Below are 50,027 nucleotides of genomic sequence, written 5' to 3' on the forward strand. Positions count from 1 at the left end.
CGTACTCCATGGGCCCGCGGGCATCGCGGATCCGGGCGCCCCGGCCACAGCCCTGCCGCAACACCAGGAGGAGGCGGCCAGTCCGCGGCGCGGGGCACCGCCGCGCGTGCGGCCCGGGGCACGGGATCGCGCGGCAGCCCCACGACGAGGCGCTCTGGCCGAGGCCCCGGGTAGTTCACGCGGCCTCGTCAGCGTCAGCCCGGTCCGCGGCCCCGGGCACCGCTGCGCCAGTATCCCTGGACGGCGATGGCGCCGCGTACGGCACGGGGCACAGGGCACTCCCGCTCTTTCGGCGAGACCGCGGCCTTGAAGGCGGCGTCGTCCGCGGACCGGCCCGCGCAGCCATTCCAGCGGGCCCGCCAGCATCGACACCGCGCGCGGCGACGGACGCCGAGGCGGCAAGCACGCCCGGCAAGACCACGCGCTCGCGGCACGGCGGGGCGCCTCCCGCCGCGGCGGGAGGCGGCGTCGTAGGCTCGCCGAGCGGGCCAGGGCGAACCCCGGCCAGGAGGAGCGCACGGGACGTGACGACGACGTCGATCTGCCTGTTCACCGCCGATCTGCGGCTGCACGACAACCCCGTCCTGCGGGCCGCCCTCGGTGCCGCGGAACAGGTCGTCCCGCTGTTCGTGCTCGACGACGCCATCGCGGCCGCGGGTTTCGCCGCCCCGAACCGCGCCGCGTTCCTCGCGGGCTGCCTCGCCGACCTGGACGAACTGCTGCGCGCCCGCGGCGGGCGGCTGGTGCTGCGCCGCGGGGACGTGGCGCGCGAGACGTGCCAGGTCGCGGAGGAGACCGGTGCCGGTCAGGTGCACGTCGCCGCGGGGGTGAGCCGGTACGCCGCGCGGCGCGAGGATCGACTGCGGGCGGCGCTGGCCGGACAGCGCCGCGAACTCCGCGTGCACGACGCCGTGCTGACCGCGGTGCCGCCCGGCGCGGTGGCCCCGGCCGGCAAGGACAGCTTCGGGGTGTTCACACCGTACTTCCGCCGCTGGGCGACCGCGGAACTGCGCGATCCGCTGGGCGCGCCCGGCGCGGTCCGGGTCCCGGACGGCGTGGCGTCCCGGCCGCTCCCGCGAGCGCCGGAGGGCACGTCGCCCGGGCTGCCCGCGGGCGGGGAGACCGCGGGCCGCGAACGCTGGGGGACCTGGTGGACGGCGGGGCTCGCCGCCTACGAGGACCGCCACGACGACCTGGCCGGCGACGCCACTTCGCGGCTGTCGCCGTACCTGCACTTCGGCTGTCTGTCGGCCACCGAGCTGGTCCGGCGCGCCCGCGACGCAGGCGGGCCCGGCGCGGACGCGTTCGTACGGCAGCTGGCCTGGCGGGAGTTCCACCACCAGGTGCTCGCCGCCCGCCCCGACGCCGCCTCCCGGGACCTGCGGCCGCGCGGCGACCGCTGGCGCGGTGACGGCCCGGAGGCGGCCGCGTGGCGCGAGGGCCGTACCGGCTACCCGGTGATCGACGCGGCGATGCGGCAGTTGCGGCATGAGGGCTGGATGCACAACCGGGCGCGGCTGCTGGCCGCGAGCTTCCTGACGAAGACGCTGTACGTGGACTGGCGGATCGGCGCCGCGCACTTCCTGGAGCTGCTGGTGGACGGCGACATCGCCAACAACCAGCTGAACTGGCAGTGGGTGGCCGGCACCGGCACCGACACCCGCCCGAACCGGGTGCTCAACCCCCTGGTGCAGGCCCGTCGTTTCGACCCGGACGGCGCCTACGTGCGGCGCTGGGTACCGGAGCTTGCGGCGGTACGGGGTGGCGCCGTCCACCGCCCCTGGCGGCTCCCCGAGGACGAACGAGCCGCCCTGGACTACCCCGCCCCGCTCGCCGACCTCGACGAAGCACTCACCCGCTTCCGCACCGCCCGCGGCAAGTAGCCCCGCCCCGGCACCCGCGCACCGCCCGCGCGCCGCCCAGCGGGGTATGTCGTGGGTGTGGGCCTCTCCACCCAGCCGGCCGCCCTTCGCCTTCCGCCGGTCACGCCCCGCCCCTTCGTCGCGTTCCTCCCCCTGCGGTGGTCCGGAGCCCGCGGCCGGCGGATGGGTCCGTACGGCGATCCGCCCGGCCGGCGGCGGCGCATCCATGGGTGGACGTATGTGACGGGCGTCCCCGCGGGGGGCGGCCGATAATGACCGAGAGCGTACGAGAGAGGCGATTCGATGGCCTACAGTGACGAAGCGGGCGACGGCACGCCGCGTCCGGGGCTGGTCGCGTACGTGCTGCCCCAGCGGCCGCGCGCCGCCGCAACCGCTCCTGTCGCGCACCGCGGCCGGCCCCCTCTCGCACTCCTCCTGTGCACGGTCGCCCTGACCGCCGCGACGGCCCTGGCGGCGCTGCTGCGCTCCCTGCTGCCGCCCGGGACGGCGACCGGCCCCTTCGCCCGCGACGTGGGGAGCCCGCGATGAGCCTCACCTGCCTGGTGACGGGCGCCACCGGTTACATCGGCGGCCGGCTCGTCCCCGAACTGCTCGCGGCCGGCCACCGGGTGCGCTGCATGGCCCGTACGCCCGGCAAGCTGCGCGACCACCCGTGGGCGGGCGAGGTGGAGGTCGTCAAGGGCGACGTCACCGACCCTGACTCGGTGCGGGCGGCGATGGAGGGCGTGGACGTCGCGTACTACCTCGTCCACGCCCTGGGGACCGGGCGGGACTTCGAGCGCACCGACCGGGAGGCGGCGGAGGTCTTCGGGTCCCGCGCGCGGGCCGCGGGCGTGGGGCGCATCGTGTACCTGGGCGGTCTGACCCCCGCCGGGGTACCCGAACGGGAGCTGTCGCCGCACCTGCGCTCCCGCGCCGAGGTGGGCCGGGTGCTGCTCACCTCCGGCGTGCCGACGGCGGCGCTGCGGGCGGCGGTCATCATCGGTTCCGGCTCCGCCTCCTTCGAGATGCTGCGCTACCTCACCGAACGGCTGCCGGTGATGGTCACCCCGCGCTGGGTGAGCACCCGGATCCAGCCGATCGCCGTACCGGACGTGCTGCGCTACCTCGTCGGCTGTGCCACGCTGCCGCCTCAGGTGAGCCGCGCCTTCGACATCGGCGGCCCGGATGTGCTCACGTACCGGGACATGATGGTGAAGTACGCCGAGGTGGCGGGGCTGCCGCGGCGCCTGATCGTGCCGCTGCCGGTGCTGACGCCGTGGCTGTCGAGCCACTGGGTGGGGCTGGTGACCCCGGTGCCGGCGTCCATCGCGCGGCCGCTGACGGAGTCGCTGCGCCACGAGGTGGTCTGCCACGACCACGCCATCGCCGAGTGGGTTCCGGACCCACCCGAGGGCCTGATCGGCGTCGAGCGGGCGCTGCGGCTGGCGCTGCAGCGCATCCGGGAGGCCAACGTGGCCACGCGCTGGTCGTCGGCCTCGGTGCCCGGCGCGCCCAGCGAGCCGCTGCCGACCGACCCTGACTGGGCGGGCGGCAGCCTCTACACCGACCGCCGGACCCGTGTCGTGGACGCCTCGCCGGAGGCGCTGTGGCGGGTGATCGAGGGCATCGGCGGGGACAACGGCTGGTACTCCTTCCCGCTGGCCTGGGCCGTGCGCGGCCGGCTCGACCGTCTCGTGGGCGGGGTGGGGCTGCGCCGGGGGCGGCGGGACGCGGTGCGTCTGCGGGCGGGCGACTCAGTGGACTTCTGGCGGGTGGAGGAGATCGAGCCGGGCCGGCTGCTGCGACTGCGCGCGGAGATGCGCCTGCCGGGCCTGGCCTGGCTGGAGCTGGCGGCCGGACGGGACGGCAGCGGGCGCACGGTCTACCGGCAGCGGGCGCTGTTCCACCCGCACGGCCTGGCGGGGCACGCGTACTGGTGGAGCGTCTCGCCGTTCCACTCCCTGGTCTTCGGCGGCATGGCGCGGAACATAGCCGCCGCGGCCGAGAAAGGCGCGGCGGGACCGTAGCGGCCCGGCCCCGGGTCCCGGAGGTCCTGCGGGACCTCAGTCCGGGACGGTGGTGCGCAGGGCGGTCAGTTCGTCGTTCATCGCGGTCAGGAAGCGCATCACCACGGCCAGTTCGCCCTCGGTGAAGCGGGAGCGCGCCGCGTCGGTGCTGTGGGCCAGGGGCCGGAAGAACTCCCGGGCCACCCCCATCGCCCGCGGGGCGTAGTGCAGATGGACGACCCTGCGGTCGGCGGCGTCGCGGGTGCGGCGGATGTGGCCGGCGCGCTCCAGCCGGTCCAGGCAGGCGGTGACGGCACCGGAGGTCAGATTGAGGCGCTCGCGCAGCAGACCGGGGGTCATGGCGCCGCCGCGGCCGTCGCCGTCCAGGATCGCCACCAGCGCCTCCACGTCGGTGTGGTGCAGCTTCTGGCTCTGTGCGAAGTCCTGCGCGACGCGGTTGAACTCGCTGTTCATCCGGCGCAGCTGCACGGCGAAGGCCTGCAGCCCGGTCGGGGACTCGTCCTGGAGGTTGTCGGGCACCCTCCCATCCTAAATAATCTCGATCATTAAGATAATCAATCACTGAGATAACTCACCCCGGGGTGTCCCGGGACCGCATCCCACGGGAGAGAGCAATGACATCCGTGCCGCGCGCCGTCCGGTGGCTGCTGCCAGTGGTGATGCTGGTCGCCTGGCTGGGCATCGGGGGGACCCTCGGCCCGTACGCGGGCAGGCTCGGCGAGGTCTCCACCAACGACCAGGCCGCCTTCCTGCCGCGCAGCGCCGAGTCGACGAAGGCCGTGGCGGAGCGGACGGCCTTCAGCCGGAACGGGACCGTACCGGCGATCGTCGTCTGGACCGCCGACCGCGGCCGCGTGACCGACGCCCAGCAGAAGGCCGCCACGGCCGCGCTGGCCTCCCTCTCCGGCACCGAGGGGGTGGCCGGGCGCCCCTCCCCGGCGGTGCGCTCCGACGACGGCCTCGCCCTGGAGGGCGTGGTACAGCTCCGCCCCGACCTCGGCCGGGACGTCGGGGACGCCGTCGCCCGGCTCGCGGACACCGCGGGCCGGGTCGGCGGCACGACCGCCCACGTCGCCGGGCCCGCGGCCTCGCAGGCCGACCTGGGCGAGGCCTTCGCGGGCATCGACGGGCTGCTGCTGTTCACCGCGCTGGGCGTGGTGCTGGTGATCCTCCTGCTGGTCTACCGCGCACTGCTGCTGCCCCTGGTCATCATCGTCGGCTCGGTCTTCTCGCTCGGCCTGGCCTGCGGGGTGGTGTACCTGCTGGCGGACCACGGCATCGTCCGGGTCGACGGCCAGGTCCAGGGCATCCTGTCGATCCTCGTCATCGGCGCGGCCACCGACTACGCCCTGCTGCTCGCGGCCCGCTTCCGGGAGGAGCTCGCGGTCCGCGGGGACCGGTTCGCCGCGATGCGCGCCGCGCTGCGCCGCTCGGCCGGGGCGATCGTGGCGAGCGCGGCCACCGTGGCCCTCGGCCTGCTCGCCCTGCTCGCCAGCGACCTCACCAACAACCGCGCCCTCGGCCCGGTCGGCGCCGTAGGGATCGTCTGCGCCGTGGCGAGCAGCCTGACCTTCCTGCCCGCGGCGCTGCTGCTGCTCGGCGGGGCCGCCTACTGGCCCGCCAAGCCGCGGCAGCGGCGTCCGGAGGGCGAGGGCGTCTGGCGGCGGATCGCGGCTCTCGTGGACCGCTCGCCGCGCCGGGTCTGGGCCGCGAGCCTGGTGCTGCTGGTGGGCTGTGCCGCCTTCTCCCCCGCGCTGACCGCCCGCGGTGTGCCGCTGGACGAGATCTTCGTCCACCAGGCCCCCTCCGTGACCGCCCAGCGCGTCCTCGGCGAGCACTTCCCCGGCGGTTCGGGGAACCCGGCCGTGGTCGTCGCGCAGGCCGGCCGGCTCGATCCGGTCACCCGGGCCGCGTCAGGCACCGACGGCGTCCACTCCGTCGCCCCGCTCACCGCCTCGAGCCGGCCCGGCGGGGGCGAGCCGCTCGTCGCGGGCGGCCGGGTCCTGCTGCAGGTGACGCTGGAGGACGCCGCCGACAGCGACGCCGCCAAGGCGACGGTGCAGCGGCTGCGCGCGGCCGTGCACGCGGTGCCCGGCGCGCAGGCGGTGGTCGGCGGCTACACGGCCCAGCAACTGGACACCCAGCGGACCGCGGAGCGCGACCGCACGCTCGTCGTCCCCGTCGTCCTCGCGATCATCCTGGTGATCCTGGCGGCCCTGCTGCGCAGCCTGCTGCTGCCGCTGCTCATGGTCGCCACGGTGGCGCTCAACTTCGCCGCCACCCTGGGCGTGTCGGCGCTGGTCTTCCGTCACGCCTTCGGTTTCTCGGCGACGGACGCCTCGGTGCCGCTGTACGGCTTCGTCTTCCTGGTCGCCCTCGGCGTGGACTACAACATCTTCCTGATGACACGGGTCCGCGAGGAAACGCTGCGCCACGGCACGCGGCAGGGCGTCCTGCGCGGCCTGACTGCCACCGGAGGGGTGATCACCTCGGCGGGCGTGGTGCTCGCCGCGACCTTCGCGGCGCTCGGCGTGATCCCGCTGGCGTTCCTGGCGCAGATCGCCTTCATCGTGGCCTTCGGGGTGCTGCTGGACACCCTGGTGGTGCGCTCGTTCCTGCTGCCCGCACTGGTCCGGGACATCGGCCCGAAGGTGTGGTGGCCGGGCGCCGCGGCGCACAGGGGCGACGAGCCGCCGGCGCCGGACGGCGCCGCGGCACCGCGCCGGGTGGCGGAGCGTCAGACGACCTGATGCAGCCAGCGCACGGGGGCGCCCTCACCCGCGTAGCGGAAGGGCTCCAGCTCGTCGTCCCACGGCTTGCCGAGCAGCTTGGCGACTTCCGTCTCCAGGTCGGCCTCGCCCTTGCGGGCGCGGGCGAGCGCGGCGCGCAGCCGGTCCTCGGGGATGAGGATGTCCCCGTGGATGCCGGTGACGGCATGGAAAATGCCGAGTTCGGGGGTGCTGCTGTAGCGCTCCCCCTCGGCGCCGGCGCACGGCTCGGCCGTGACCTCGAAGCGCAGCAGATGCCAGCCGCGCAGCGCGGACGCCAGCTTGGAGGCGGTGCCGGATTCCGCCTGCCAGGAGAACTCGGCCCGCCAGGTGCCCGGAGAGGCGGGCTGGCGGATCCAGTCCAGGTTCACGCGCACGCCGAGCACGCCCGCGACGGCCCACTCGACGTGCGGGCAGAGCGCGCGTGGCGCGGAGTGCACGTACAGAACTCCACGTGTCGTCACCGGGACCTCCAGTGTGGGACGAGGTACGCCTTCCCCAGCGGCCTCATGCCCATAACCGAGCCATCCGGGACAGCAGTGGACATTCTGCACTAATCATAACGAATGAGACAAGATCTGACCTCTGATCACCTCTTTCGCACCACCTGTCAGGGAAAAAGCTACCGCGCGGCGTCAGGCGAGGAGTGACGTACTGTCGGGATCAGCGAGAAGTCACCCACTCGTCCGAGGGAGAACGGATGCGCCAGTCGCTCCCGCGTGGGGTCAGCGGCGCCCTGATCGCGCTGATCGCCCTGCTCACGACGGCACTCGCGGCCGGCTGCTCGGCCCCGGCCGGCCCGGACAGCACCGAGGCCGGTGCCGCCGGGCGGGCGGGCACGGTGAAACGCCCCGCGAAGATCTGGGACACCACCCCCTCGTCCCTGGCCGCGCTCGGCGACTCCATCACCCGTGCCTTCGACGCCTGCGGGATCCTGACGGACTGTCCGGACCTGTCCTGGGCGACCGGCAGCCGCCGTTCCGTGGCGAGCGTGGCCTCCCGGGTGCTGGACAAGCCGGACACCGAGAGCTGGAACCTGGCGGCCAGCGGCGCCAGGATGCACGACCTGCCGGCGCAGGCGCGGAAGGCGGCCGAACTGCGGCCGCAGCAGGTGACGATCCTGATGGGGGCCAACGACGCGTGCGCGCGCAGCACCGACCGCATGACCCCGGTGGCCGAATACCGCCGGGATTTCTCCGCCGCCCTGCAGACCCTCGACCGCGATCTGCCGAAGGCCCAGGTCTTCGTCGCGAGCGTGCCCGACCTGATGCGCCTGTGGGAGGTCGGGCGGCAGAACGTGCTGGGGCGGCAGGTCTGGAAGCTGGGGCTGTGCCCGTCCATGCTCGGCGACGCCGAGTCGATGAGCACGGCCGCCCAGAAACGGCGGCAGACCGTACGCGAAAGGGTGATGGCGTACAACGACGTCCTGCGGCAGGAGTGCGCGCGCCACAAGCGCTGCCGCTACGACGACGGCGCGGTCTTCGACTACAGGTTCACCCAGAAGGAGCTGAGCCGCTGGGACTGGTTCCACCCGAGTGAGGCGGGTCAGGCCAAGCTCGCGGGACTGGTCTACGCGGCGGCCTTCGGGCCGGGTTCGGCCGGCCGCTAGCCGGGCCGGGCCCGGTGAGCGTCCGGGGTTTCGGACACCGCGCGGTACGCGGCGCGGGCGGACGGACTCACTTCGGCAACATCGCCGACACCTCACCGGCACACCCATTGACACCGCCGGGAGCCCGTAACTACGTTCCCTTCAACATTTCGAACGTGTGACGAAATCTCGAACGACACCCTGTAAGGGGCGGCTTCCGTGCGCATCACCGGCATCAGCACCCATGTGGTCGGCACACCCTGGCGGAATCTCACCTATGTACTCGTCCACACCGACGAGGGGCTCACGGGCGTCGGCGAGACCCGCATGCTCGGCCACACCGACGCGTTGCTCGGCTACCTCCGCGAGGCGGAGGTCAACCACATAACCGGCTCAGACCCGTTCGCGGTCGAGGACCTGGTCCGCCGGATGAAGTACGGCGACTACGGGCGGGCCGGGGAGATCGTCATGTCCGGCATCGCCGTCGTCGAGATGGCCTGCTGGGACATCAAGGGCAAGGCCCTCGGCGTCCCGGTCTGGCAGTTGCTCGGCGGCAAGGTGAACGAGAAGGTCAAGGCGTACGCCAACGGCTGGTACACCACCGAGCGCACCCCGGAGGCCTACCACAAGGCCGCGAGCGCCGTGGTGGAGCGGGGCTACCGCGCGCTGAAGATCGACCCCTTCGGCACCGGCCACTTCGAACTGGACCACGCGGCGACCACCTACTCCGTCTCCCTCATCGAGGCCGTGCGCGACGCCATCGGCCCCGAGGCCGAGCTGCTGGTGGAGATGCACGGCCGGTTCAGCCCGGCCACCGCGATCCGCGTGGCCAGGGAACTGGCGCCGTTCAAGCCCAGCTGGATCGAGGAGCCGGTGCCGCCGGAGAACCTCAAGGCCCTGGCGAAGGTGGCCGCCCACACCGATCTGCCGATCGCCACGGGCGAGCGCATCCACGACCGTTACGAGTTCCGCGAGCTGTTCGAGCTCCAGGCCGCCGACATCATCCAGCCCGACCTGGGGCACATCGGCGGCATCAACGAGGTCCGCAAGCTGGCCGCAACCGCGGAGACCCACTACGTGCTGGTCGCCCCGCACAACGTCGGCGGCTCCGTGCTCACCGCCGCGAGCCTCCAGCTCGCCGGGTGCACCCCCAACTTCAAGATCCTCGAGCACTTCAACGACTTCGCGGACTCCGAGATCAAGAAGGTCGTCAAGGGCGCCCCCGTGGTCGGCGAGGACGGGTACTTCACCCTGTCGGACGCGCCGGGCCTCGGCGTCGAGCTCGACGTCGACGCCGCCGCCGAGTTCCCCCAGCAGCAGGCCCGCTTCGACCTGTGGGCCGAGGGCTGGGAGCGCCGGAAGCCGAAGGGCGCGAAGTGACCGTCCACAGCCACCGCGCCGTCGTGCTCGACGGACCCGGCCGGCACCGGATCACGCCGATCGAACCGGTGCCGCCCGGCCCGGGTGAGGCGCTGGTCCGCGTGCACGCCGCGGGCATCTGCGGCAGCGACCGGGAGATGTACGCCGGCACCCGCCCGAAGGGGTACGTGCGTTACCCCGTCACCCCCGGCCACGAGTGGTCCGGCACGGTGGAGGCGGTCGGCGCCGGGGTGACCGCCGGCCTGGTGGGCCGGAAGGTCGTCGGCGAGGGCTTCCGCAACTGCCAGGTCTGCGAGCGCTGTCACGCCGGGGAGACCACGCTGTGCGGCGCGCCGTACGAGGAGACCGGCTTCACCCAGCCCGGCGCCATGGCGGACACCCTGACGCTGCCCGCCCGGCTGCTGCACGTCCTGGACGACGCGGCCGACCTGCGCACCGCCGCCCTCCTGGAGCCGGCCGCCTGCGTGGCCGCGGCACTGCTGAAGACGCCGGCCACCCCGGGCGAGCGGGTGGCGGTCGTCGGCACCGGCACCCTCGGCATGCTGGCGGTGCAGTTCCTGGCCGCGGTGTCGCCGACGGAGCTGCTGGTGGTGGGCACCGGCCGGGAGCGGGCGGAGCCGGCCGCCTCGTTCGGCGCCACGCGCTTTCGCACGGCCGATGAACTGGACGCGGACGAGGGGCGCTACGACCTGGTGGTCGAGGCCGCCGGGTCCGCCTCCGCGGCCCGTGCGTCGGCGGGGCTGCTGCGCCGCGGCGGCCGCCTGGCGCTGACCGGCATCCCCGCGCCGGGGGCGCTCGGGCTCGACCCCACCGATCTGGTGGTACGCCAGCTGACCGTCCACACGGTCTTCGGGGCGCCGCCCGCCGCCTGGGCGCACACCGTACGCGCCTTCGACGCCGGGATCCTGGACCCGGCACCGCTGATCACGCACGACCTGCCCCTGGAGGAGTACGCCGACGCCCTCGGACTGCTGGGGAACCGGGATCCCAAAGTGGGGAAGGTGCTGCTGCGTCCGTGACCGCTCTGTGCGCGGCGGACACCCGATGTCCCATCCGTTCCCACCCATACCCAATGAATCGAACGTCGTCCGAGATACCGAACGGCGAGAACGAAGGAGCACCGTGACCGACGCACCCACCCCGAGCCCCGGCACGGCCGGCATCGCCTCCGGTCCCCGCCACCCGGGCCAGTACGCGCTCACCCTCCTCGGTCACGGCGCACCGGCGGACGACCCGGCCGACGCCTCCCCGCACTCCTTCCCCGACGGCGGCACCTGGCGCACCGAGATCCCCTCCGTGGAGGGCCCGGAGGCGCTGACCACCGTGCTGGAGGAGAGCGAGCGGCTGCAGGTGCCGGTGCACCGGATCAGCCAGGGCAGCGGCATCTGGATGCTGACGGACGCCGAGATCACCGAGATGGTCGCCGCCTGCGCCGAACGGGACGTCGAGCTCTGCCTGTTCACCGGTCCCCGCGGCACCTGGGACATCGGCGCCGCGACCCGCACCGACTCCCGCGGCGGGGGCCTGCGCGCCCGCGGCCACGACCAGGTGGCCGGCTGCGTCGAGGACGCGCTGCGTGCCGCCGCCCTGGGCGTGCGCTGCCTGCTCGTCGCCGACGAGGGCGTGCTGTGGCTGCTGCACCAGCTGCGCGAGCAGGGCCTGCTGCCGGCCGACACCACCTTCAAGGTCTCGGCGCTGGTCGGCCCGGTCAACCCGGCGGCCTACGCGGTGTGGGAGCGGCTGGGCGCCGACTCCATCAACATCCCCTCCGACCTGACCCTCCAGCAGATCACCGAGATCCGCCGGGTCAGCCGGGCGCCGATGGACTTCTACATCGAGGCCCCCGACGACCTCGGCGGCTTCGTCCGGCTCTACGACGCGGCGGAGCTGATCCGCCGCGGCGCGCCGATCTACCTCAAGTTCGGGCTGAGCAAGGCTCCCGGCATCTACCCGTACGGACGCCAGCTGCGGGAGGTCGCCCTGTCGACCGCCCGCGAGCGGGTCCGGCGCGGCCGCCTTGTACTCGACCTGCTCTCCCGGCTGGGCGCGGACGGCGGGCAGTCCCCGCTGGGCGCGCGGCTGCCGGGACCGCTCCACCGCTTCCCCCTGGACATCACGACCGACCCGGAACAGGCGACCGACCCCCGCCTGACCGCCGAAAGGATCTGATCAGCCATGCGCATCGCCAGAGCCGCACGTCTGCGCACCGCCGCCGCGCTGGTGGCCACCCTCGCCCTCGGCGCCACCGCGACCGCCTGCGGGCAGAGCGAGAACACCGGAGGCGGCGGCAGCAAGGACGGGGACAAGGGCACCATCGGGATCGCCATGCCCACCAAGTCGTCGGAGCGCTGGATCGCCGACGGCGACAACATGGTCAAGCAGTTCCAGGCCCAGGGCTACAAGACCGACCTGCAGTACGGCGACGACAAGGTCGAGAACCAGGTCGCCCAGATCCAGAACATGATCACCAAGGGCGACAAGCTGCTGGTCATCGCCGCCATCGACGGCTCGGCCCTCAGCGACGTGCTGCAGCAGGCCCACGACGCCGGCATCAAGGTGATCTCCTACGACCGCCTCATCCTGGGCTCGGCGAACGTCGACTACTACGCGACCTTCGACAACTACAAGGTCGGCGAGCTCCAGGCCGGTTACATCGTCGAGAAGCTGGGCCTGAAGGACGGCAGCAAGAAGGGCCCCTTCAACATCGAGCTCTTCGCCGGCTCGCCCGACGACAACAACACCAAGTACTTCTTCAACGGCGCGATGGACACCCTCAAGCCGTACATCGAGAAGAAGCAGCTGGTGGTCAAGAGCGGCCAGACCGAGCTCAACCAGGTCACCACGCTGCGCTGGGACGGCGCCACCGCCCAGGCCCGCATGGACGACCTGCTCAGCAAGTCGTACACCTCGGCCGACGTGGACGCGGTGCTCTCCCCGTACGACGGCATCTCCCGCGGCATCATCTCGGCGCTGAAGAGCGTGAGCTACGGCACCGCCAAGAAGCCGCTCCCGATCGTCACCGGCCAGGACGCCGAGGTCGCCTCGATCAAGTCGATCATCGCGGGTGAGCAGGCCCAGACCGTCTACAAGGACACCCGCGAACTGGCCAAGGTCGCGGTCCAGATGGGCAACGCCGTGCTGACCGGCGGCAAGCCTGAGATCAACGACTCCAAGACCTACGACAACGGCACCAAGGTCGTCCCGACCTACCTGCTGCCGCCGGTGAGCGTCGACAAGTCGAACTACAAGGAGATCGTCGTCGACTCCGGCTACATCAAGGAGTCCGAGCTCCAGTAGTACCGGAGCCCGGAGCACGACCGACGATCTTCCCCTTCCCACCACCCGAGGAGAACGGAAAGCAGGAATGGCCGGACCCGTCCTCGAAATGCGCTCCATCACCAAGACCTTCCCAGGGGTCAAGGCGCTCTCCGACGTCACCCTGACTGTCGCCGAGGGCGAGGTCCACGCCATCTGCGGTGAGAACGGTGCGGGCAAGTCGACCCTGATGAAGGTGCTCAGCGGGGTCTATCCGCACGGCAGTTACGAAGGGGAGATCCTCTTCCAGGGTGAACCCTGCGAGTTCCGCGACATCCGGGCGAGCGAGCAGCGCGGCATCGTGATCATCCATCAGGAACTCGCCCTGGTGCCGTACCTGTCCATCGCCGAGAACATCTTCCTCGGCAACGAGCACTCCACCCGCGGCGTCATCAGCTGGAACGAGACGCTGCGGCACGCGGGCCGGCTGCTCAAGCGGGTCGGGCTGACCGACGCGCCCACCACCCGCGTGGCCGACATCGGCGTGGGCAAGCAGCAGCTCGTCGAGATCGCCAAGGCGCTGTCCAAGGAGGTCAAGCTCCTCATCCTGGACGAGCCGACCGCCGCCCTGAACGATGAGGACAGCCGCAAACTCCTGGATCTCATCCTGGAGTTCAAGGAGCACGGCATCTCCTGCATCATCATCTCGCACAAGCTCAACGAGATCGCCAGGGTCGCCGACTCCATCACGATCCTGCGGGACGGGCGGACGATCGAGACACTCGGCATGAAGGCCACCGACGAGGACGGCCGCAGCACCGTCACCGAGGAGCGGATCATCCGCGGCATGGTGGGCCGCGACCTCGACCACCGCTTCCCCGAGCGGGAGCCGGAGATCGGCGAGGTGGCCTTCGCCGTCGAGGACTGGACCGTGCACCACCCGATCGACCAGCAGCGCAAGGTCGTCGACGGGGTCTCCCTCAACGTCCGGCGCGGCGAGATCGTGGGCATCGCCGGACTGATGGGGGCCGGCCGCACCGAACTGGCCATGAGCGTCTTCGGCCGCTCCTACGGCCGGGGCATCAGCGGCCGGGTCTACCTGCACGGCGAGGAGATCCGCACCCGCACCGTCCCGGAGGCGGTGGGGCACGGTATCGCCTACGTCACCGAGGACCGCAAGCACTACGGGCTGAACCTCATCGACGACATCAGCCGCAACATCTCGCTCAGCGCCCTGTCCAAGGTCGCCCGGCGCGGCGTCGTCAACCAGCACGAGGAGGCCCGGGTCGCCGAGTCCTTCCGCTCGACGATGAACATCAAGACCCCGACGGTCTTCGAGACCACGGGCAAGCTGAGCGGCGGCAACCAGCAGAAGGTCGTCCTCAGCAAGTGGATCTTCGCGGGGCCGGAGGTCCTCATCCTCGACGAACCCACCCGGGGCATCGACGTCGGGGCCAAGTACGAGATCTACACGGTCATCAACGACCTGGCGGCCCAGGGCAAGGCCGTCGTCTTCATCTCCTCCGAACTGCCGGAGCTGCTCGGCATGTGCGACCGCATCTACACGATGTCGGCGGGCCGGCTGACCGGGGAGATCCCGCGCGAGAGCGCGACCCAGGAAGTGCTGATGCGCCACATGACCATGGACCGAGGTAACTGAGATGGGCAGCCCGGTGAGAACCGACAAGACTCCTCCGCCGCCCGCCGGGGGCGCGGCCGCCGGCGGGCACGGCGGCGAGGGGGCCGGAGCCACCGGCCTCCTGCTGCAGGCGGCACGGCGCAACATGCGCCAGTACGGCATGATCATCGCGCTGGTGCTGATCGCGGCGCTGTTCCAGATATGGTCCGGCGGCATCCTGCTCAAACCGCAGAACGTCACCAACCTGATCGGCCAGAACAGCTACATCCTGATCCTGGCGATCGGCATGATGGTCGTGATCATCGCCGGCCACATCGACCTGTCCGTGGGATCGCTGGCGGCCTTCGTCAGCGCGGCCGCCGCCGTGATGATCATCCACCACCACGTCTCGTGGCCGCTCGCCCTGGTCGCCTGCCTGCTCATCGGCGCGGTCGCCGGTGCCTGGCAGGGCTATTTCATCGCGTACGTCGGGATCCCGTCGTTCATCGTGACCCTGGCGGGCATGCTGCTCTTCCGCGGCGGTACGCAGATCTTCCTGGAGGGCCAGTCCATCTCGCCCTTCCCGACCGGCTTCCAGAAGATCGGCAACGGCTTCCTGCCCGAGGTCGGGCCGCACACGAACTACCACAACCTGACGCTGCTCATCGGTCTCGTGGTGATCGCCATCGCCCTCGTCCAGGAGATCCGAGACCGCCGCCAGCAGCTGGCGTACGACCTGGACGTACTGCCGCGCAACTTCTTCCTGCTGAAGCTGCTCGCCATCGTCGCCTGCGTGGTGGCCTTCACCATGACCCTCGCCAGCTACCACGGCGTGCCGATCGTGCTGCTCATCCTCGCCGGGCTGCTCATCGTCTTCGGCTTCGTGATGCGCAACGCGGTGATCGGCCGCCATGTGTACGCGCTCGGCGGCAACCAGGCGGCGGCCAAGCTCTCCGGCGTCAAGGACAAGCGGGTCGTCTTCCTGGTCTTCGTGAACATGGGCGTGCTCGCCGCGCTCGCCGGACTGGTCTACGCGGCGCGGCTGAACGCCGGCGTCCCGCAGGCCGGCATCAACTTCGAGCTCGAGGCCATCGCGGCCGCCTTCATCGGCGGCGCCTCCGCCACCGGCGGCGTCGGCACGGTGCTCGGCGCCATCATCGGCGGCCTGGTGCTCGGGGTGCTCAACAACGGGATGTCGCTGGTCGGTATCGGCACGGACTACCAGCAGGTCATCAAGGGGCTGGTGCTCCTGGCCGCGGTCGGCTTCGACGTCTGGAACAAGCGCAAGGTCGGTTCGTAAAGCAGCTACCTATCGAAGGAGCCGCAAGTGGACAGACGTACATTGATCGCGGGCGCGGCACTCGGGGCGGTCGCGCCCGCGATCAGCGGGACGAACGCCTGGGCGGCCGGCAAGGCCGCCGCGGCGCGGCAGACCGCCGACGCCAGGCACAGGCCCGCGGGCAGGAGCAAGGTGAGCAAGGAACACTTCGGGACCCTCGAGGACGGCACCAAGGTCGACATCTGGACGGTCAGCAACGGCGGGATCACCCTCAAGGTGCTCTCGTACGGCGGCGTCGTCCAGACCCTGGAGCTGCCCGACCGGCGCGGCCGCCGCGTCAACGTGTCCCTCGGATTCGACGACCTGGCCGGCTACGTGGCGAACAGCCCGTACTTCGGCGCGCTGATCGGGCGGTACGGCAACCGCATCGCGGGCGGGCAGTTCACCCTGGACGGCCACACCTACCAGCTGCCCGTCAACGACGGCCCGAACAGCCTGCACGGCGGTGACCGGGGCTTCGACAAGCGGGTCTGGGCGGTCGAGGGCTTCAAGGCGGGCTCGGACGCCGGTCTGGTGCTGCGCTACACCAGCGCGGACGGCGAGATGGGCTACCCGGGCACGCTGAAGGTCAAGGTCGTCTACACCCTGACCGCCGACGCGCGGTGGCGGATCGACTACACCGCCACCACGGACAAGGCGACGGTCGTCAACCTCACCAACCACACGTACTTCAACCTGCGCGGCGAGGGCGACGGCGGCATCTACGACCACGAGGTCCAGATCGCCGCCCGGCGCTACACCCCGGTCGGCTCCACCCTGATCCCCACCGGTGAACTGGCGCCCGTCGCGGGCACCCCGTTCGACTTCCGCACGGCGAAGCCGATCGGCCGCGACATCCGCTCGGCGCACCAGCAGATCCTGTACGGGCAGGGCATCGACCACAACTTCGTGCTCGACAAGGGCCGCACGGCCGCGCCCGAGCACATCGTGACGGTCACCGAGCCGGTCTCCGGCCGGGTCATGCGGATCGCCACCACCGAACCCGGTGTGCAGTTCTACACGGGCAACTTCCTGACCGGGGCGTTCGCCGGTTCCTCGGGCCGGGTCTACCGGCAGGGCGACGGCTTCTGCCTGGAGACCCAGCACTTCCCGGACTCCCCCAACCACCCCTCGTTCCCGTCGACGGTCCTGCGGCCGGGGCAGACCTACCGCTCCACCACCGTGCACGCCTTCGGCACCCACTGAGCGGCGCCACCCTCCCCGCGGGCGGGGGCGGCCGGGATTCTCTCCCGGGCGCCCCCGCCTGTCGACTTCGGGGCCGAGACCGGGTGAACCCGCCTCGGCCGTGGTGGGCCACCGGAATGACAGCGGCGGAAAGTCCGCGCGCGGGGGGGTACGCATCCCGTCGATCAAGCCCTGCGGCTTTCGCATTCGACGAGGAGTCCCCCATGAGTCCTGACGGCAGGTCGACTCGGCCGCGCCGGTACCGGCGATACGGACGCCTGACCGGAGTGGTCGTGCCGCTCGCCGTCGCCGCGGCCGCGGTGTCGGCGCCCGTGCTCGCCACGACCCCCGGCACCGTGACCACCGCCGCCGGCACGAGGGCAGCCGTGAACGACCCCCGGCCACCCGGCACCCGGAGTGTCGCCGGCAACAACGACGACGAGGAGGAGGAGAGCGAGGACGGCGGCCGCGAGGAGGCCCGCGACGACGGCGGCCGCGAGGACGGCGGCGACCGCGGGGACCAGCGGGGCGGCCGGGAGACCGACCGGGGCGACAACGGCCGGGACGAGGGCGACGACGAGCGTGCCGACGACCGCCGGGACGACCAGGGCGAGGAGAGCGGCGAGGGCCGGGACGAGCGCGGTGACCAGCCCCAGCAGCAGCGCCACGACGACCAGGGCGGCAACCGCGACGACGAACGTGGGAACGGCCGCGACGACGAACGGGGCAACGGCCGCGACAACGAGCGCCGGGACGACCGGGGCGACGGACGGGACGACCGCGACGGCTCCTGCGTCAGCATCGACTCCACTCTCCGCAGGGGCGACCAGGAGATCTCCGTCGCGGTGTTCGAGGGCCGGATCTTCATCGGCGGGCGGACCCTTCCCCGCGGCCGCTTCGTCTGGCACTCCCTCAGCGGCAACCGCGGCTATCCTCGCGGCGTCTGCGGCGCCACGGTGACCTCCGTCGGCTCCGGCGTGTGGGTCAAGGCGATCACCCGGGACGGCCGGGTGGTCGAGACGCACTGCGTCATCCGCGAGACGCGCGGCAAGAAGAGCACCTGCGGGGAGTGGAAGACCCTGGACAGCCACTCGTTCCGGTCGGCCAGGTGACCTCGCGCCCGCGCGGGCCGGTGGGCGACCGGCCGGCGCGGGCGCGACGCGTCAGGAGGCGTCCTGCCAGTACAGCGCCGGCCGCGGCGTGCCGGGCGGCACCGAGGCGAAGGCCGCCGGGACCTCGGCGGTCAGCGCGGGGTACGTCTCCGGGGCGGGCGCCTCAGGCTGCTGGGGCCGGGACTGGACCTGCGGCTGGGGCTGCGGCTGGGGCTGCGGCACGGGCCTGACCTCGTAGACCGGCTGCGGCGGGGCCGGGGGCGGTGCGACGGACTGCTCGTACAGCGGCTGGGGCGGCGGGGCCTGCTGGATCTGTGGGAGCGGCTGCGCCGGCGGCATCGCGGGCTGTACCGGCGGCGCGGGCTGGATCTGCGGCAGCTGCTGCGGCGCGGTCTGCGGGGGTTGCTGGGGCTGCTCCTGGACGGGCGCCGCGGGCGATGGGGCGGCGTACCAGGTGCTGCCGTACAGCACCGTGCTCAGCCCGGTGAGCAGCCGCTGGACGTCGGGCTGGGGGCGGACCACCAGCCGCATGAAACGGCTGCTGCTGCCCAGCTTGTTGCCGCACTCGCGGACCAGCACCCCGTGCTCGGCCAGCAGCCGGTCGCGCAGCACCACGCCGTCGACTCCGTCGGGGAGCTTGACGAAGACGAAGTTGCCCTGGGACGGGTAGACGGTCAGCCCGGGCAGCGCCGCGAGCTGCCACAGCATCTCCTGGCGGTCGCGGGAGACCAGGCGCAGGCTCTGCGCGTACTCCTCGCGGTGGTCCTTGAGCATGAAGACCACCGCCTCCGCGAAGGAGTTGAGGTTCCACTTCGGCAGCATGCGGCGGACCTTGCCGGCCAGCGCGGGGTTGGCGACCAGGTAGCCGAAGCGGATGCCGTGCAGGCCGAAGTTCTTGCCGAGGCTGCGCAGGACGATCACGTTGGGCCGCAGGACGGCCTCGCTGGCGACACTCGGCCACACCTCGGCGTCGGTGAAGTCGAGGAATGACTCGTCGATCACGACGAGGTCGAGGTCGGCCAGGGCGTCCATGAGTGCCACGACGGCGTGCTTGGGGAGGTAGCCCCCGTCGGGGTTGTTGGGGTTGCAGATCACGGCCGTACGGGAACCCCGCGCGCGGACGAACGCGACGAAGGCCGCCGGATCGAGGGCGAATCCGGCGGCCTCCGGGAGGAGGAACATGTCGACGCGCTTGCCGGTCTCCATGGGCTGGTCGGTCCAGCGGCCGAAGGTGGGTATGGGGATCGCCAGGCTCTCGCGGACCAGCAGATGGTCGATCCAGGTGATCAGCTCGGTGGAGCCGTTGCCCATGGCCACGGTCTGCGGGTTCAGCCCGAGCAGGGAGCACAGCTCGTTGGTGATGACGTCCGTGCTGCTCGGGTAGTAGGTGAGGATGTCCCGCATCGACTCCTGGAGCTTGTCGTACATGGCCGGGCTCGGGAAGTACGGGTTGCACGGGATGCAGAAGTCGACGATGTCGCGTCCTCCGCCGGAGGACGACAGGCCGCCGGCGGCGCGGCGCAGCGCGAAGTACGAGGGACTGTGCGCGGTGTTGGCGCGGAACAACTCGGTGGCATGACCGGTGACGCCGACAGCGACGGTCACGGCAGAACCTCCCTCGCTCACGGGGCCGCGCCGCGGCGGCCGACTTCCCCTTGCCTGCACGACCTTGTCACACATCCCTCACATGTGGTGCATATGGGTTGTTTGTATGACAAGCGGTGAATGGTTCGGCTATCTTGCGGCCGTCCCGGGTCTCATACGGGCGCGGCCGGGCTTCCGTTCAGTCACCGCATCCCCTGCGCGCGGGCGCCGGCGGCGGTGGCGAGCGCGCAACCGAGGTCCGGGCGGTCACCGGGGACGGCCTCGGCGGACCGTATGGGAACCGCGGCGTATGTCTCTCAGCCGAGCGTGACCGCGGCCGCGACGAGGAGGGCGCGGATCTGGGCGGTGACCGCCCGGCGCTGGGCGAGGAAAGCGGGGTCGCTGACCGTGCCCGTGGCCGGATCCGTGTTGCCGGGGCCGAAGTGCAGCACGGGGGTGTGGACATGGCCGCCCGGGGCGGGCAGCGCGAGCCTGTCCCGGAGCAGGGTGGCGCGGTAGGCGATCTCGTTGGAGAGGTAGTCGCCGCCGCCCCCGGCGCGGGCGGCGGAGCCCGGGCTCGGGCCGCTGTCGCGGGTGACGGGAGCGGTGGCCCCGGCCGGGACCTCGGTGACGGTGGTGCGGTCGTGCACGGGGAAGGGGCCGGTGCCGGCGGCGGCGATCGCCGCGTACGGGAGCGTGGACGCCGTCCACTGCGGCTGCCGCTCCGGGGCGGTGACCGGGACCGTGCCGACGACGGAAAGGCCGGCGTTGTCGGGGAGGCCGCCGCGCCAGGCGCCGTTGAAGCGTTCGAGGTCGAAGCGTCCGTCCCGGCCCTGGCTGACGGTGGCGAAGAGGTCGACACGGCGTGGGCCGGGCAGGAACCGGGGGCGCAGGACGCGTTCTACCGTGCCGTCGGTGAAGTCGCCCCAGCGCACCGGGAAGACGACGCTCTCGACACGGGCCGGACCCGCGGCGGTCTCGAGGGTGACGCCGTCCAGGGCGAGCGCCGCGGCCCCGGAGGGATTGCTGCGCCGGATGTCGGTGTCCAGCCGGAAGGGGTCGAAGCCGGTCAGCAGGATGCGCCGGCCGCCCTCGGCCGCGGGCGGGGGGACGGCGTCCTGCCCGCGCGAGGCGCGCTCCAGGCGCTCCCGCAGCGCCGCACGGACGGCGGCGGGCAGCGTGAACGCCGGTTCCCAGCGCCGCAGTTCCCGGCCGAGAGCGAGCCGGGCCCAGTACAGCGGCCGGTCGTCGTCGTGGCTCAGGTCACCCTCCGCCGGCCCGCGGCCCTGGGCCCGGTCCACCGCGGCCCGCCACAGGGCGCGCCCGTGCCACCGTACGCTCCGGGCGGCCGCGGCCGCGTCACGGGCCTCCGCCAGCGCCCGGGCGAACCGCGGGGCCGCGGTGTGGAAGCCGCTGCGGCGCAGGATCTCCCGCGGCACCGCCATCTCCAGGCGCAGCTCCTCGACCGTGGGCAACGGAACGTCGGCGGGCACACCGAGGTGGAGCGGCAGCCGCATGGCGGGGAACCTCCGGGCGGTCGGATACGGGTCGGCCGCCCGGAGCATGCCGCACGCGGACGCCGCCGCGCCAGAGGTCCCGGACGCCGGACCGGCTGGCGGACCAGGAAGAAGATGCCCGGCCCGAACCCCACACGGGCGAGCGGGGACCGCAGCGCCCCCTCGGCCCGAACCCCCACACGGGCCGGCGGGGACCGCAGCGCCCCCTCGGCCCGTACCAGCGCCGAGTGCGGGACCACCCGCTTCAGCCGCGTGCTGGGCAGGTTGGACACCGGCATCCGCCGCTCGACGCGCAGCCCCGCGGCCTCCGGCTGCGCGGCGACCGTGCGCGGGTGGTGGTTGACGAACGGGATGCCGGCGCGCTCGCGTTCTCCGGGGGACTGGTCACACGGCGGGGCCGAACGGTTCCCTCCGGGTCGCGCGTTGGCCGCTACGGCTTGCGGAAAGCCGGCGGCCCCACCGGCGCGTCCGACTCCGACCGCGGCTCCGGGTCCTCCCGCGGCGGCGCCAACGCCCGCACCAAAAGCGTCGCACCCGCCACCGCACCCGGCATGAGCAGCACGGACACCAACGGCACCAGGAAGCACAGAATCAACGGCACACCGAAACCGAGCGTCAGTGCCATCCGCCCGCGCAACATCCGCATCCGCTCCCGCAACGGCACCTCACGACGCTGGAAGGCCACACCGCTGAGTTCGAGGGCGAGGAAGTAGCCGGAGACGCAGAAGCCGATCGCGGGGACGACCGTCTGGCCGACGAAGGGGATGAAGCCGGCGGCGAAGAGCAGGATGCCCCAGGCCGCGACCCGGACCAGCACCCGAAGGCTGTCCCGGGCGGACCGCAGCAACTCCCGCCACAGCGGGACCTCAGGGGCGTCCGGCGCGCCGCCCTCGCTGACGTCGACCCGCTCGGCGAGGGACTCGTAGAAGGGCTGGCCGACCAGGAGGGTCACCGCGGTGAAGGAGATCACGGCCAGCAGCAGGCCACCGCCGAAGGCGATCGCGGTGAGCAGCCCGCGGAACAGGCCGCGCCAGGGCGAGTCCCAGTCGTCGGCGAAGGGCGTGGCCCAGGCGGTCGCGTCGTCGGCCCAGAAGGCGAGGACGACCAGTGCCGCCGCGTAGCCGACGAGAGTGATCAGCGCGGGCAGCAGCCCGAAGCCGAACCAGCGGCCGTGCCGGAGCACCCAGCGCTGGCCGTCGACGAAGAGCCGTATCCCGGAGGCAAGATCTCGCATGCGCGACAGGGTATGCGAACCACGGGCGGCCGTTACGGCTCAGACCACGACCTCGCAGTCCCGGGCGCCGGAAGGGTCCGGGTCGAAGAGGCAGACGTCGGAGCCGGTGTCACCGCTGACGACGCCGTTGCCGGCGATGTCCACGGCCTTCAGGAAGAGCACGTCGTCACCCGGGCCGCCGCTGACGGTGCCCGAGTTGGCGTCGGCGTCGCCGATCAGGTCCACGAGGTCGTCGCCGTCGCCGCCGGTGACCCGGCCGCTGTTCTCGCCGTTGATCTCGATCAGGTCGGCCCCGCCGCCGCCGTCGACGGCTCCCGCGTTGCCGCCGTCGACGGTGATCACGTCGGTACCGCCGCCGCCGGCGACCACGACGCCGGCGGGGACGCCGCCCGGGCAGTCGATCTCGTCGAAACCCTCGGTGCCGGTGACGACGCCGCCGGTGACCGGCCGGCCGTTCACCGTGCAGCCGGCGACGGCGGGCGCGGGCGGGCCGCTCGCCCGTGCGGAGCCGGTCGGCAGCACGAAAGCGCCGGCCAGGACGAGTGCCGCGCCGGCCAGGACCGGACGGGTGCGCGTACGTGCCGTCATCGCAGCTCCTCGGGTGGACGCCTGGGGTGGGGCGCGGTTGGCACGAGCGTCACGTCGCGGGAGGCGGCGCGCAATCGGGCGGGGGCCGGCCGGGGGACCCTACCCGGTAAGGGTCCTGACGTCCCGTCATCGTGCGGCCGGTGGCGACCCCGCACCCCGGGGAGGGTGTCAGGGACCTCCCCGGGGTGCCTGGATCAGCCGTCCACGGCCACCGGCACCGTGAGACGGCGGTCAGCGAAGCTGCGCGCGACCTCGGCGGTGTACGTACCCGCGAGAGTGCGCCAGTCACCCTCCGAGGGGTCCCGGATCTGCGCGGCGCGCCGCGGCAGCGTGATGCGGGCCTCCGTCACGGCGCCCGCGGGGACTCGGGGCCCGCAACCTGCGTCCCGTCGAAGATCACCGCGCCGTCCACGGCGAGGCGGAAGCCGCCCAGGCCCCCGGGGGGGGCGAAGTGGTGGGCGCCGCTCTCGCATGGGGTGAACGTGCCGGTCACTCGACCGAGCGCAGAGCGGCGTGGGTCACTCCGGCGGGCAGGTCGCTGCCCAGCCACTGGACGTGGCCACCGGGCGGCGTGCAGGTGCCCGGGACCCGGCCCGCGGCGTCCCGGTAGGCCGCGCGCAACGCGAAGCCCGGCCCGGCGGGCACGAGTTCCTCGTTGGGGCCGGCGCCCACGGCGTAGCGCCCTGGAGGCGTGTCAGAGCGGCGCCCTCCGGCAGCGCCGCGCGCGGGCCGCCCAGCGGGGCGACCACACAATCCGGGAAGGCCCGCGCGGACGCGCCCCCGAGCACCCGGGCGTCACACGTGGCCGCCCCGACGAGCACCGACCCGCGCACCGCGGCGGGGTCGACGGGAAGCACGGGGCTCGCCGCGCGGCTCGTTGCGCACCAGGACGAAGAGGCGGCGGGCGGCCCGCGAGGACGGGGAACCCGGCGGCGCGTGAGGGGCGCGCCCGCCCGGGCACGCCCCCCGTCCCCGTTCCCGCCCGGGACGGATCACTCGGGCAGACGCACCAGCATCTTCCCGGTGTTGTCGCCGCGCAGGACGCCGAGGAAGGCCTCCAGGTTGTTCTCGATCCCGTCGACGACGGTCTCGCGGTAGCGCAGCCTGCCCTCTCGGATCCAGCCGCCGACCTCCTGGACGAACTGCGGCTGCAGGTCGTAGTGGTCGCCGACGAGGAAGCCCTCGATGCGCAGTCGGTTCTGGATGAGCCGGGCCAGGTTGCGGGGGCCGGGGGCGGGCTCGGTGGCGTTGTAGATCGAGATCATGCCGCAGACGGCCACCCGGCCGCGCAGGTTGAGGGCGCCGATGGCCGCCTCAAGGTGCTCGCCGCCCACGTTGTCGAAGTAGACGTCGATGCCGTCGGGCGCGGCGGCCGCCAGCTGCTCGGCCACGGGGCCGTTCTTGTAGTTGAAGGCGGCGTCGAAGCCGTACTCCTCGACGAGGAGCTTGACCTTCTCGTCCGAGCCGGCGCTGCCGATCACCCGGGAGGCGCCCTTGAGCTTGGCGATCTGGCCGGCCTGGCTGCCGACCGCGCCCGCCGCGCCGGAGACGAAGACCGCGTCGCCCTCCTTGAGCCCGGCGACGCGCAGCAAGCCCGCGTAGGCGGTGAGGCCGGTCATCCCGAGCACGCCCAGGTAGGTGCTCAGCGGGGCGAGGCCGGGATCGACCTTGACCACGGTCTCGGCGTTGACCAGGGCGTACTCGCGCCAGCCGAGGAAGTGCAGCACGTGGTCACCGGGCGCGAAGCCCTCCGCGCCCGAGGCGACGACCCGGCCCACGGCGCCGCCCTGCATCGGCTTGTCCAGCCGGTACGGCTCCGCGTACGACTTCGCGTCGTTCATGCGGCCGCGCATGTACGGGTCGACCGACACGTAGAGGTTGCGCACGAGGATCTCACCGGGTCCCGGCTCGGGGACCTCGGTCTCGCGCAGCGCGAAGTCCTCCGGCTTCGGCCACCCGTGGGGGCGGGCGACCAGGTGCCATTCACGGCTCTTCGGCATGGGGGAACGCCTCCAAAGCTTTAGGTTCTTAACTAACCATGAGCCTGGATGTTTGATGAAGTCAAATAAATCGGCGCGGGCGTGTCCCGTCGCACACCGCGGCGACGGCCGGCGGAGCCGGTCGTCGCCGCGGGTCGCTGAAGCGGGTGGGTGATCGTGCCGGGAGGGCGGGCCCGGTGCCCGTCAGGTGCACCACCACAGGAAACGGGTGCAACTGGGCGTCGGCGGCGGCGTGTCTGTGGCGGGCGGGGACGCCGGGGCCGAGTTCGACGGGGCCGAGGTGGTGGCACCGCCGCCGGCAGGGGCCGTGGCCCCTGGGCCGGAGGGCGAGTGACCGGCCGGGGTGGAGGCGGAGGCCGAGGGGGACGACGACTTCTTGTCGCTCTCCGAGGCGCTGGGCGACGCGGAGGCGCTCGCGGACGCCGAGATGTCGGAGGCGGGCGCCTTCGGGTCCCCGGAGGGGTCGCCACCGGGCGAGGAGGTCGCGCTCGGGGAGGCGCCGTCGGTTTGTGCGTGGTCCGAGGCGGCCGGGTCCGTGCTCGTCACGTAACCGGCGAGCGGGAGTTCCGCCACGCTCCAGCCGACGAGCACGATCGCGGCGCCCACCAGGGTGCCGACCAGCAGCCGGGAACGGCGGCGGGTGCGGACGCGGCGGGTGCGGGCCCGGCTGCCGGAACGGCGCGGGGCGCTGTCCGCGGAGCCCCGCCCCGCGGCCTTGCGGCGTTCCGCCCGACCGCCCTCGGGGGCCGCGGGGTCCTCGCCCTCGCCGGTCGCGGGCCCCTGCACGGGCGCGTCGGCAGGCCCGTGCGCACCGAGTTGGTGAGCGGGCGTTCCGCACCCCGGGCAAGACAGGGCGCCGTTGATGTGCCGTCGGCATGCTGCGCAGTAGTCCATTGCTCCGGCAGCGTATGTGACATGACGATAGGACGTACATACGAGTCGGCCGTTGATCCCGTGAAACCTCTGTGAAACCCGGGACATGCGGGTTTAGGCGTCGATCAGCCCCGAATCAACCCCGAACCACCACGGAATCAACCACCGAACGGCACATCGGGCATCCCCTGCCCGGCTCCCGGCACCACCAGCAGCGATCCCGAGAGCGGCCGCTCCGCGAGCTCCCGGGCGTCAAGGCCCGTGCTCGCGGAGGTGATGTAGAGATCGGTCAGCGCCGGCCCGCCGAACGCACAGGCGGTGGGCCTCCCCACCGGCACCTCCACGACCCGGTCCAGATCGCCCCGCGGGGTGTAGCGACGGACCGCGGCCCCGTCCCACAGGGCCACCCAGACGCAGCCCTCGGCGTCCACCGTGAGGCCGTCCGGGAGCCCGGCGCCCTCCTCGATCACCGCGAACGGCCGCCGCCCGCCGACGAGTCCGGTGTCCCGGTCGACGTCGAAGACGTCGACGCGCCGGGTCGGGCTGTCCACGTAGTACATGAGGGAGCCGTCGGGGCTCCAGTCGGTGCCGTTGCTGACGGTCACGTCGTCCAGCACGGGCACGACCGTGCCGTCCGGGGCCACCCGGCGCAGGGTCCCGCCGCCCGGCGCCTCGTCGTAGCGCATGGTGCCGGCCCACAGGGTGCCGGTGGCGTCCACGGCCGCGTCGTTGGCCCGGCGGCCGGGAACGGGGTCGCGGTGCAGCCAGCGGAAGGCGCCGTCCGCGTCGTACAGCCCCACGCCGTCGCGCAGGTTGACCACCACGCCGCCGGCCGCGCGCGGCTTGGCCGCGCCGACGTGCTGTCCGGTCGCCATCACCGAGGTGCCGCCGCCGGCCGGGTCGTACCAGTGCACCCGGGAGGCGAGGATGTCCACCCACAGCAACCGCGCGCCGGCCGGGTCCCAGGTGGGGCCCTCGCCGAGCCGCGCCCCGGCCTTCAGGGCGAGTTCGACCCCGCTCACCGCACACCTCCCCGGTGGCCGAGGCGCTCGGACAGCTCCGCGGCCCCCTTGACGGCCAGCTCCTCCAGCTCAGCCCGGCGCTCCTCGCTCCAGCGGATCATCGGCACGGAGATGCTGAGCGCCGCCACCACCTGCCCTGCCGAGTTGCGGACGGGGGCGGCGACGCAGGAGACGTCCGGGTTGGACTCGCGTCGCTCGACGGCGACGCCCCGCTCGCGCACCGCGCCGAGCTGCCGCCGCAGTTCGCCGGCCGAGGTGATGCTGTGCTCCGTCATCGCGGCCAGCGGCCCGTCCGCGGGCAGGCGTTCGTCGAGGTCGTCGGCGGGCAGCGAGGCCAGCAGCATCTTGCCGACGGAGGTGCAGTGCGCGGGCAGCCGGCGCCCCGCGGCCGACACCATCCGCACCGCGTGGGTGCTGTCCACCTTGGCGATGTAGATCACGTCGGTGCCCTCCAGGATCGCCACGTGCACCGTCTCGTCGCAGGTCTCCGCGACGGAGCGGGCCACCTGCTGGCCCTCTGCGGCGAGGTCCAGCTGCTCGGCGTAGCGGCTGCCCAGCTGGTACGTGCGCACGCCCAACCGGTAGCGACCGGACTGACCGGCCTGCGGCACCAGGTAGTTGCGCGCGGCGAGGGTCGTCACCAGCTCGTGCACGGTGGTGCGCGGCAGGCCGAGCCGGCGGGTGATCTCGGGCGCGGACATCGTGCCGTCGCCTTCGAGGAAGAGCTCCAGGATGTCCAGGGCTCTGGTCACGGCGGGTACGAGACGTCCCATCTCTGCTCGCTCTCTCCGGCGCCTGTTCGAGATTCCGTATAGCGATCGGTATCGCGAACGCAGCGTATCCGCGGCAGGTCGTAACGGGCAATGGCCGCGCACTACGCCACGCCGATTGTCGTCTTGTCGGACAACTCTAGGGCTGTTTGCTACTTTCTCAGTGCCCATCAGGCATTTTGTACCACTTCCCACCTTTCGGTGATTCCTTCACCTCTCTCCTCCTACGGGGTCGCCGTGACGATCACGCCCAGCAGCATGCGCAAGACGCCCGCCCGGCCCGGCGGGCTCGTCCCCTCCCCGGCCACCGGAGACGGCGACCGGCCGGCAGCGGACGCCGGCGCTCCCCGCCACGACGACTACGCGCGCCACGGGACGCTCGCCGGCCCCCTCAACGACCCCCCACGGCCAGGGGTGCTGTACCGGGTCAGGTACCGCAGCCTGATGTCCCGCGAGCGACACCGGATCCGCACCTGGCTGCTGCTCACCGCCGCGCCCCTGGCCTCGCTGGCCGTGCTGGTCTGGCTCGTGCAGCCGCGCCACTGGACGGCCCGCGAGGCCGTACCGCAGTGGGCGCACGTCGCGGACGTCGCGGTGCTGGTCTGCCTCGGGCTCGTCGAGCTCTTCCGGCTCGTCACCGTCCTCGCCCACGCCCACGCCACCCTCGTCGGCCGTGACCCGGTCCCGGTCGCCCCGGCGCCGGGCACCCGGGTCGCCCTGCTGACCTCCGCCGCCCCGGGCGAGGAGTCCCTGGAGACGGTGCGGGCCACGCTGGAGGGCGCCGTGCGCGTCCGGCACGACGGCCCCGTCGACGTGTGGCTGCTGGACGAGGACGACGATCCGGAGCTCCGGCGGCTCTGCGAGGCGCTGGGCGTACGACACTTCACCCGCAAGGGCGTCGACCGCTGGAACCAGCCCAAGGGCGCCTTCCGCGCCGGCGCCCGGCACGGCGTCCACAACGCCTGGCTCGACGCCCACGGCGACGGCTACCACTTCACGGCCTGCGTCGGCACCGGCCAGTTCCCGCTCCCCAACTACCTGGAGCGGACGCTCGGTTACTTCCGCGACCCGGACGTCGCCTTCGTCGTCGGGGCGCAGGTCCACGGCGACCACGACACGGCCGTGGCGAGGGCCGCCGAGAGTCATCGGTCCCTCGTCCACACGCCCGCTCAGCGGGCCGGAAACCGCTACGGCTCCGCCCTCTTCACCGGCACCGCCAACGTCGTCCGCGTCTGCGCGCTGCGGCAGGCCGGCGGCCTGTACGACTCCGCCGCCGGCGACCTGGCCACCGGACTGGAGATCCACGCCCGCCGCAACCCCGCCACCGGCCGCAAGTGGCGCTCGGTCCACACCCCGGACGTGGTGGCCGCCGGCGGGGAACCGTCCTCCTGGACCGGCTTCCTCGACGAGCAACTGCGCCGGAGCCGCGGCATCTGCGAGTCCCTCCTGCGGCAGTTCTGGAAGGCCCCGTGGAAGTTGCGCCCCGGCAGCCTGATCACCTACACGCTGACGGCCGTCCACTACCCCCTGACGGGCCTCGGCTGGTTCCTCTCCGCGCTGGCCTGCGTCCTCTTCCTGGGGCTCGGCGCCTCCGGCGCGCCGATCGATCCCACGGTGTGGCTGACGCTGCACGGCACCGCCGTCGCCTTCCGGATCGCCCTGTGCCTGGGGAACCGCGGGCGCAACGTCAGCCCCCGCAAGCCGAAGGGGTCCTATGGCGTCGCCGGGATGGTGATGTCCGCGGTGGCCGCCCCGTACCACGCGCTCTCCCTCGTGACGACGCTGCTGCGGCGCCCGTCGGCCCCGGTCGCCGCGGCCGGGGCCGGCCCGGCCCGCCCGGACCGGCTCGCCACCTTCCGCGTCCACCTGCTGTGGGCGGCCCTGTTCGCCGGTTCGCTGCTCGCCTCGGTCTTCCTCGGCCACGCCCACGCGGCGATGCGCACGTGGGCCGCGATCGCGCTGCTCACCACCCTGGTACCGCTGCTGGTCTGGCGGTGCAGCGTACTGCGGCGCCGGGTCGCGGGCGCCCTGGCCGCACGGCGGGCCCGGCGTACGGCCCGGGGCCGGCACCGCGCGCCCAGGCAGCGCGCCTCCGCCCGGATGGCGACGGTACGGCGCCACTTGGCGCGGCGCTGAGGGACGCGCAAGGACCGCACAGGCGAGGACGGCCGCCCGGTACGGGCGGCCGTCCTCGCTTTCTCCTCGCCATCCCCCGCCGGTCCCCGCGGCTCCGGACGGTACGGCCACCGGCACCGGCACCGGCACCGGCACCGGGGCGGACGCCGAAGCCGGGGCGTTCGTCCGAACCGCGGCGGCCACGGAGGCCGGGGCGTTCATCGAAGCAGGGGCGGACGGCGAGGCCGGGGCGGGCGCCGAAGGGGGCCACGTGGGCACGGCGGGGACGGGTCGCAGCCCCCGGGCCGGTTCGCGCGCGTACGCCGCCCACCAGTGCCCTCACGCGGTGCTCCCCGGCAGGCGCACCCAAAAAACTGACGATTCGCCACAGGGAATCCACATCCGGTACGACTATTCGGGTGATAACGCGCATCTCGGGGCAAAACCGATCGTTGACCAGATCACGACCTTTGGTCCCATCAAGCATGAAAGGCATGAACGTGATCCGTTTCTCGAAGGCCGTCGCCACGACGATCGCCGCCGGTGCCCTCGTCCTCGGTTCGGCAGCCGGCGCTCTCGCCGACGACTACGGCAAGGGCTACGGCAAGGGCTACGGCAAGAGCTACGACAAGGGCTACGACGGCTACGGCTTCAGCGGCGCCTACGCCTCGGCCATCGCGGTCGGCTCCCCCGGCATCCTGAGCGGCAACGTCATCCAGCACCCGATCAACATCCCGATCAACCACTGCGGCAACGGGCACAACCACTGGTCCCTCCTGAACCCGACGACCGGCAACTACTGCGTCAACCGCTGACGCAGGCCCCACCCGTCCGAGGCCGCCGGGGGTACTCTCTCCGGCGGCCTCTGGCCGGGGCGGGCCTCACAGGCCATTGGTGAAGGCGCTCAGCCGGGCGGTGCCGTAACCGCCGTCGATGGGCACATTGCGGATCGCGTGGCCGGTGAGCCACTCGCTCAGCGTCGCGAAGGACGCGTCACCGTGGGTGTCCTTGTACAGGACGGCGATCCCGGTGACGTGCGGGGCGGCCATCGACGTGCCGTCCAGGTCGCGGAAGCTCCCGTTGAGGTAAGCGGACAGGATGCCCATACCCGGCGCGTGGATGTCCACGCAGGTACCCCAGTTGCTGAACCAGGCCCTGCGGTCCTCCTGGTCGATCGCGCCGACCGTGAACGCCGACTGGGAACTCGCCGGGGAGACGAAGCACGCGTTGACGTTCTCGTTGCCCGCCGCGGCCACCGGGAAGACCCCGGCCCTGGCCAGCCCCTCCACCGCACGGTTGGTGGCGAGCGACCAGCGCCCGGCGAAGGACAGGTTCGCCACCGCGGGCCTCTTCGCGTGCCCGGCGACCCAGTCGATGCCGGCGATGACTGCTGAGTTCGCCGTACGACCGACGCAGGGGAAGACCCGCACCGACACCAGCGTCGTCTTGCGGGCCACACCCGTGTAACTGCCGCCGACGGTGCCCGCCACATGGGTACCGTGGCCGTTGCAGTCCCCGCCGTCCAGACCGTCCCCGATGGCGTCGTAGCCGGGCACGGCCCGCCCCCCGAAGTCCGGGTGGGAGAACTCGATGCCGCTGTCGACGATGTACGAGGTCACCTTCGCGCCGGTGGCCCGGACGGAGTAACCGAACCCGCCGAGGGCCCGGTTGTTGATCCGGGTCAGACCCCAGGGTGTGAAGCCGCCCAGCCCGCGGACTCCCTTCGCCCGCGCGGGACCGGAGGCCACGGCCGGGGGCCCCGAAGACGCGGCGGGATGGCCCTGGGGCAGCACCGGCTTGATACCGGGCCCCGGGGAGGGGGGTGACCCCGCCGGCGCCGCATCGGGCGGCAGCGCCACCACTCCTTCCTCCGGCCCAGCCTGCTCGGGGAGCGGCTGTCCCGGCCCTGGCTCGTGCGGCGGAAACTCACCCGGCGGCGCGGGATCGGCTGACGGGGCGTCGGGGGTGCCCATGTCCTGGGGGAAGTCCACCGGCCCCGGGGGCTCGCCAGGCACGCCCACCGGTGGCGGGGGCTCCAGGTCGCTGTCGGCAGGGGCGTCCTCGCCGAGCGGGATGGTCACCATGACGTCCTGCTCCACCTCGTCGACCCCCGGCGCGGCACGCACCCGCTGCACTTGCCCGGCGGTGAGCCTGGCGGCGAAGCCGGACAGCGCGTGCCGGTAGGTGAACAGCGGCTGGACTCCCAGCCCCTCAAGGACGGCGATCGGCGCGGTACCGGGGTCCAAGGTGACGATGTACTGCCCAGGGATCGCCCCCGAGGGGCCACGCCGCGGTTCCGCCGCGCTCGGGAGGGGCGCCGCCAGGGCAAGGGCGGGAAGGGCTGTCATCAGGGCGACGGATGCTGTTCGCCGCACAGAAATGCGCATCGGCGGGCTCCTTGACCGTTGTTTCGCACTCGATCTGACGACCCCCCAGGTCCTGGCTATCATCAGAGTTTTCCGGTCGCCCGCCTGGACGGCTGTCCAGGTGACGCTCAGGCTCCGCACACTCCCCCGTCGGCGGCTCGGTCAGAGGGGACGGTCAGTGGCCGGAGGCCATCTCGATCTTGCGAGTCAGCCTTTTCACGGAATCAGGGGCCCACCAGGCACGGGGGCCGGCCAGCCGGAAGAACACCGGGACCAGCACTCCGCGGATCAGCACGGCGTCCAGGAGGATGGCGATGCCGGTGCCCAGGCCGAAGAACTTGGCCAGGGAGACTCCGGACAGGGCGATGGCGAAGAAGGAGACAGCCAGCAGGCCCGCGGCGGCGCTGATGAGGGGGCCGCTTTCGCCGAGGCCGGCGCGGACCGACAACTCAGCGGGGTCTCCGGCGATGTGCCGTTCCTTGATACGGGACAGAAGGAAGATCTCGTAGTCCATGGACAGCGCGTACGCCACGCACACCAGGAGCACCGGCATCGTGATGGCCAGCGGGGACGGGGTGAAGCCGAGGAGACCGGACAGATGGCCGTCGTTGAAGATCCACACCATCGCGCCTACGACCGCCGCCAGCCCGAGGGCATTGAGCAGAACCGCCTTGACCGGCAGAAGCACGCTGCCCGTGGCCAGCAGAAGCAGCACCAGGGTGATCAGCGCGGTCAGGCCGAGCGCCCAGGGCAGTCCGTCCGCCAACGCGTCCGTGGTGTCCACCAGTTGCGCGGCCAGTCCCGCGATGTACACCTCCCGATGACCGGGCACCGGGACCGCGCGCACCCTTTCGGCCAGTTGGCTTCCCTGGGGGGAGTAGGGCACGACACGGGTGTGCAGGTCGAGCCGTACGCTCCGATCGTTGCGCAGGGCCACCGCTGCGCTGTCCGCCCCTGGGGTCACGGCTTGTGCCCTGCCGTGGACGAAGCGGCCGACAGGGCTGTCCACCCGGTCGACACCGGGCACACGGGAGAGCGTCCGGGCGTACGTGGCCAAGGCGGTTGCCGAGGGGTCCCGGTCCCATGCCGGCGCCACCGCGCTGATCGTGTCACCGCCTGCGCTGCCGGCGAAGCCCGTACGCAGCGCCTCGGCCACCTGCCGGCTCTCGGTGTTCTTCGGCAGGGCGCGTTCGTCCGGGATGCCGAACTGCGCGTGGCCCAGTGGCAGGGCGAGCACCACCAGCCCGATGGTCGCCAGCAAGCCCCACAACGCGGGGCGGCGCATCGAGCCCCCGGCGATGCGGCCCCACAGCCGGCGCTCGGGAACGACCTGCGCGGCGCGCGTCGGCAGCACGCGCCACTTGTCGACCCGCTTCCCCAACAGCAGAAGCATGGCGGGCAGCGGTCCCAGCGCGCCCAAAACCGTGATCGCCACGGTCGCCACGCCCGCGAACGCGAAGGACCGCAGGAAGTACAGAGGGAAGACCAGCAAGGTGAGCAGCACGCTGGCCACGATCGCGGCGCTGAAGACCACTGTGCGGCCCGCTGTACGCAGGGTGCGCAGCAACGCCGCCATGTCGTCGCCGTCGGTGGCGCGTTCCTGTCGGTAGCGAGCCACGATCAGCAGGCTGTAGTCCACCGCGAGACCGAGACCAAGGGCGGTGATCAGATTGGTGGAGAACACCGAGACCGAGGTCAGCTGGGCCAGGCACCACAGCACCGCCATCGCCCCGACGATGGCCGACACCCCGACGGCCAGTGGCAGCAGCGCCGCGACGACACCTCGGAAGACCAGGACCAGCAGCAGCAACGTCAGCGGAATTGCCACCGACTCGGCGAGCTTGAGGTCCTGCTCGGTCCGGTCGTTGAGATCGTTGTTGATCTGGGTGATACCGCCGAAGCGCACCTCGACGTCACTGCGCTCTCCGGCGAGGCTGGTGTAAAGGTCCTTGGTCTTGCGGTCGGCGGCATCCTGGTCGCCGGCGACGGTGACCGCGGTCAGGCCCACCGCACCGTCGGCCGAGCGGAGCGCCGGGTCGGGGGTTCGGTAGTACGAGGCCACGATGTGCACGGCGCGCTCACGCGACAACTTCTCGAGCAGGGACCGTCCGGCACGGGTGGCCGCCGTGCTGTCCGCGTCCCCGCCCTTGTCCCGTACGAGCACGAACAGGTTGGGCTGTGCGGCGGGGAACTTGTCCCGAAGCAACCGCGTGGCTGCGGCGGAATCCGATGACGGATCGTCGAACCCACCGGTTTTCAGTACGTTGAGTGTGCCGCCCGCGACAATCCCGGCCAGGACGACGAGGAACAGCCAGGCCGTGAGGACGGCTCGAGGACGGCGCAGCGGCAGTGGAAGGCGCGCCGGCCGGCCCGGGGGCGACGTGCTGCCGGACGTCTCACCCGACGTGACGGTCGCTGTCCCCGTCATGGCCTCGGGGGACGATACTGGGGGAGGCTTCACCGGAGGCTGCTCCTCGCTTCGCGTGTGGACTTCTCGGTCGGGGCGTCCGCATGCCCGGGGGACGCCGGGAGTTCAGCTGTTCAACGAGTGACAGTGGGAGGCGAGCACGGACACGGAGGACTCGATCTGCTGCGCGGTGTGCTCGCTGGTGACGAAGAACCGGAGCCGCGTCAACTCCTCCGCCACTGCCGGATGAAGGATCGGGTTGACGCTGATCCCCGCGTCGAACAGCGCCGCCGACAGGCGGAGGGCCTTGGACGAGTCCTTGACGATGGCGGGGATGACCGGCGAACCGAAGCTGTCGCCTGTGTCGATGCCGGCCTGCCGGGCCAGTTGCAGGAAGTGTTCCGCGTTCTCACGCAACCGCTGCAGTCGCTCCGGTTCCTCGCGCAGGACCCGGAGTGCGGCGAGCGAGGCTGCGGCGTTCGCCGGGGTCATGCCCACGCTGTAGACGAACCCGGGAACGGAGGCCTTGAGGTAGTCGACGACGCGTGCGGTACCGGCCACGTAGCCGCCGCAGCCCGCCAGTGATTTCGACAATGTGCCCGACCACAGGTCCACGGCCGAGCGGTCCACGGCGAAGTGATCGCCGACTCCGCCGCCGTGCGGCCCCACAACGCCGATGCTGTGCGCCTCGTCGATCATCACCATGGCACCGTGCCGCTGCTTGACCTCGATGAGGGCCGGCAGGTCGACGATGTCGCCATCCATGCTGTAGACGCCCTCGACCACGATCAGGACACGGCGGTAGTGGTGCCTGATCCGCCCGAGCATCACGTCGAGCGCCGCCATGTCGTTGTGCGGGAAGGGGCGGCGCCTTGCCCCGGAGAGGTTGCAACCCTGCAGGATGCTGTCGTGCGCGAGGCCGTCGTGCAGGATCAGGTCATCGGGGCCCATGAGGTGGCCGATCACGCTCACGTTGGTGGCGTGCCCGCTGACGAGCGCGACGGCCGCTTCGCAACCGTTCAGCGCGGCGAGTTCCGACTCCAGTTCGCGGTGCAGTGGCCGGTCGCCGGACAGGAAACGGCTCGCCGAGACCGACGTACCGTATCGATCGACGGCCTCCTTGACAGCCGCTGCGACCTTCGGGTGGCCGGACAGCCCGAGGTAGTTGTATCCGGAGAAGGAGATCAGTTCCCGGCCTTCGATCCGGGTGGTGTCCCGCAGCGTGCCTTCGTGCAGCAGGAAGTACGGGCTGCGGCCGAGGGAGGCCCGGCGTCGCTCCATCTCCAGGAGCTCGGGGAAGTCCTCGATACGGCTCTCGGCCCGCACCGCCGCCGCTGGGACCGGATCGGCCACGGCCACCCCGCCCTCGACGGCGAGCTGCGAATGCCCCTCCGACAACGTGTGCGCAGCGCACTCGACAGCGACGCGGCCGTTCGACAACGTACTCACGGCACCCTCGGCCCGAGCCGGGAAGGCCGCCGCGGACAGGACGGCAGTCGCGGTCGGGGCCCCTCGATCCACCTTGAGCAGTCCGGCCATCGCCTCGACCGCCTGGGCGATGGTGGGCTGCCGGGGAATGAATCCCTCCGTGACGCTCTCGGCGACCTCCGGGAAGGCCCGCCGCAGCCGCACCAGCAGCTCGGTGGTCATCAGGGAGTCGAAGCCCAGCTCTTGGACGATGTTCAGCTCATCCGTCAGTTGGTCCACGGGGAACGCACTGACGGCCGACAACTCGGCGTACACGCGGGCGCGTACCCGCTCGAAATCCACCCCGGCGGCCGGCTCACGGGCGTCACGGTCTTCGACCGCGGGCAGGCTCAGCACGTCCATGCCGGCGGCCCACTGCTGGATGAGCGGCGGGGCCGCCGCGGGCGAGGCCGCCGGGCGATCCACGACGGGAGCGGCCGTGCCGAAGGTCTGCAACAGGTTCAGCTGCTCCCTCAGCAGCGTCACGACGTCATGCATCAGGGAATCCTTGTGATCGGGGGAACTCGGAGGAGGGGCAGCGGCGGGGGGCGCCTGGGCCGCCCCTTCGCGGTCCGGCTCGGGCAGCACGGCGGGAGCCTTGTTCGTCAGGACGTCCGGAGACCGGCCAGGTCGCGTGGCGGGGGGCTGGAGATGCCCCTCTTCGGCTCCCAGACCAAGGACGGTGGGCGGGGCCGGGCTCCGTGAGGCGACGCGGGGGTACCAGTACGACTTCGTCGCCAGGGGGGAAGGCGGCAGCGTCACCAGTGGCGTCCCCTCCGGTACGAGCCCCGCGGCGTCGATGTCGACCCCGAGCACGGCGAGCTCGCCGAGCGTGGCGAGGAAGGTGCGAGCCTGGTCGGAACCGTCCGCGGTCAGGGCCATGCACCGGACCCCGCTCGGCTCCGGAACGCTGTGCCGTACGGCACCGAGCAGCCCGCTGCCCCCGCAGACCTGCACGAACACCTTCGCGCCGGCCTCGTACGCGGCGCGAGCCGCGTCGCCGAAGCGGACCGGGGCACTGGCATGGCGGCCCCACAGCTCGCGCAGCACGGCAGGGTCGTCCTCGGCCGCGCCACTCACCGACGAGACGAATCCGGACCGGGGGCGGGTGATCGTACGGGTCGCGAGGTCCGCCGCGAGGTCGTCGAGGGCGGAATCGAGAAGTGGGGAGTGGAAACCGTTGGAGACCCGCAGTGGCGTGGCCGCCAGGCCCGCCTCCGAACAGCGCCGTGCCAGCTCCTCCAGCTCCGTCGCCGTACCGCTGTACACGACCTGGCGGGGGTGGATGAAGCAGGCGGCCCATGTCTCCTCCAGCCCCTGCGTCACACTGGCCGCCTCGTCCTGCGAGGCCCGGATGGCGAGCATGCCGCCACGTCGTACCGACTCGGCGCTGCGCATGCGGGCGCCGCGCGCCAGGAGCAGCCGCAGGCACTCGGATTCGTCCAGGGCACCGGCATGGACCGCGGCGGGGAACTCGCCCACGCTGTGACCGAAGGTGACGGCCGGTACGGCGCCGAGAGACCCCGCGAAACGTGCGAGCGCCACGCCGAACGCACCGAGCACCGGCTGGCAGACGTCCGTGCCGGTGAGCCGCTCCTGCCCTTCCGGGGTAAGGCTGGCCGGCCCGTACACCGAGTCCAGCAGCGAAAGCCCGTTATCCGAGACGGCGAGCGCGTCCAAGGCGTCGATGGTGGAGCGCAGGGCGGGGAAGCGCTCATACAGGTCCCGCATCATCCCCGGCTGCTGGCTGCCCTGCCCGGGAAAGACGAAGGCGATCGTACGTTCCGAGGCCGGCAGCGGTGCGACGGCCGAGTACACGCCCTCGTCCAGCGTGCCCACCCTGCCTTGGGCGAGTGCGGACCGGGCCTGCTGCACCCGCGTCCGCAATTCCACGTGGCTGCCGGCGACGACGGCGAGCCGGGCCGTGAGCAGCCGCCTGCTCGCCAGGGTCCGCGCGATGGCGCTCAGCGGCATGTCGGGGGCGTCCTGCAGGGTCTCCAGAACATGGACGAGGTGCGACTCCAGCCGGTCCACGCTGCCGGCGGAGAAGAGGAAGAGCTGCGGCTCGTCGTCCCGCGTCCCGGGCGCCTCCTCCGGCTGCTGCCCGCCGGTGGTCCGGCGCCCGGCGGCCGGTGTCTCGACTCCGCGCAACCGCGCGCTGGGCTCCGGCGCCTCCTCCAGTACGACGTGCACATTGGTGCCGCCGAAGCCGAAGTTGCTCACCCCGGCGCGACGCGGTCGACCCCCGGGATGCTCCCAGGGCTCGACAGCTCGCGGGATCCGCAGCCTCGACCCCGCAAGATCCTCCGGACGAGCGGGATCGGTCTCCGGCATGGGCACGATCGTGCGGTGGTGCAGTTCCAGCGCGCTCTTGATCAGAGAAGCGGCACCGGAAGCCCCCAGGGAGTGGCCGATCAGCGACTTCACCGACGACAGGCAGGCGGTACCGTCCCAGTCGCCCTCGGCCTCCCCTCGAAGCTTGATGATCGAGTCCAGCTCGGTGGCATCCCCGACCACCGTGGCGGTGCCGTGTGCCTCGAAGACCCCGATCGATCGGGGGGAGCATCCGGCATCCGCATAGGCGCGGCGCAGCGCCGTCATCTGGCCGTCACAGCTCGGCGTCATCGGACCCTCCGCCGCCGCCCCGTCGTTACTTGCGCCGATGCCCTGGATCACCGCGTAGACCCGGTCGCCGGCGGCCAACGCGTCCTGCAGCGGGCGCAGCACGACCACCCCGACACCTTCGCCCAGAACAAAACCGTCGGCCTCCCGGTCGAAAGGCCTGCACACACCGGCCGCCGAGATCGCGCCCACCTTCGAGAAGGCCAGCAGCGTGCGCGGCTCCAGCGTGAGATAGGCGCCGCCCACCAACGCCACACGGCACTCTCCGGTGGCCAGATGGCTCAGGGCCTGGTGCAGCGCGACCAAGGTCGCAGAGCACGCGGCATCGACCGTGAAACTGGGGCCGCGCAGGTCGAAGAACCGGCTCACATTCGCCGCCGCCATACTGAGCAACGCGCCCGGAACGGAGGACGGCTGCATGGTGACGACGTCGGGCACGAGTTCCATGTATTCGCTGATACCGAGGCCGAAGAACACTCCCGCCGACTGGCGGTCGAACTCCTGTCGCTCCCATCCGGCGTCCTGCAGCGCCTCACGGGACGCGTCCAGGAGCAGGCGGTGCTGCGGGTCCAATCCCTGCACCCGGCGTGGCGACATCCGGTAGTGACGGGCGTCGAACTGATCGACGGCGGCGATCGGAGCGATGACGTCCGTGTATGTTCCGGCGCGGGCGCGCCTGTCCTGCGGGGTGTGGAAGGGTGCGTGATCCCAGCGTTCGGGAGGCACCACTCGGAACTGACGTTCACCCTTGCGGAGCATCCGCCAGTATTCGGGGAGATTGCGGGCTGCCGGAAACCTGCAACCCATGCCGACAATGGCCACGTTACGCAACGCAACTCCCAAGGCCGTGGGCCAGATGAAATGAAGATCACTCGATGCGCTCTCGGTGGATCCACGTGGTGCGGAGCCGATGGCCCGGCAGGGCGGCTGTGTGCCGTGTCCGCGCCCGACCGGGTGGGCAAACCGCCCCAGGCTCCGCGTTTCTCATGGTGTGACAGATTCGGGCCGGACGCCCGCCAGAAGATCCGTAAGAGTTATGGCACCACCTGCCCCGCGGACAGCGGCGACTCCGCCGTTCCGGTCCTGGATCCCCGTTCCAAGACCTTCGGCGTTCGCTCGCCGTGGAATCGGGTGCGCCGCATAGCGCGCAGTCGCCGTAGTCCACGTGGGGGAAACCTTGGTGACGCCGTATCGGTGCCGAGCTGGACATCGTTGCCAAGAATGGGACCAGGGGGGTTTCGGAACCTCTGGCCCGTCCGAGAGGAACGGTGCAGGTGCAGAAGTTCAGGAGGGCCACACTGCTGGCCCTGGCAGTGGGTGGCCTGTCATTCGGGGGATCCGATTTCGCCTCGGCCGACAGCGGCGGCGCCACCACCGCCGGCGGCGGTTTTGGCGCGATCGGAAGCCTGCTGCAGCAGAACACCGCTCAAGAGCGCAGGCAGAACAACAACTGCGCAAACCCGAACGCTGCGTTTGTGCAACCGGGGCTGCTGGGCGGGCCTACGCAGACCCGCTGCGGGACCGGCGACGCCTCCTTCAACAGGCACGCCGTGAACCACGGCGGCGGCAGCCACGCGACCGGCGGTTCGGGCACGGTCGGCCAAATGATCCAGCAGAACACCGCTCAGAAGGGCCGGCAGAACAACAACTGCGCCAACCCCAACGACACCATCTTCTCCCACGGCGAAGGCGTGACGGACAGCTTCTGCGTCGACCAGGACGGCTCCCACAACAAGCACACCCTGACCAAGGGCGGCGGCAGCCACGCGACCGGCGGCTCCGGCAAGGTCGGCCACCTGGTGCAGCAGAACACCGCCCAGGAAGGCCGGCAGAACAACAACTGCGCCAACCCGAACCAGTCCGACATCACCGCGCCCGATGACCTGATGGCCAGTCACTGCAGCAACCTGGATCGCTCTCACAACAAGCACACCCTGACCAAGGGCGGCGGCAGCCACGCGACCGGCGGCTCCGGCAAGGTCGGTCACCTGGTGCAGCAGAACACCGCCCAGGAAGGCCGGCAGAACAACAACTGCGCCAACCCCAACGACACGTTCATCACGTCTCCGGACACCGGCTCGCAGACCCGTTGCGCAAGCATCGACCATTCGACCAACGTGCGAACCGCCGAGTTCAGCGGCGGCAGCCACGCGACCGGCGGCTCCGGCGAGGTCGGCCACCTGGTCCAGCAGAACACCGCCCAGGAAGGCCGGCAGAACAACAACTGCGGCAGTCGCAACGGCATGACCCTGATCGCCTCGGGCCACACCCGTACCCAGTGCGTCGCCGTCGACGAGTCCAAGAACTTCGACACTTTCAGCCGGTAGTGAGAGCACACGAAGCAAGGGCCTTCATGCCTGATCGGCCCCGCCCGGCGTCCCGGACGGGGCCGGCCCCGTTGCCGGCGAAGCGTCAGTCTCCAGTGGGCTGGGCGATCTCGCCCGGTCCGGCGGTCGCCACGGCGCGGCAGAACGCGAGTGCCGGTACAGCGGACTCGACTCAATGGCAGGGGATCACGACGATGGGACACCAGGGACGGCACACGGCGGCCGGCGCAATCGCTCAGAAGGCACGCAGGGCGGCGGCAGTCATGCTCGCCGCCGGCGCGCTGATCTCCGCGGCCGGCGGCAGCGCCTTCGCCGATGTGCTCGGCGACACGCCGCTCAGCGGGGAGCTCAATACCGACCAGGACGGAGAGCAGAACCTGGACTGCGGCAACTCCGCCCGCCTGGTCCGCCTCAACATCGGCAAGACGGTGCATCGGGAGCGGGTCTGTGTCGACACCGACGGTCATACGCGCCGACACAGCGGCCACCCGAGTGGCGCCCGGGCGGTGGGCGGGGCAACCCTCGGCCCCCAGGTCAACACCGCGCAGACCGGCCGGCAGAACCTCAACTGCGGCAACTCCGCGGACACGCTCACCGTCAACGTCCTGGGGACCATGCACCAGGAGACCACCTGCGTGGCGGTGGACGGCCGCCACTCCCCCGGCAGGGAGCGCGGACGCGGCCACGGTGAGCACATCGGTGACGCCAGGGCGGAAGGCGGCCACTCGGTCGGCCAGGTCAACACCGCGCAGACCGGCCGGCAGAACCTCAACTGCGGCAACTCCGCGGACACGGCCACGGTCAACGTACTGGGCACCATCCGGAAGCACACCACATGCGTCGCCGCAGACCACTCCCACCGTGCCGGTCCCGCCACCGTTCATCGGGGCCAGGCCTCCGCCGGCACCACCGAGGTGGTCGGATCCGAGACCAACACCGCGCAGAACGGCCGGCAGAATCAGAGCTGCGGCAACCCCGGCACGCTCATCGACCTTCCCCTCGGCCATAGCGAGCGCGAGACCCGGTGCACCGTGCGGGACAGCTCCAGCAGCCACCGGACACGGTGACCGCGACGATGCCGGGAACACGTCGTGCCCGGTTGTTCAGTCAAGTGCTCCCAGGACGACGGCGCTGTTGAACCCGCCGGTCCCCCGGGCGAGCACCACGGCCGTGGTCAGCCGTTCCGGCCGCGTCCAGCGGGTGACCAGGCGGATGCCGTACCGCTCGCGGGCGGCCCGCGCGTCGCCGCCGCGGGTGGGCGGGAGCACACCGGTGCGCAGCGCGAGGGCGGCGGCCACCACGTCCAGGGCGCCCGCGCCGGAGGTCAGCCGCCCGACGCCCGCCTTGGGCACCGTCACCGGGACCTCCGCCAGCCGATCGCCGAGGGCCCGGCGGAGCGCCGCCGCCTCGGCCGCGTCCCCGGCCGGGTCGCCCGCGCCGTCGGCGAAGACCACGTCCACGTCCCCGGGGGCGCGCCCGGCCTGCTCCAGCGCCGTGGTGAGGGCCCGGGCCAGCTGGACGCCGTCGGGCGCGGGAGCGGTGTGGTGGTGGGCGTCGTGCGTGGCGGCGTGGCCGAGCAGTTCGGCGTAGCCGCGTACCCCGCGTTCCGCGGCGTGCGCCTTCTCCTCCAGGACCATCAGGGCGCCGCCCTCCCCGGGGACGAACCCCGAGGCGTACGGGCTGAAGGGCAGGTACGCCCGTTCGGGGTCGGTACCGCGGTGCACCGTGGGCAGGGTGGACTGGCAGGCCAGCGCGAACGGCGACAGGGGCGCCTCGGTGCCGCCGACGATCACTGCCTTGCCGCCCCGCCGCAGCAGCCGCCAGGCGTGCTTGAGCGCGTCCAGACCGCCCGCGCCGTCCGCGGCGACGACGCCGCAACCGCCGGTCAGCCCGTGCCGGATGGAGATCTGGGCGGCACCGGCCGCGTGGAACCAGGCGATGGACTGGTGGGCGTCGGCCCCGCCGGGACGCCGCGTCCACAGGGCGTGGGTCTCCCGCTGGCCGGACTCGTTGCCGCCGGAGCCGCTGGAGGTGACCACAGACAGGTGGAACGGCGGGTGGTCGGCGGGCCGGAGCGCCGCGTCGGCCAGCGCCATCTCCGCCGCGGCCAGGGCGAACCAGGTCCAGCGATCGGTCTCGGCGCGCAGCTTGTCGTCGATCCAGCGGGCGGCGTCGAAGCCGGTGATCTCGCCGGCCAGCGCGACCGGCGCGCGGCTCGCGTCGGGCCTGCCGATCGGCCGGATGCCGTTGCGCCCGGCGATGGTGGCCCGCCAGTAGGGGCGGGCGCCGACACCGGTGGGGGCGACGACCCCGAGCCCGCTGAGGACCGCGCGTGTGGTCATGCCTCCGCCTCCCGTTCCGGGCCCGGCTCCAGGGCCGAGAAGACCATCGCCGACTGGAAACCGCCGAGCCCGCAGGCCACCGACAGCGCGTGCCGCACCCGCCGTTCACGGGCGAGGACCGGCGTGTAGTCGAGGTCGCACTGCGGGTCGGGCCGCAGGAGGTTGGCGGTCGGCGGGATCACCCCCCGCCGCACGGCGAGGGCGCAGGCGGCCATCTCCAGGGCGCCCGCCGCGCCGAGGCAGTGGCCGATCACGGACTTGACCGAGCTCACCGGGACCTTGCGCGCGTGCTCGCCGAGGGCGCGCTTGTACGCGGCGGTCTCGTACCGGTCGTTCTGCACCGTCCCGGAGCCGTGGGCGCTGATCCAGTCGAGCTGCTCGGGGGCGATGCCGGCCTCCGACATGGCGGAGATGATCGCCTCGCTCAGGTCGTAGCCGTCGGGGCGCAGACCGGTCATGTGGTAGGCGCCGGTCCTGTTGTCCCAGCCGCGCACCTCGCAGTAGACGGACGCGCCCCGGGCGCGGGCGTGCCCCAGTTCCTCCAGCACCAGCACGGCGCCGCCCTCGCCGAGGACGAAGCCGTCGCGCCGGGCGTCGAAGGGCGCGGGCGTCAGCCCGGGGTCGCCGGTGAAGGCGGTGGTGGCGCCGATCGCGTCGAAGCAGGCCACCGTGACCGGGGAGATGGGCGCCTCGCCCGCACCCGCCAGCATGACGTCGGCCTCGCCGTCGCTCAGCGTCCGGAAGGCGCAGCCGATCGCGTCGACGCCGGAGGTGCAGCCGGTGGAGACGACCGAGGACGGGCCGTGCAGGCCGTGGCGCAGCGAGAGTTCGGCGGCGGCCGAGGAGGGGTGCATCGCCCGGTGGAGGAAGGGCATGCCGTGGTCGGGGCTGACCTCCCAGTGCCGGCCGCCGTCGCTGGCGACGACGTACTCGTCCTCCAGGGTGACGGTGGCGCCGACGGCGGTGCCGAGGCAGACCCCGATGCGGTCGGCGTCCTCGGCTTCGGTGCGCAGTCCGCTGTCGGCGAGCGCCTCGGCGGCGGCGGCGAGGGCGAACTGGGCGAACCGGCTGTTGCGGCGTGTCTCCCGGGGAGTGAGGCCGGCCGCGAGGGGGTCGAAGTCGGCCTCGGCGGCGATCCGCGAGCGGTGCCCCGAGGAGTCGAAGCGGGTGATCCGGCGGATCGCCGGCCTGCCCCCGACGATCCGCTCCCAGAACGCCTCCCGCCCGATGCCGCCGGCGGCGACGGCTCCGACGCCCGTCACCACCACCCTGCGCGCGGTACGGCCTGCGGTCACCGGTCGACCAGTTCGCGGCCCGGTGCCGGGCCCTGCGTCGCCGGTCCCGCCGCGGTGGCGGCGCGGGCGATGGCGGCGGCCTGCTCGCGGGTCTCGGTGTCCACGTGTCCCAGCTCGGGGCGCGGTGCGAGCGGGGCCAGGAAGAACACCGCGCGGGCGACGGCACCGGAGGTGTTCACCAGCCGGTGGCGGACCCCCCGCGGGATCAGCAGGGCCTCGTTGGCGGCGACGCTGCGCGGGCAGCCGTCGAGGTCGACCCGCACCTCGCCCTCGACGACCACCAGTTGCTCCTGCGAGTACGGGTGGTGGTGCTCGGCGACGGCCTCTCCGGGGCCGACGGTGACCATGCCGCAGAACCCGTCCGTCGTGCCGACCGAGGTGGTGGTCAGCAGGGTGCGGATGTCGCCGCCGCGGCGGGTGTCCGCAGGGGTGTCCAGGGTGCCGACGGGGCGGATCCTGCGGGATTCCAGCCGGTCCTTGATGAGCTGCATCTGGACCCGGGAGTTGTTGTTGATCCGCTGCCGCATGCCCTCGTCGTCGATGGGCGCGTCCACCTTCATCCGGAAGTCCTGCAGCCAGCGCATGCGGGTGCGCTCCGGGCCGAGTTCCTCGTACTGCCAGTAGATGTTCATGAACTCGAACGGCCCGGTCTCCAGCCGCCGGGCCCGCACGGTGCGGGTTTCGGGGTCGGCGGTGCGCTCCGACACCCAGGACCAGACGCGGCCCTTCTCGTCGGGGTGCATGGTGAGGCGGAAGCGGGTGGTGTCGCCGTCCTGGGAGATGATCTCGGCCTCGGCGTACTCGCTGAACAGGGTGGGCCAGCCGGCGACGTCGTTGGTGCGCAGCCACACGTACCGCAGGGGTGCGTCGATGACGATCTCGTTCTCGGTGTGCATCGTCATCGGGTCAGCACCTCCGCGGCGCGGCGTCCGGGCTGACGTTCCGTCACTGGGGTCATGGGGGTCCTACCTCCAACCGAGCGGGCCGAATAATCACACAATCGGTCCCCGCCCTGACGGAACATGTCACGCCCTCCCGGCCCGCTCCACCCGGACGGGGGCACACTTCGTGAGGGCCCGTCAGCAACCCTGCCGGAGCCCGGCCGCGGGCCCGGGGTCCGCCGTGATCATCCGTTCCGGCCGGCCGAAGCGGGCGTGCGGGACCGGCGACCCGTCATGCCGCCGTCCGGTACGGAGGCGGTACGTGGGCTCCCGCGCCGGTCGGGCGCCCGGGCGGGCTGGCAGACGGGGCACCAGACGGTCGTACGACCGGCGATCCGCTCCCGGCGCAGCCGGCCGCCACAGCGTGGGCAGTCCGGGTCGGGGGTGTCGCGGTGGCCGGTGAGCCAGGAACGCCGGGCCGGCACGCACCCGGCTTCCACGGCGGAGCGCAGGACGCGCCGCATCGCGGTGCGCAGCCGCTCGCACTCCTCCTCGTCGAACGAGGCGGCGGGGCGGGTGGGCGGTGTGCGCGTCCGCCACAGGATCTCGTCGGCGAGCAGGTTGCCGAGCCCCGCGACGACGGACTGGTCGATCAGCACGGCCTTGATACGGCCCCGCCGCCGCGTGAGCAGGTCGGCGAACCGGCGGCGATCCACCTCCAGGGCGTCGGGCCCCTGGCCCGCCAGCACGTCGGCGACGGCCTCCTCGCCGGCGACGAGCCGCAGGCCCTGGAGCTTGCGCTGGTCGCGGTAACGCAGTCCGCGCCCACCGGAGAGGGTGAACAGCACGCGGTCGTGCGGGTGCCGCGGCCGGCCGGGGGCACAACGGAGCAACAGCCCGGTCATGCCGAAGTGGATCAGCAGTACGGGGCCGTCGCGGGTGGGGGCGATCAGCCACTTGCCGTGCCGTCGGGGTGCGCCGAACCGGCGGCCCTCCAGCGCCCGGCGCAGGCGGGGAGCGCTCACCCCGTGCAGCACGGAGGGGTCGGCGACCTCGACGTGCTCGATGCGCCGCCCGCGTCCGTACGAGGACAGGACGCGACGGAAGCCCTCGACGTCCGGCAGTTCGGGCACCGGGCCGCCCTCATCCGCGGTGGTGGGGCGCCTCCGTCCCGTCCACGTGGGTGCCGGGCACCACGGGGGCGTGGGCGGGCGGGAGGTCCTCCGGGACGCGCTCGCGACCGCGTCCCTCCTCGCCCTGCGGGGCCGCGTGGCGGGCGGGCCCGCCGGTCCTGAGCTGGGAACGGTGCGGCCAGAGCGATGTCTTCCTGTGTTTTCCGGTCATAACGGGCGAATACCCGCACCGGGCGCCCGTCACCCGCGCACGTCAACGTCGCGCGTCAACATCGCCCCGCACGCGGCCGTGAGCGCGACCGCCGACTCCGCCGTGTGCACCAGGAAGGTGAGGATCTCCTGGAAGTACGGCCGCACGCAGCCGCCGGTCCGCGTCCCGGGCGCCGCGCTCCACGATGTCGACCTCGCCGCGGTCGACCGTGAAGGGCACGCGCGGCTCGACGGCCGGCTGCGTGCGGCGCCTCGACGGGTCGAGGTGGCCGGTGTCGACCCCGGCGAACCCGGCGCCGGCGGCCTCGGGGGCGCTTGAAGGCGCGCCGGCCTCCTCCTCCAGGTCGTCCCGGGCGGCTTCGGAGACCGGGGCGGGATCCCTGTGCAGGTTGTTCATGATGCGACGGTCTTCCTCGGGTCCCCGCTCCCCAGCGACTTCGCGGCCGGGACGGCAGCGGAGGCGGGTGGATCGGGAAGGTCGTCCAGGAAGTCGGCCGAGGGCACGAAGAACAGCGTGCCGGTCACGGCCCGGGAGAAGTCCAGGATCCGGTCGTGGCCGGCCTGCCCCTCACCGAGGAACATGTTGCGCAGCATCCGCTCGGTGACCTCGGGGGTCCGGGCGTAGCCGATGAAGTACGTCCCGAACTCGGCGGTGCCCACCCGGCCGAAGGGCATGTTGTCGCGGAGGATCTGCCGTTCGGTGCCGTCGGGTTCGACGATCGTGGTCAGGGCGACGTGGGAGTCGGCCGGCTTGACGTCGTCCGCCATCTCGACGTTGCCCAGCTTGCTGCGGCCGATCACCCGCTCCTGCGCCTCCACGGGCAGGGCGTTCCAGGCGTCGAGGTCGTGCAGGTATTTCTGCACGATCACGTAGCTGCCGCCCGCGAAGTCCGGGTCCTCGTCGCCGATCAGGACCGCCTCGGTCGCCTCGGGACCCACCGGGTTCTCCGTGCCGTCGACGAACCCCAGCAGGTCGCGGACGTCGAGGTACTTGAAGCCGTGCACCTCGTCACGGACGGTGACATGGCCGCGCAGCCGGTCCATCACCAGGGAGGCCAGTGCGAAGCACAGGTCCAGCCGGCCGGCCCGGATGTGGAAGAGCAGGTCGCCCGGGGTGGCGGGCGCCTGGTGGCGAGCTCCGGTCAGCTCGGCGAAGGGGTGCAGCTCCGCGGGGCGCGGCCCCGCGAAGAGGCGGCCCCACACGTTCGATCCCACCCCGGCGACACAGCTCAGCCGCCCGTCCGGGGTGCCGAAGCCGACCGAGCGCTGCAGCCCGGACAGATCCTCCAGCAGATCGCGCACAGCGCTCTCGCCGCCGGGGTCGACCGTGACGACCAGGAAGATCGCGGACATGGTGAGAGGGCTGAGCACCGGCTGCGGCAGCGGTTCCGCCATCACCACGCTCCTTCACGTCGGGGCGCGCCCGGGTCCGGGCGGACACGCACAAGTCTGCTCCGGGGCCCGGCCCGGTGCATCCTGACCAGGTGCGGCACCGAACCCCCGGCGGAAGGCGGCTGGACATGAGCGGTGGCCCGGAAGGGGACCGGCGGGACCTGCTGACCGCGCTGCTGCTGGTCCTCACGGTGCTCAGCGGGCTGGTCGACGCCATGAGCATCCTCAGCCTGGACCATGTCTTCGTGGCCAACATGACGGGCAACCTGGTCTTCGTCAGTCTGGCCCTGGCCGGGGCGCCCGGGTTCTCCGTCGTCACCTCGCTGGTGGCCCTCGGCGGCTTCGCCGTGGGCATCCTCTTCTGCCGGGCGGCCCTGGCCCGGCTGAGCCCCGCGATCACACTGGTGAGCGCGGCCGCCGTGTGCGAGACCGTGCTGCTCGGCTCGGCCACGGCACTGCACGCGCTGGACGGGTCGCGGCGCGTGCTGGTGATGGTCTGCGCGGTGGCGATGGGCATCCAGAACGCCATGGCGGGACGTGTCGCCATCGCGGGCCTGACCACGACCGTGATGACCCGCACCCTGGTCGGGCTGCTGGGCGGCGCCGCGGCGCACGACCGGCGGGTGGCCGTGCGGCAAGCGCTCAGCGTGGCCGCGCTGGTGACCGGCGCCCTGACCGGGGGCCTCCTCGTGCTCCTGGTGGCACCGGCCGCCGCCCTCGCCGCGGCCGCCGGGTGCGCGCTGGTGGTGGCCGCGACGGCCACCGTCGCCGCCCGCCGGTGACCGCTCCCGTACCGCCGTTCAGAAGCGGACCGGGAGGGCGACCAGGCCGCGGGCGCGCATCGAGGGGCGCCACCGCAGCTCCGCGGGGTCCGCGTCCAGGGCCAGCCCCGGGAAGCGGGCGAGCAGCTCGGTGAGGGCGATCCCGGTCTCCAGCCGGGCCAGGGGCGCACCGAGGCAGTAGTGGATGCCGTGCCCGAGGCCGAGGTGCGCGGTGTCGGCGCGGCCGAGGTCGAGGCGGTCGGGCTCAGGGAAGCGGGCGGGGTCGCGGTTGGCCGCGGCCAGAGCCAGCAGCACCGTCTCACCGGCGGGGACGGTCACACCGCCGATGGTGACGTCCTCCAGCGGGAAGCGCCGGATGGCCAGCGGCGCCGGCCCGTCCCAGCGGGTCAGCTCCTCGACCGCAGCCGCGGTCCTGCCCGGCTCGGCCCGCAGCGCCGCCAGTTGCCCGGGGTGCGTCAGCAGCGCCAGGACGGCGTTGCCGATGAGCTGCACGGTGTTCTCGTACCCGGCGAACAGGACGAGGAAGGTCAGCGACATCAGCTCGTCCTCGCTGAGCCGGTCGCCGTCGTCACGGGCGGCGATCAGCGCGGAGAGCAGGTCGTCCTCGGGGTGGGCGCGCTTGCGCGCGATGAGCTGACCGAATTACCCGAGCATGGCGGCGACGGCCTCCCTCGCCGCCATGGGACGCGACGGGTCCGGGGCGACCAGGGCGTCCGTCCAGCCCCGGAAGTCGCGGCGGTCGCCGGGGGCGACCCCGAGCAGGTCGCAGATCACCCGGATCGGCAGCGGCGCGGCGTAGGCGCCGATCAGGTCGGCGCGGCCGTCGGTACCGGTGACGCGGTGCACGGGACCGGCCTCTCGGAGCCTGCCGTACGCCCCGTAGGGGTCGACGATCAGTTCGGCGGGGTCAACGGAGGCCTGCGCGCGCGGGGTTGCGTCCGCGGCGGCGTTCGGCGGGGTCGAGGAGGCCATGCCCCCACTCTA

Annotated in this window: 40 protein-coding genes and 1 pseudogene; 18 read left to right on the forward strand and 23 right to left on the reverse strand. The window is 72.6% G+C overall.

Annotation, left to right across the window (positions count from 1 at the left end):
* Positions 1-524 precede the first annotated feature (524 nt).
* The 3 genes from AC3EUJ_RS30695 to AC3EUJ_RS30705 all read left to right on the forward strand — a co-directional run bounded on the left by AC3EUJ_RS30695 (position 525) and on the right by AC3EUJ_RS30705 (position 3,892).
* Positions 525-1,883 carry a cryptochrome/photolyase family protein gene (locus tag AC3EUJ_RS30695; RefSeq protein WP_431967105.1) on the forward strand — a complete coding sequence of 453 codons (1,359 nt, stop codon included), beginning with the start codon at positions 525-527 and terminating at the stop codon, positions 1,881-1,883.
* 282 nt (positions 1,884-2,165) lie between these two features.
* Positions 2,166-2,411: a hypothetical protein gene (locus AC3EUJ_RS30700; protein ID WP_431967107.1), complete on the forward strand. Its 246-nt coding sequence runs from the start codon at positions 2,166-2,168 to the stop codon at positions 2,409-2,411.
* A complete protein-coding gene (locus tag AC3EUJ_RS30705) occupies positions 2,408-3,892 on the forward strand; it encodes an SDR family oxidoreductase (RefSeq protein WP_431967109.1) in 1,485 nt (494 codons plus the stop codon). Before AC3EUJ_RS30700 ends, AC3EUJ_RS30705 begins: the two co-directional genes overlap by 4 nt.
* Positions 3,893-3,928: 36 nt before the next feature.
* Here the strand turns inward: AC3EUJ_RS30705 and AC3EUJ_RS30710 are convergent, their stop codons facing one another.
* On the reverse strand, positions 3,929-4,375 hold the full coding sequence (locus AC3EUJ_RS30710; RefSeq protein WP_431967181.1) for a MarR family winged helix-turn-helix transcriptional regulator: 447 nt from the start codon (positions 4,373-4,375) through the stop codon (positions 3,929-3,931).
* A gap of 131 nt (positions 4,376-4,506) precedes the next feature.
* Here AC3EUJ_RS30710 and AC3EUJ_RS30715 point away from each other — a divergent pair, with 131 nt between their 5' ends.
* Positions 4,507-6,642: an MMPL family transporter gene (locus AC3EUJ_RS30715; RefSeq protein ID WP_431967111.1), complete on the forward strand. Its 2,136-nt coding sequence runs from the start codon at positions 4,507-4,509 to the stop codon at positions 6,640-6,642.
* Here the strand turns inward: AC3EUJ_RS30715 and AC3EUJ_RS30720 are convergent.
* Positions 6,630-7,124 (reverse strand): DUF3145 domain-containing protein, encoded by a 495-nt coding sequence (locus tag AC3EUJ_RS30720; protein ID WP_431967113.1) that lies wholly within the window; start codon positions 7,122-7,124, stop codon positions 6,630-6,632. The genes AC3EUJ_RS30715 and AC3EUJ_RS30720 overlap by 13 nt on opposite strands.
* A gap of 236 nt (positions 7,125-7,360) precedes the next feature.
* Here AC3EUJ_RS30720 and AC3EUJ_RS30725 point away from each other — a divergent pair, with 236 nt between their 5' ends.
* From AC3EUJ_RS30725 to AC3EUJ_RS30765, 9 genes are all read left to right on the forward strand, one after another.
* On the forward strand, positions 7,361-8,269 hold the full coding sequence (locus AC3EUJ_RS30725; protein ID WP_431967115.1) for an SGNH/GDSL hydrolase family protein: 909 nt from the start codon (positions 7,361-7,363) through the stop codon (positions 8,267-8,269).
* A 198-nt stretch (positions 8,270-8,467) separates the two neighbouring features.
* Positions 8,468-9,628 carry a mandelate racemase/muconate lactonizing enzyme family protein gene (locus AC3EUJ_RS30730; RefSeq protein WP_431967117.1) on the forward strand — a complete coding sequence of 387 codons (1,161 nt, stop codon included), beginning with the start codon at positions 8,468-8,470 and terminating at the stop codon, positions 9,626-9,628.
* Complete coding sequence (locus AC3EUJ_RS30735; protein ID WP_431967119.1) at positions 9,625-10,647, forward strand: zinc-dependent alcohol dehydrogenase; 1,023 nt, start codon at positions 9,625-9,627, stop codon at positions 10,645-10,647. Before AC3EUJ_RS30730 ends, AC3EUJ_RS30735 begins: the two co-directional genes overlap by 4 nt.
* A 103-nt stretch (positions 10,648-10,750) precedes the next feature.
* Positions 10,751-11,797, forward strand: a complete 1,047-nt coding sequence (locus tag AC3EUJ_RS30740) for a hypothetical protein (protein WP_431967121.1) — start codon at positions 10,751-10,753, stop codon at positions 11,795-11,797.
* 6 nt (positions 11,798-11,803) lie between these two features.
* Complete coding sequence (chvE, locus tag AC3EUJ_RS30745) at positions 11,804-12,925, forward strand: multiple monosaccharide ABC transporter substrate-binding protein (protein ID WP_431967123.1); 1,122 nt, start codon at positions 11,804-11,806, stop codon at positions 12,923-12,925.
* 67 nt (positions 12,926-12,992) lie between these two features.
* A complete protein-coding gene (gene mmsA, locus AC3EUJ_RS30750) occupies positions 12,993-14,543 on the forward strand; it encodes a multiple monosaccharide ABC transporter ATP-binding protein (protein ID WP_431967125.1) in 1,551 nt (516 codons plus the stop codon).
* Position 14,544: 1 nt separating this feature from the next.
* Entirely contained in the window at positions 14,545-15,801 is a 1,257-nt protein-coding gene (gene mmsB, locus AC3EUJ_RS30755; RefSeq protein WP_431967127.1) for a multiple monosaccharide ABC transporter permease, read from the forward strand.
* 42 nt (positions 15,802-15,843) lie between these two features.
* Complete coding sequence (locus AC3EUJ_RS30760) at positions 15,844-17,025, forward strand: aldose epimerase family protein (RefSeq protein ID WP_431967183.1); 1,182 nt, start codon at positions 15,844-15,846, stop codon at positions 17,023-17,025.
* Positions 17,026-17,228: 203 nt separating this feature from the next.
* Positions 17,229-18,116: a hypothetical protein gene (locus AC3EUJ_RS30765; protein ID WP_431967129.1), complete on the forward strand. Its 888-nt coding sequence runs from the start codon at positions 17,229-17,231 to the stop codon at positions 18,114-18,116.
* A gap of 51 nt (positions 18,117-18,167) precedes the next feature.
* On the opposite strand, the gene AC3EUJ_RS30770 is transcribed toward AC3EUJ_RS30765, so the two are convergent.
* The 11 genes from AC3EUJ_RS30770 to AC3EUJ_RS30820 form a co-directional block, all read right to left on the reverse strand.
* Positions 18,168-19,721 carry a pyridoxal phosphate-dependent aminotransferase gene (locus AC3EUJ_RS30770; RefSeq protein WP_431967131.1) on the reverse strand — a complete coding sequence of 518 codons (1,554 nt, stop codon included), beginning with the start codon at positions 19,719-19,721 and terminating at the stop codon, positions 18,168-18,170.
* 296 nt (positions 19,722-20,017) lie between these two features.
* Positions 20,018-21,217 carry a pyroglutamyl peptidase gene (locus AC3EUJ_RS30775; RefSeq protein ID WP_431967133.1) on the reverse strand — a complete coding sequence of 400 codons (1,200 nt, stop codon included), beginning with the start codon at positions 21,215-21,217 and terminating at the stop codon, positions 20,018-20,020.
* Between the two features lie 430 nt (positions 21,218-21,647).
* Entirely contained in the window at positions 21,648-22,451 is an 804-nt protein-coding gene (locus tag AC3EUJ_RS30780; protein ID WP_431967135.1) for an EI24 domain-containing protein, read from the reverse strand.
* Between the two features lie 39 nt (positions 22,452-22,490).
* Positions 22,491-23,039, reverse strand: coding sequence for a hypothetical protein (locus tag AC3EUJ_RS30785; protein ID WP_431967137.1), 549 nt, complete (start codon positions 23,037-23,039; stop codon positions 22,491-22,493).
* Positions 23,040-23,233: 194 nt separating this feature from the next.
* Entirely contained in the window at positions 23,234-23,389 is a 156-nt protein-coding gene (locus tag AC3EUJ_RS30790) for a hypothetical protein (protein ID WP_431967139.1), read from the reverse strand.
* The gene (locus AC3EUJ_RS30795; protein WP_431967141.1) at positions 23,386-23,532 is read right to left on the reverse strand and encodes a PA14 domain-containing protein; all 147 of its coding nucleotides are present in this window, start codon (positions 23,530-23,532) and stop codon (positions 23,386-23,388) included. Before AC3EUJ_RS30795 ends, AC3EUJ_RS30790 begins: the two co-directional genes overlap by 4 nt.
* Positions 23,529-23,711 carry a hypothetical protein gene (locus AC3EUJ_RS30800; protein WP_431967143.1) on the reverse strand — a complete coding sequence of 61 codons (183 nt, stop codon included), beginning with the start codon at positions 23,709-23,711 and terminating at the stop codon, positions 23,529-23,531. The genes AC3EUJ_RS30795 and AC3EUJ_RS30800 overlap by 4 nt, the downstream gene beginning before the upstream one ends.
* 320 nt (positions 23,712-24,031) lie before the next feature.
* Positions 24,032-25,039 (reverse strand): NADP-dependent oxidoreductase, encoded by a 1,008-nt coding sequence (locus tag AC3EUJ_RS30805; RefSeq protein WP_431967145.1) that lies wholly within the window; start codon positions 25,037-25,039, stop codon positions 24,032-24,034.
* A gap of 183 nt (positions 25,040-25,222) precedes the next feature.
* Positions 25,223-25,933: an SCO2400 family protein gene (locus AC3EUJ_RS30810; protein WP_431967147.1), complete on the reverse strand. Its 711-nt coding sequence runs from the start codon at positions 25,931-25,933 to the stop codon at positions 25,223-25,225.
* Positions 25,934-26,070: 137 nt separating this feature from the next.
* Positions 26,071-26,934 (reverse strand): SMP-30/gluconolactonase/LRE family protein, encoded by an 864-nt coding sequence (locus tag AC3EUJ_RS30815; RefSeq protein WP_431967149.1) that lies wholly within the window; start codon positions 26,932-26,934, stop codon positions 26,071-26,073.
* Positions 26,931-27,707 carry an IclR family transcriptional regulator gene (locus tag AC3EUJ_RS30820; RefSeq protein WP_431967151.1) on the reverse strand — a complete coding sequence of 259 codons (777 nt, stop codon included), beginning with the start codon at positions 27,705-27,707 and terminating at the stop codon, positions 26,931-26,933. Before AC3EUJ_RS30820 ends, AC3EUJ_RS30815 begins: the two co-directional genes overlap by 4 nt.
* A 234-nt stretch (positions 27,708-27,941) precedes the next feature.
* Between AC3EUJ_RS30820 and AC3EUJ_RS30825 the strand changes: the two genes are divergently transcribed.
* On the forward strand, positions 27,942-29,840 hold the full coding sequence (locus tag AC3EUJ_RS30825) for a glycosyltransferase family protein (protein ID WP_431967153.1): 1,899 nt from the start codon (positions 27,942-27,944) through the stop codon (positions 29,838-29,840).
* A gap of 473 nt (positions 29,841-30,313) precedes the next feature.
* Complete coding sequence (locus AC3EUJ_RS30830; RefSeq protein ID WP_431967155.1) at positions 30,314-30,634, forward strand: chaplin; 321 nt, start codon at positions 30,314-30,316, stop codon at positions 30,632-30,634.
* 66 nt (positions 30,635-30,700) lie between these two features.
* Here the strand turns inward: AC3EUJ_RS30830 and AC3EUJ_RS30835 are convergent, their stop codons facing one another.
* The 3 genes from AC3EUJ_RS30835 to AC3EUJ_RS30845 form a co-directional block, all read right to left on the reverse strand.
* Positions 30,701-32,206, reverse strand: a complete 1,506-nt coding sequence (locus AC3EUJ_RS30835) for a S8 family peptidase (protein ID WP_431967157.1) — start codon at positions 32,204-32,206, stop codon at positions 30,701-30,703.
* Between the two features lie 154 nt (positions 32,207-32,360).
* Positions 32,361-34,613 carry an MMPL family transporter gene (locus AC3EUJ_RS30840; protein ID WP_431967159.1) on the reverse strand — a complete coding sequence of 751 codons (2,253 nt, stop codon included), beginning with the start codon at positions 34,611-34,613 and terminating at the stop codon, positions 32,361-32,363.
* A gap of 105 nt (positions 34,614-34,718) precedes the next feature.
* Positions 34,719-39,503, reverse strand: coding sequence for an aminotransferase class I/II-fold pyridoxal phosphate-dependent enzyme (locus tag AC3EUJ_RS30845; RefSeq protein ID WP_431967161.1), 4,785 nt, complete (start codon positions 39,501-39,503; stop codon positions 34,719-34,721).
* A gap of 452 nt (positions 39,504-39,955) precedes the next feature.
* Here AC3EUJ_RS30845 and AC3EUJ_RS30850 point away from each other — a divergent pair, with 452 nt between their 5' ends.
* Together AC3EUJ_RS30850 and AC3EUJ_RS30855 are read left to right on the forward strand one after the other, a co-directional pair.
* Positions 39,956-41,008 carry a hypothetical protein gene (locus AC3EUJ_RS30850; RefSeq protein ID WP_488180978.1) on the forward strand — a complete coding sequence of 351 codons (1,053 nt, stop codon included), beginning with the start codon at positions 39,956-39,958 and terminating at the stop codon, positions 41,006-41,008.
* Between the two features lie 194 nt (positions 41,009-41,202).
* The gene (locus AC3EUJ_RS30855; protein ID WP_431967165.1) at positions 41,203-42,075 is read left to right on the forward strand and encodes a hypothetical protein; all 873 of its coding nucleotides are present in this window, start codon (positions 41,203-41,205) and stop codon (positions 42,073-42,075) included.
* Between the two features lie 36 nt (positions 42,076-42,111).
* Here AC3EUJ_RS30855 and AC3EUJ_RS30860 read toward each other — a convergent pair whose 3' ends face one another.
* From AC3EUJ_RS30860 to AC3EUJ_RS30885, 6 genes are all read right to left on the reverse strand, one after another.
* The gene (locus AC3EUJ_RS30860) at positions 42,112-43,350 is read right to left on the reverse strand and encodes a beta-ketoacyl synthase N-terminal-like domain-containing protein (RefSeq protein WP_431967167.1); all 1,239 of its coding nucleotides are present in this window, start codon (positions 43,348-43,350) and stop codon (positions 42,112-42,114) included.
* Positions 43,347-44,645: a beta-ketoacyl-[acyl-carrier-protein] synthase family protein gene (locus AC3EUJ_RS30865; RefSeq protein WP_431967169.1), complete on the reverse strand. Its 1,299-nt coding sequence runs from the start codon at positions 44,643-44,645 to the stop codon at positions 43,347-43,349. Before AC3EUJ_RS30865 ends, AC3EUJ_RS30860 begins: the two co-directional genes overlap by 4 nt.
* The gene (locus tag AC3EUJ_RS30870; RefSeq protein ID WP_431967171.1) at positions 44,642-45,547 is read right to left on the reverse strand and encodes a cupin domain-containing protein; all 906 of its coding nucleotides are present in this window, start codon (positions 45,545-45,547) and stop codon (positions 44,642-44,644) included. Before AC3EUJ_RS30870 ends, AC3EUJ_RS30865 begins: the two co-directional genes overlap by 4 nt.
* 224 nt (positions 45,548-45,771) lie before the next feature.
* Positions 45,772-46,659 (reverse strand): Fpg/Nei family DNA glycosylase, encoded by an 888-nt coding sequence (locus tag AC3EUJ_RS30875; RefSeq protein WP_431967173.1) that lies wholly within the window; start codon positions 46,657-46,659, stop codon positions 45,772-45,774.
* Between the two features lie 253 nt (positions 46,660-46,912).
* Complete coding sequence (locus tag AC3EUJ_RS30880; RefSeq protein WP_431967175.1) at positions 46,913-47,266, reverse strand: hypothetical protein; 354 nt, start codon at positions 47,264-47,266, stop codon at positions 46,913-46,915.
* The gene (locus AC3EUJ_RS30885) at positions 47,263-48,264 is read right to left on the reverse strand and encodes a Dyp-type peroxidase (protein WP_431967177.1); all 1,002 of its coding nucleotides are present in this window, start codon (positions 48,262-48,264) and stop codon (positions 47,263-47,265) included. Before AC3EUJ_RS30885 ends, AC3EUJ_RS30880 begins: the two co-directional genes overlap by 4 nt.
* Before the next feature lie 125 nt (positions 48,265-48,389).
* Between AC3EUJ_RS30885 and AC3EUJ_RS30890 the strand changes: the two genes are divergently transcribed.
* On the forward strand, positions 48,390-49,043 hold the full coding sequence (locus tag AC3EUJ_RS30890) for a YoaK family protein (protein WP_431967179.1): 654 nt from the start codon (positions 48,390-48,392) through the stop codon (positions 49,041-49,043).
* 18 nt (positions 49,044-49,061) lie between these two features.
* On the opposite strand, the pseudogene AC3EUJ_RS30895 reads toward AC3EUJ_RS30890, so the two are convergent.
* Positions 49,062-50,015, reverse strand: a pseudogene (locus AC3EUJ_RS30895) (cytochrome P450 family protein).
* Positions 50,016-50,027: the final 12 nt, after the last annotated feature.

The sequence above is a fragment of the Actinacidiphila sp. bgisy160 genome (assembly GCF_057707815.1).

Coding starts and splice junctions, on each gene's coding strand:
- AC3EUJ_RS30705 (WP_431967109.1), top strand. CDS start 2,408: ATGAGCCTCACCTGCCTGGTGACGGGCGCCACCGGTTACATCGGCGGC.
- AC3EUJ_RS30855 (WP_431967165.1), top strand. CDS start 41,203: ATGGGACACCAGGGACGGCACACGGCGGCCGGCGCAATCGCTCAGAAG.
- AC3EUJ_RS30840 (WP_431967159.1), bottom strand. CDS start 34,613: ATGACGGGGACAGCGACCGTCACGTCGGGTGAGACGTCCGGCAGCACG.
- AC3EUJ_RS30885 (WP_431967177.1), bottom strand. CDS start 48,264: ATGGCGGAACCGCTGCCGCAGCCGGTGCTCAGCCCTCTCACCATGTCC.
- AC3EUJ_RS30860 (WP_431967167.1), bottom strand. CDS start 43,350: ATGACCACACGCGCGGTCCTCAGCGGGCTCGGGGTCGTCGCCCCCACC.
- AC3EUJ_RS30810 (WP_431967147.1), bottom strand. CDS start 25,933: ATGGACTACTGCGCAGCATGCCGACGGCACATCAACGGCGCCCTGTCT.
- AC3EUJ_RS30805 (WP_431967145.1), bottom strand. CDS start 25,039: ATGCCGAAGAGCCGTGAATGGCACCTGGTCGCCCGCCCCCACGGGTGG.
- mmsA (WP_431967125.1), top strand. CDS start 12,993: ATGGCCGGACCCGTCCTCGAAATGCGCTCCATCACCAAGACCTTCCCA.
- AC3EUJ_RS30775 (WP_431967133.1), bottom strand. CDS start 21,217: ATGCGGCTGCCGCTCCACCTCGGTGTGCCCGCCGACGTTCCGTTGCCC.
- chvE (WP_431967123.1), top strand. CDS start 11,804: ATGCGCATCGCCAGAGCCGCACGTCTGCGCACCGCCGCCGCGCTGGTG.
- AC3EUJ_RS30890 (WP_431967179.1), top strand. CDS start 48,390: ATGAGCGGTGGCCCGGAAGGGGACCGGCGGGACCTGCTGACCGCGCTG.
- AC3EUJ_RS30700 (WP_431967107.1), top strand. CDS start 2,166: ATGGCCTACAGTGACGAAGCGGGCGACGGCACGCCGCGTCCGGGGCTG.
- AC3EUJ_RS30765 (WP_431967129.1), top strand. CDS start 17,229: ATGAGTCCTGACGGCAGGTCGACTCGGCCGCGCCGGTACCGGCGATAC.
- AC3EUJ_RS30820 (WP_431967151.1), bottom strand. CDS start 27,707: ATGGGACGTCTCGTACCCGCCGTGACCAGAGCCCTGGACATCCTGGAG.
- AC3EUJ_RS30830 (WP_431967155.1), top strand. CDS start 30,314: ATGAACGTGATCCGTTTCTCGAAGGCCGTCGCCACGACGATCGCCGCC.
- AC3EUJ_RS30880 (WP_431967175.1), bottom strand. CDS start 47,266: ATGAACAACCTGCACAGGGATCCCGCCCCGGTCTCCGAAGCCGCCCGG.
- AC3EUJ_RS30715 (WP_431967111.1), top strand. CDS start 4,507: ATGACATCCGTGCCGCGCGCCGTCCGGTGGCTGCTGCCAGTGGTGATG.
- AC3EUJ_RS30725 (WP_431967115.1), top strand. CDS start 7,361: ATGCGCCAGTCGCTCCCGCGTGGGGTCAGCGGCGCCCTGATCGCGCTG.
- AC3EUJ_RS30780 (WP_431967135.1), bottom strand. CDS start 22,451: ATGCGAGATCTTGCCTCCGGGATACGGCTCTTCGTCGACGGCCAGCGC.
- AC3EUJ_RS30870 (WP_431967171.1), bottom strand. CDS start 45,547: ATGACGATGCACACCGAGAACGAGATCGTCATCGACGCACCCCTGCGG.
- AC3EUJ_RS30785 (WP_431967137.1), bottom strand. CDS start 23,039: ATGACGGCACGTACGCGCACCCGTCCGGTCCTGGCCGGCGCGGCACTC.
- mmsB (WP_431967127.1), top strand. CDS start 14,545: ATGGGCAGCCCGGTGAGAACCGACAAGACTCCTCCGCCGCCCGCCGGG.
- AC3EUJ_RS30835 (WP_431967157.1), bottom strand. CDS start 32,206: ATGCGCATTTCTGTGCGGCGAACAGCATCCGTCGCCCTGATGACAGCC.